Source organism: Flavihumibacter sp. (assembly GCF_036676075.1).
Taxonomy (GTDB): domain Bacteria; phylum Bacteroidota; class Bacteroidia; order Chitinophagales; family Chitinophagaceae; genus Flavihumibacter.
Genome location: NZ_JAKFDQ010000010.1, coordinates 1 through 57,671, shown reverse-complemented (window position 1 = coordinate 57,671; position 57,671 = coordinate 1). Strand labels below are relative to the sequence as shown.

Genomic DNA, 57,671 nt, shown 5'->3' with positions numbered 1-57,671 from the left:
TCTCCGTGATGGCAAAGAGAAAAAGGCCACTGCTGCGCTCGGAAAACGCGAAGGGGCTATGGCCTTTAATATGGAGAGAATGCCGGAGCTGGAATTACTGCAGGAAAGAATGCAGGGGCTGGAGGGGTTAGGTGGCCTTGATAAATTGGAGCGCCTCGAAGAGTTGGAACAATACAGGGGATTTGATGGAGAGGGTGGTATGCCACATCAGTTTGAATTCTTCCGTGGTGGCCAGCCTAAGCTAGGCATTCGGGCGCAGGATACAGAAGATGGAAAGGGAGTTAAGGTGCTTGGTGTAGATGAAGGTTCGGCTGCTGAAAAGGCTGGTATTAAGGAAGGGGATGTAATCACCTCTTTTGATGGAAAGGAAATAAACAGCGTGAATGAACTGGTAGATCTATCAAGAGCAGCCAGGGAGGCTAAGAAAATGTCGATGCCCCTGAAATATCTTCGTGAAGGGAAGGAGCAGCAGGCGGAATTGAAGATACCCCGTAAACTGAGGACTGCAGAGCTCTGATTTAACAGAATTTATTTCAAAAAGGTGAAAAGAGGGAGGTTCAACCCCCCATTTTCACCTTTTTGCTTTTAGGGCAGCCATGGGTGGAGCTTTGCCCCTGATTGGGTACATTTGCTCTTTATGGAAACAAGCAGCAATAGGATGAAATCTCTGGAAGAAAAATATGAACTGGTGATAGGGTTGGAAGTACATGCCCAACTTCAGACGAAAACAAAGCTATTCTGTGGCGACCTTGCCAGTTTTGGTGGCGATCCCAATACACATATAAGTGCGATTACGCTGGGCTACCCTGGCACTCTTCCAAAACTGAATCGGGAAGCTGTGGATTTTGCGATAAAGATGGGTATAGCATGTGATTCTGAGATAAGCCGAACCAACTGGTTTGCCAGAAAGCATTATTTCTACCCTGATCTTCCAAAAGGTTACCAGACTTCACAGCATATCAATAATATTTGCCAGGGTGGCGGCATAAAGATCAACGTCGATGGAAAGGAGCGGGTTGTTCGCCTTCACCATATACACCTTGAAGAAGACGCTGGTAAAAGTATCCATGATGCACATCCCGACAAAACTGCTATCGATCATAACAGGGCAGGAGTACCGCTGATCGAGATCGTTTCCGATCCCGATATGTATAGTGCGGAAGAAGCGTATGCCTATGTAACAGAGATCCGCAAGCTTGTCCGTTTCCTCGGTATTTGTGATGGCAATATGGAAGAGGGAAGCATGCGTTGTGATGCCAATGTATCTATCCGTCTGCGTGGTGAAGAGAAACTTGGTACCAAGGTGGAAGTAAAAAATCTTAATTCAATCCGCAATGTGAAACGAGCCATTGAATTTGAAGCTGCCAGAATGATGGAGATGGCCGAAAGAGATGAAACCATCCTGCAACAGACAAGAAGTTTCGATGCGGATAATGGAACCACTTTCGCGTTACGTTCCAAAGAAGAAGCCAATGATTACCGATATTTTCCAGATCCCGATCTTCCTCCATTCATCATAACGGAGGAGAAGCTTGCAGCTATAAAAGCATCAATGCCGGAGTTGCCGGAAGCTATTCGGCAGAGATATATGAGTAGCTACCAACTTACTCACTATGACGCTGCTCAGCTGAGTGATGAAAAGGAAATGGTAGATTATTTCGAGGCAGTGGCAAGGCATACAAACCAATATAAATCGGTCGCAAACTGGCTGCTTGGCCCCATCAGAGGATGGTTGAATGAAAATAATTTTTCGATAGATCAATTGCCAGTTACACCTGGCAGGCTTGCAGCGCTGGCGGAACTGGTGTCATCGGGGCAGATTAGTTTTTCATCGGCTTCATCAAAGCTGTTACCAAAAGTGATGGAGAACCCGGATAAAACTCCGGAGGCTATTGCTGCAGAACTTAATTTGTTACAGAATGCCGGCAGCAATGAAATTGAGGAATGGGTTACAGAGGTGCTGAATAAAATGCCGGACAAAGTTGCTGAGTACAGAAAAGGTAAAAAAGGTCTTATAGGACTTTTTATGGGAGAGGTGAAAAAGCTATCGCGCGGAAAAGCAGATCCGAAAATCACTACATCAATGCTGGAGAAAAAACTCAATGAAGCTGCCGTGAATTCGTGATGGGGGTTCGATTGTATTTTTAAATAATTTATAAGAACAATAAGAAATGATGAAAACAAAAAAGCTGTTGATGGTTGGTTTGATTGCACTGTTTGCTGTGCAGTGCAAAGATAAAGCTGCGGGTGGGTCGTTTACGGTAAAGGTAAATTACAGCAATGCCGATAAGCTAACCCCCATCGACAAACGAAGAATGGTGTTGGAAGAGATCCCTTTTGGTGGAGATGGTATTCCGGTGATTCTGGATTCAGCTACAGTTAAAGACAGCAAAGGAACTGTAAGTCTTGATGGCAAAGCAAAAGAGGAAGGTATTTACCAGGTGGCAGTAGAGGAAGGACCGGTACTGCTTATTGTGAATGATTCGGAGGATATGACAGTTAACCTCGACATGAATAAAAAGGAACAGTATTACACTATTGAAGGTTCACCTGCAAGTAAGGAACTTCAGGATTTTATCCAGAAATACAGTGTTGAGAGCCAGGAGATCAATACTGTATTCATGCAGCTTGACAGTTTGAAACAATTTGGAGGATCCGACAGTCTTGTTTTGGCAAGCACCAATAAGAAGAATGAAATGATAAGTGCTCTAACCAGTTATATGAAGAATATGGTAAGCAGCACAAAAAGCCCGGCGGTAAGCCTTTTTGCGTTGGGACTTTCTTCCCGTATTATGCCGGCTAAGGATTTTGATTTGTTATTGAATGATGCAGTAAAGAAATTTCCTGAGCATAATATGGTGAAGACCCTGAAGCAGACTTATGACATGCAACAGGCGCAAACGGCAGAGATGGAAAAGCAGAAAGCGGCTGCAACCCTGATAGGAAAGCCAGCCCCTGACCTTACCATGGCAGATGTTAATGGAAAGAATATTTCTATCTCTAATTTCAAGGGAAAGTATGTTCTGGTAGATTTCTGGGCGAGCTGGTGTGGTCCTTGCCGTAATGAAAATCCAAATATAGTGCGGGCCTATGATAAATTCCGCAGCAAGAATTTCACAATACTTGGTGTATCACTTGATAAAGCAAAGGAGCCATGGGTAAAGGCAATTGCTGAGGATAAGCTGGCCTGGTCACATATGAGCGACCTGAAATTCTGGGACAGTGAATCAGTTAAAGTTTATGGATTTGAGGGCATCCCTTATAATGTACTGATCGATCCGCAGGGGATAATTATTGCCGAGAACTTACGTGGTTTTGATCTTGAGCAAAAGCTTTCAGAAGTACTTAAATAGGCGCGTGATAAGTGTCTGACACATGTTCGGAGGATGTTCGAACATGTTGCGAACATGTGTCAGACACCTAAAAAGAAAGCGGCGGTCTCCAGTGAGGCCGCCGCTTTCTTCTGTATGCAAAACAATTAGTATCCATCATTCTGCTCAACCACACCAGCACTTGTCTGAACTTCCCTTAATGGAATGGGCCAGAGGGCGCGGAATGGTTCAGTAACACCTAGTGATGCTATCTTATCATAACGACGAAGATCAAACCAGCGATGTCCTTCATGCGCTAATTCAACACGACGCTCATTTTCAATTGCTGTAACCAGTGCAGCCGTTGTTGCTGCGGTTGTTGCAGGCAATCCGGCGCGGGTTCTTACAACATTGAGATCGCTTTGTGCACCAGCAATATCCGGACTCGCCTTCCTTGCTCTAGCCTCAGCGCGAATCAGGTATACTTCTGCCAAACGAATGAGGATAACGTTGTCATCACCTGCAACACGAAATGCCTTCAGTGTTTTATTTGCAGGTATGCGTGGATCGGATGTGTTGTCAAGCACACTTACGTTAACGATCTTTCTTTTATCATTGGCCTCATGAGCAGCAGCCAGTCCTGCAGACGATGTAATTTCATTTCTTCCACCATTTGCACCCGGAAAATAAAAGAATGCAATTGCATTTGCATCATCTACATAGAAAGGCAATTCGAGGATGCTTTCAGGAGTTACATTTTTCTTAGACCAGAGACTTCTGTAATCATCTGCCAGTCCACCCACTGGCGCTGCTTCATATTTTTCAATTACTGCTGTTGCGGCTTCTTCTGCAGCTTCGAAATTTTCGTTGTAGAGTTCAACTCTTGCTTTTAAAGCATTGGCTGCATTTACGTTTGCCCTTGCAATGGATACACCACTTAAATTCTCAATAGCAAAATTGAGATCATCAATAATAAGTTGGTTTACTTCTGCTTCAGTTGCGCGGGCTTTTGGAGCTGCGTCTGATGGAGCTAGCGTTGGAACGGTGAATAATGGGACACCAACCCCGCCTGATTTATTATATCCGTTGGGTGATCCGCCAAAATAACGGATGAGGTCATGGTAGAGGAGGGCTCTAAGAAAGCGTGCCTCACCAATTGCGGATGCTTTATTGAATGCGGGATCGGTTATCAGTTCAGCAGAAGCAATGATATTATTTGCCCTGTTGATGGCATTGTAAATGGTATTCCACATGTTTGACAACTCAACGTTGTCGGCCAGTATCTGCTTATTGAAGATCTGTGCGAAACTTGGGAAGGTACCAGTGTGATTAATATTATCCGCACCCATATCAGCAAAAGCCTGGTAGCGAAGTCCGTAATAGTTACCACTTTGAAGGGCGTCATAAATACCCCTGAGTCCCGCTTCCACACCCTGGCGGGTAGAGAAGGCCGTTGTAGCATCAAGGGAGCCCTGTGGTTCCTGGTCGAGGATCTTATCACAGGAAGCGGAGCCCAGGAGCATTGCGGCTATAATTGCTATTTGTAATTTTTTCATTTTTGTCAGCATTTAAAATTAAAAGCTAAGGTTTACTCCAAACGTGATGGTCTTGGCCTGGGGATAGGTAAGGAAATCTGTTCCAGGTGCCGTGTTCGTGATACTGAAAGTGCTCACTTCAGGATCGAAGCCCTGGTAATCAGTCCATGTTTTAAGGTTTTCACCCTGAACAAAGATCCTAATGTTGTTCATTTTTATCCTCTGGGAAAGAGACTGTGGAAGATTATAGAACAACTGAACGTTTTTCAGTCGCATGAAAGAACCATCTTCTAACCATCTTGTGGAAGTACGCCTGTTATTGCTTGGGTCACCGAAAACTGCGCGAGGTAATGTAGCTGATTCACCTTTCTCTGCTGTCCACCTGTTCTCTACTGTGGCAAGCTGTCCGAAGATGCTGTTCATGCCCTCACCAAATGCGCGCGTGTTATTATAGATCTCATTTCCTGAAACAAATTGCAGGAAGAAGTTAAGGCCGATTCCTTTGTAGCTTAATTCGTTGATCATACCACCAAAGAAATCTGGTACTGCACTTCCGATGATCTCCTGGTCGGCGGTTGTTATCCTGTTATCGCCATCCAGGTCAGCAAATTCGATATCACCCGGACGGGTAGCCGCAGAATGTACAGGTGCTGCTGCAATTTCTTCCTGTGTCTGGAAGATACCTTTTACAACAAATCCACGGAATGCTCCAAGGTCCTGTCCTTCTTCAACCCAGCTCGCAAATCCTGATGCGAATGGAGTTCCGGCAAGTTTTACAACTTTATTATCCGGGAATGTAATGTTGAAATTAGTTGTCCACCTGAAATCGCGGCTATCGATGTTTGTTGAGTTCAAAGCAAACTCAAAACCTTTGTTTTGCAGTGAACCAATGTTTTCATTGATGGTAGTGAAGCCTGATGATCCAACCAGCGGACGGGCTAACAAAAGTTCGCGTGTATTCCTGATATAGTAATCAGCAGTAAGGTTGATCCTGTTATTTAAGAAACCCACATCTATACCCACGTTAGTTTGCTCAGAACTTTCCCATCCCAGGTTGGGGTTACCCAGTTGTGAAGGTGCAAGACCAGCAGCCTGGGCATAGTTATTACCTGCGCCAACAAGTGGAAGGGATGCGAAATCGCCGATACTTGAGTTACCAGCTTCACCCCAACTTGCGCGGAGTTTAAGATCGCTGATGACGTTGCTGTTCTTCAGGAAACCTTCTTCGCTAATTCTCCAGGCAACTGATGCTGCCGGGAAAGTACCCCATCTTTTATCAGCACCAAATCTTGACACACCATCACGGCGGATACTTGCCGTTACGAGGTATTTACCCTGGAAGCCATAGATTGCACGGGCCAGGTATCCAACAATACCATAAGAGGAACCATTTGATGTTGCAGCCACACGCTGAGAACCCGCTGTTAGTCGGCGTATCGCGTCACCAGGGAAATTGGTTGCCTGAGCGAAGATGCTTTCAAATCTTGATTCCTGGAATGATGCCACACCTGTAAGTGTGAGATCATGATCATCACCGAATTGCTTTTTGAAAGTCAGGATGTTTTCATTCGTGAGGTTAAGATCTTCTGAATAACCTTCCCTTCCATCGCCTCTTACACCGGCACCTGCGATATGAGTTGAGGGTATATATTGCTGCTCGCGGAAGTTAAGATAGTCGGCTCCCACAACAGAACGGAATGAGAGGGAGTTAGTGATCTGCCATTCACCATATGCATTCGCGAGGATACGATTGTTGTTGACATCGTATGTTGGTTCAACAGCGTTTGCGATGGCGTTTTCGATAGAGGCATTTGGGTCTCTGCCATAGGTTCCGTCGGCATTATAAGCAGGGAAATGAGATCCCAGTAGGAGTGATGTACTAACAACACCATAGATGTTGTTATCATTCTGGATACGGGTATTTTTTGATCTACTCAATCCGATGCTCGTACCAACTTTAATCTTTTTGGAAAGATTATTATCGATGTTCATGCGGAGGTTATACCTTTTAAATCCTGATCCAATCACTATACCTTCCTGGCTGAAATAAGCACCTGATACAAAAAACTTTGTATTCTCATTTCCACCCTGGAGGTTCAGGTCATAGGACTGGATTGCGCCACCCCTGAAGATCTCATCCTGCCAGTTAGTAGTGGGATAGGAAGATGGATCACCATCAAGGCCCACTAGTCCAAGTTGACCCGGAGTTACAGTGGCACCAAAGCGGTTTCTCACCATTTCCTGGTTGAGTTCAATAAATTGCGGACCTGTTAAAGTTGGGAGCTGCTTATACACTTCAGAAATTCCGTAATAGGAATTCAGATTAACCCTTGTTTTCCTGTTGGCCCCTCTTTTAGTAGTGATAAGTACAACACCATTTGCAGCGCGTGAACCGTAGATAGCTGTAGCTGCTGCGTCTTTTAAAACTTCGAATGATTCAATTTCGCTTGGGTTGATATCAGCCAAAGCGTTGAGTGTTTGTCCACCTACTCCTATCTGTGAGTAGTTACCAATATTGATTGGAATACCATCAATAACATACAATGGTTGTGAACTTGCGTTGATAGAACCTGTACCCCTGATGTTAATGTTGATTGAACCCCCTGGTGTACCGGAGCTCTGTGTAACGTTGACTCCGGCGGCTCTACCGCGGAGCGCCTGGTCGGGGCCCTGGATAGGAATGTTTTGTAAATCAGATCCTTTAACCTGTGAAACTGCAGTAGTCAGTTCCCTTTTTTTCTGTGTACCATAACCAACAACTACAACCTCTGCAAGATTTTTATCTCTTGTATTAAGGTTGATGGTAAATTCTGAATTGTTTCCAATTCTTTGTTCAATGTCGCCAAAACCAACAGCCGAAATAACAAGATCCCGGGCATTTGCAGGAACCACAAAAGAGAATCTTCCGTCTTCACCGGTGGTGGTTCCGATACTTGATCCTTTAACAATAACAGAAGCATTGGGAATGGGAGTCCCTTTGTCATCTGTAACCCTTCCTGTAAGGGTTTTTGTCTGTGCCAATAGCTGCCCTGACAGGACAACCATGCATAATAGCAGGCATAGCAATTTTCTCATTTGCATTTAGTGTTTGTGTGTAAAATAAAAGCCTTACCTATATTGACAGGCGAGCAGTTTAAATGCTGCGTCCAGTTTTGATTTGCAGAAAAAAATAACTATTAAATGACAAACAAAGTGGGATAAGGTTCAGGCGATGGCAGGATTTGTTCTGTAATAGTAAGAATATTTTGCATGAAAAAAGGCGCCATCAGGCGCCTTTTTTTCTTTTACTGAAAGCTGAAAATCTTAGGGATTAGGAGTTGCCAGTTTATTGTTCAACAATTCTCCGGCTGGTATAGGCCATATATACTCTGACTGTGTAGGAGAAACCGGATTCACATTCGCTTTGCCTGGAATTGTTTGTCCAAGCCTGAGCAGGTCAAAACTTCTGAAACCTTCACCAAGTAGTTCTATCCTGCGCTCGAGCAGAATTGCTTCAATCAAAGCATCCACGGATGCAAAATCTCCAACTTCAAATGAAGTGCCTTCATCAGAACGCTGACGAACAGCATTGAGAATTTCAACGGCTCTTTCATTTACAGAGTTGGTGCTTCTTACAAGTGCTTCGGCGAGGTTCAATAGAACTTCTGCATAACGTATAACTGGTACATTATCTGTTTGTGTAGGCCCTGTAGGGTACTTAACCAGGTAGCTTTTACCATTAGGCGCAGCAAAGATGAATTTTCTTCTATCATCATCTGCAGACCATGAAGTATTTGCAATAAGCCCAGTAGCTATCAATGAATATTCACCATTCCCAGGTGCAGGTGTTGCAAAACTGGTTGGGGTGAAATAGTGAGCCAATGCGTTCTGAACACCAGGCAGGTTATTAGCCGTGAATGGCATAGACAAGATTGATTCTGTTGTAGTGTAAGGCGGCTTGAAAACAGTTGTTATGTCGGCCGCCAGTTCATGCGGAACACCAGTAGGTGCGGAAAGGTCTTCCCCAACTATTTTATTCGCTTCTGTTACTACATCTGCATAACGCTGCATTGCAAGAAGTACACGAGTTTTGAGTGCGATAGCTGTATTCTTATGAGCTCTGGTAACATTGGTGAATGCAGTGCTGTAAGACTCAGGGAGATTCTGCTCTGCATAATCCAGATCAGCAAGGATCTGAGCAAATACTTCTGCAACACTTGAGCGAGCTAGATCATTTTCACCAGGGCCTTTGTTACCGGTAAGTCGCAGTGGAAGACCATCCTTTGAACCGTTTCCATCCCAATAAGGACGTGCGTATAAACGCAGGAGGTCAAAATAGGTCATGGCACGGATAAACCTTGCTTCACCTGTATAGTTTGCAGATAATTCATCTCCCACAATAGATGTGCCTTTTGCAGCCATACCATCTAAAAATACGTTAGCACTATTGATGGCATAATAACCTGCATTCCAGAGGTTGGTTACCTCGTTTGTGTTGGTACCTAATGTATGGTTCCAGGTTTGAAGGCCTGTAACACCATTGGTGAGTTCATTGTTATATTCTTCACCCCTGATCTCGTTGTACACGATAAATCGTCCACCCAGGTACTGACCTGATTTAACGCTGGCATACAAACCATTAACCTGCTGGAGGATACGGTCGGGGGTGTCAAAAGCAGTGACATCAGTCAATGCGGTGGTGGGCACCGGCTCCAGCTTTTCCCTCATGCAGGAACTGCCAAGGGAAGAAAGCGTAAGCGCGAGGATCACATATTTATTTACTGTTCTCATCATTCAAATTTTTTCTTAAGGATTAGAAACCAATATTAAGTCCTACAGTGAGGGTCCTTCCGTTCGCAATAGAGTTACGATCTACACCAGGGTTGGTGTTACCGTTACCGTTAGAAGAAACTTCAGGATCGGGTCCGCTGTACTTAGAGAAGATGGCAAGGTTCTGGCCCTGCACATAGAAGCGTGCATTACTGATTTTCGCTCTGTCAAGAATGCTCTTTGGAATATTATAGCCAATGAACATGTTGCGGAGTTTAATGAAATCACCTTTCTCAACGTTTACGTCAATTGGGAATGCAGAACCATTCGATACGTTGTCACCAAAAATGGCAAGTGGGATATCTGTTTCATCACCTGCTTTTTTCCAGCTTCTCAATACATCAGTATGGTTGTTCCAGAAACGCTGGTCGCGCAGACCTGCCTGTGTTCCATTGTAAACATAGTTACCACCCTGGAAAGTGAGGAGGAATCCAAAGTCAAAATCCTTGAAGCGGAAGTTATTATCGAATCCACCATAAAACTTCGGCTGGGTTGGTCTGTAAAGAACGGCATCCTGTGAACCTATACCTGGTGCAGTAGTACCATCCATGAATTTCCAACGGCTGGTTCCTGTTGGAACCACGTGCTGGTATTGAACCTGCTGACCCGCTTTGTTAATAAAGATCCTGTTTCCATTATCGGGATTAACACCTGCAGTTCTTACAACAAATAGCGCACCCAAAGGCTCTCCAACTCGTGTAATATTCACAGTTTCCAGATCAGATGCTGTAGTGAATTCTGAGATGCCCGGAGCAAGAGCAGTTACTTCGTTTTTGATTGTAGTGAAGTTAAAGCTGGCATTCCAGGTGAAATCGCGAGAACGTACAACACCAGCATTCAATGTAAATTCAAATCCTTTGTTGTACATGCTTCCGATATTCTCAAGGAGTGAGTTACCAGGAATACCTCTTGAAGGAGCTTGCGGAACGTTATAGATCAAGCCATCGATATCATTCTTGTAGTAACCGAATTCACCCGTGATACGATCATTTAATATTCCGAAGTTCAGGCCGATATCAGTTTTCTTACTTGTTTCCCACTGCAGTTCAGGGTTACCCACTGAATTGAGAGTAAGGGAACCAGATGGGCCATAAAGTCCACCACCATAGAATGAATAAGCGATGAAATCACCAATACCACCAATATTACCTACGGTACCATGACTAGCACGGATCTTCATGCTGCTGAATATCTTTCCGATTGAGTTGCTGTAGAAACCTTCCTGGGCAATATCCCATGCACCGGAAATACCCCAGAATTGTCCTTTCTTATTACCATTTCCGAAAGCTGAATATTCATCCTGCCTTCCGTTTAATGAGATATAGTATTTCTTGGCGAAATCATAGTTCAAACGTCCGAATGAAGACATCAGGAAGTTTTCACCACGGAAACGGCCAGCCGCAGTTGGTGTAAGGTAAGAGCCCTGGATATCTGTATAGAATGGGTCATTGATATCCTGCATCTGTAGTCCAAATCCCTGGTTGTTGGTATACTGCTGTTCAGAACCAACCAGAACACTTATTGAATGGTCGTCTGCTATCACTCTGTCATACTGTGCAGTATTCGTCCAGTTCCACCTGCGGTATTTAGCTAATGTGCTGGATGCAAGTCCGCGTGGGAAACCATCCCCATGAAGCGGGCTATAAAAAAGTTCGTTATCGGAGTTCAGGTAATCTATACCGTACTGCGTACGAAGTGTTAAGCCATTGAAAGGTTTAATAGACAAGTAGATGTTACCCAATACACGATTACCTTCATTGATGGCACGGTTAAGGTCCGCAACTGCTTTAGGGTTGTAAAAACCAACCTGTCCGGCGTTGTTGTCCATCACCCCAATCAATCCATTGGATCCATTATTGTAAGTACCGTCGTTTTTGAAAGGGGAAACGTTAGGAGCAGTGATCAAAGGAGCACGTCCCAAGCCTGCTGTAGAGAAGAGGAAGCCAGGCAGTGATCCACTGTTTGGCGCCCTGTTTATTTCCTGGGAATAAGAGAAGTTTCCACCGATACCCACAACCTTATTAGGCTTGTGATCAACATTTATACGGGCAACTTTTCTTGCGAAATCATTCTTCACCAATATACCTTCCTGGTTTGTGTATCCAACAGAAAAATAGTAATTGGTTGTTTGGTTTCCGCCAGAAACGTTTACAGTATGACTGTTAGAAAAACCAGTGCGGTAAACATGATCATACCAGTTGGTATTTATCACGTCGCCATTGGCATCAAGGGTTGGGCGGAACTCAGTGGTAGTTGTTGGGATGCCAGCATTCGCCAGAGCCATATTTTTATGCTGCATGTATTGCTCAGCATCCAGCAGGTCCCAAAGGCCATAAGGAGAAGTCCAGCCAGCCCAACCATCATAAGTAACTTTTGCTGTACCTGATTTACCTTTTTTAGTGGTAATCAATACAACTCCATTGGCAGCACGGCTACCATAGATTGCTGAAGCGGCTGCATCTTTAAGGATATCGATACTCTCAATATCATTAGGGTTAATTGATGAAAGTACGTTTGAAGACGCAAAGGTCTGGCTAACGTTTCCGCTGAAAGCAGGAACGCCATCAATAACAATGAGTGGATAAGAACTCAGGTTCAGTGAGTTGGTTCCACGAACACGGAAAACGGGAGGGTTGCCCACAAGTCCGTTAGGAACAGTGATCTGAACACCGGCAGCACGGCCACCTAATGCATTATCAAAGCTCTGAACAGGAAGGTTGGCAATTGCCTGACCTTTAACCGTTGAAATGGAAGCGGTAACTTCCTTCTTCTTAACTGTACCATAACCAACTACTACCACTTCCTGGAGGTCCTTATCGTCGGCACCCATGGTGATAGAAAAATTGGTTCGGTTTCCAATGCCAACTTCCTGTGATGCCATTCCTATGGAACTGATCACCAGAGTTCTTGCATTGTCAGGGATTGAAAATGAAAAACTACCATCTTCGGTTGTGGTTGTACCGATGGTAGTTCCTTTTACGACAACAGATGCATTTGGAACAGGATTGCCTGCCGCATCTGTTACTTTTCCCGTAACGGTTCGGGTTTGGGCCAATAAGTGGCCACTAAGCATAATAATGCCTAGTAGTAACATAACTAGTTTTCTCATGTACATTTAGTTTTTAGCTAGGTAAATCTAAGGAAATGTTAATTCACCAAGACATGGGATAAATGGCAATAGCTGCACAGTCAATGGCAAAATCTAGGTAAGAATGCAAATTAATGTCGTAACCTTGAAGAAATTATAAAAATAGCTAATTGGTAAAAAGTTTAGATACAGGGGTATAAAAGAGGGAAATCTCCCTGATTAAATTTGTTGAATTTTTAGCCAAAAAAGTTAAAAAAATATAAAAAAACTCATGTCGGTTAGGATTTGAGTGATTTTTTTCCGGTAAGATCGATTAAAAGTGCCGGCAGGAGCACGAGATTGGTTACGGTTGCCACTACAAGGGTAAGTGAAGTAAGCCATCCCAAGGATTGCGTTCCCCCAAAACCGCTGAAACAGAATATCACGAATCCAGCTATCAAAACCATAGAGGTATAAATTATACTGATACCTGTTGAGTGAATGGTTTCGATGACTACCTGTTTTTGATTTTTATGAGAGCCCTGTTCCTGCTTATAATTAACTAAGAACCTGATGGTTATGTCTATTGCAATTCCCAATGCAACACTGAAAATCAGTACCGTGGATGGCTTTAATGCAATTCCAACCCAGCCCATAACGCCAGCTGTAATAAGCAAGGGAATGATATTAGGAATGAGCGAGCAGAGTAATATTCTCAGGGATCGAAAAAGATAAAGCATGCAGAGTGCGATGAGGAGAAAGGCCCAGAAAATACTTTCTTTTAATCCATTGATTATGAATGTACTTCCTTCAAGAAAAGTAATACTTCCTCCGGTGAGGGTAATCTTATAATCAGCTGTATCAAAATACTGTTCTGTTTTCTTTTCGATCTGTCCAAGTATTTCCGGTAAACGTTTACTACCTACATCTTTCATGTTTACACTGATGCGAGTCTGGCGCTTTTGCTCATCCATAAATGAACTGACTAGTTTACCCAGTTGGTTACTCTCATTATCTCCCCCTTTCATGTTCAGGTAAGGTGCGAGGAAGGCGATATCAAAACTATTGGGAAGCTGGTAATTGCTGCTATCGCCATCGTAATAAGCCTGTTTGGCGAATTTCATTCCTTCCACGATGGAAAGTGGACGGCTCATCTCTGGTTGTGCAGTTATATAGGCCGACAATGAATCGATCCTTTCCAGGGTCTGAAGTGTATTCTTGCGGATACCATTCTTCTGTTTGGTATCTACAACAATTTCCAGAGGCATTACACCTTTGAAATGCTCCTCAAAAAATTTAAGGTCTGTATAGATCCGGTCGGTTTTGGGAAGGTCATCCACAATAAATCCCTCCGAACGAAGGCGGAACATCCCAAGAATAGCTAAAATGGTGATAAGGGCGGTTAGTCCATATATTAATCTTCGATGGTTGAGGCTCCAGATTTCGAGTTTGTCAAGAACTGCCAGCAGCCATTTATTATCGAGATACCTTGTATGTCGGGTTTTAGGGGATGGCAGGAAACTTAGCACTACCGGAATAAAAATAAAGGAGATAAAGAAAATCACCATGATGTTTAATCCCGCAACTACCCCGAACTCCTGGAGTATTGCGCTTTTGGTAAGTGCGAACACCGCAAAACCAATTGCTGCAGCAATATTGCAAAAAAGAGTTACTATGCCCATTTTGGCAACCATTGTGCGGATGGCCTCATTTTTAATACCAGTTTCGTTCCAGGCAACATGGTATTTATTTAGAAAGTAAATACAGTTGGGTATGCCGATCACTACAATCAGGGGAGGAATTAAAGCAGTGAGGAGGGTGATCTTGTAGTTTAATAATTCAATGGTACCAACACTCCAGATCACTCCCATGATCACAACAGCCAGGGAAATCAGCATTGCGCTGATGCTCCTGAAGAACGCCAGCAATATGACGGCAGATAATGCGAGCGATCCGATCAGTAACCAGCGCATTTCTTTTGCTATCCTGTCTGCCATCTGGGTACGTATCAGCGGTAGTCCGCTATAATGCATGTTGAGCTGGTGTTTACTGCCGAATGCATCAGTTTGATCAAGGATATTGGCAACCACTTTTGTTCTTCGCGGAGATGCCAGTACATCTTTATTGATGCGTACGGCCATCAAATAGGCATTGGAGGCTTCATTATAAAGTAGACCCTTATAAAAGGGAAGGTTCCTGAATTTTGCCGCAGAACTATCAATGGCGTCCTGGTGAAGGTTGCCCTCAGCAAAGATCTTTTCTGCCATCAACTTTTCGGTGCTATCATTCTTAACAAGGGTTACTGCGCCGGGGATGCTTAGAATATCTTCCACTCCTTCCAGGTTTTTAACGGCTAACTGTAATTGACGATAATCATTAAAAACAGATTGCTGGAATAATTTATCTGTCTGCACACCTATTACCAGCATACTTCCATCTTCCCCAAACTGCTTTCTGAATTCCTGGTAGGCGAGGTATTTGGGATTATCAACAGGAATGGCCCTCGCAAACTCATAGCTCATCTGCACTTTGCTGGCATGGAATCCCATATATGCCGTTGCCGCCAGCAGTATTATCAATAATGCGATTCGGTATTTCAGAACGATGGATCCTAATTGTTGCCACATGCTATTGCTATTTAGCTGATAATTGCCCGCAAAGAAAATCATTTTAGCGCTAAGCACCTGATAAATCACCACCCCAAGCCGTTAACTTTGGGTTCTATGCGTTTCTTTCTCGGTAGTTTATCTTTCCTGTTTTTGCTGGTTCCGCAGCTGTTTTCCCAGCCGATAGGCAGGTGGCAGGAGCACCTTCCCTTTGGGACTGCCATCGCTTTAACTACCAAGGGCGAGAAGCTGTTTGTGGCTACTCCCTACGCCCTCTTTAGTGTTGATGCATCCAATGAGATGATCGAACGTTATAGCAAGGTAAATGGGTTAAGTGAAACAGGTATATCTGCAATTTCCGGAAACCTCGGTGAGGAGTTGGTAATAGCCTATACCAACAGCAATATTGATATCCTCCGAAAAGGGGGCATTACAAATGTGAATTCCCTTGCGAGGGCTGCTATCAATGCTGACAAAAATATCTACCATATAAGCAGTGATGGAGATCGGGTTCTGTTATCAACAGGTTTTGCCGTGGTTGTATTGAACATTGAAAAAAACGAAATAGGAGATACATGGGTAATAGGTAACGGGGGGGAGTACACGAAAGTAAATGCAACTGCATCTGATGGCACTTATTATTACGCTGCAACTGCAGCCGGCCTAAAGCGTTCTGCAAGGCAGGGAATTAACCAGGCCGATTACAGGAATTGGGAATTGCTTTCCGGCACGGGTGGATTACCTGCGGGATCAATTGAGGGCGTATTTATAATTGATGGTATGCTGTATGTTCAGCATGGATCCAGCCTTTATATATCGGAGAACAATTCCTTTCGAAAGATCTATACGGATGAATGGTCATGGAATATGGTCAACTATTCAGATGGGAGGTTCATAATCAGCCAGCAAAAAAATGGAAGGGCACGGGTAATCGTTGTGGATGGAAATGCTATCATTCAAACTATAGCCGAAGATGATTTATTGACTGATCCGCGTGATGCGCTTATAATTGGTAGCACTATATGGGTAGCAGATTCTAAAGTTGGATTACTTGAATATAAGGATGGGCTTATCACTTCAATCATACCCAACTCCCCACAAGGAATTCCCTCAGGTGCAATCTATGCTAACGGGGGAGAATGGTGGATGGGCAGAATCAATGGAATGGACCGGTTTTATGAAGGCAACTGGATGCATTATAACGCAGATGGGCAGACGCTACCTGAAAATACCGGTGCCATAACGTCTTTGATAAAAGATCGGGCTGATCAGTTGTGGGCAGGAACTGAAAGGGGGGGACTTATTCTTCGAAATGGTGAACAATTCACTATAATTAAGGATCCGTTATTATCGCCTGATAAAAATGATCCTCTGGCTTACCGGGTAACCGGACTGGCAGCAGATGCGGATAATAATTTGTGGATCAGTAATAGCGGAGTTGAAAACCAATTAGTGATGCGATACCCCGATGCCAGTTATCGTAAATTTAAAATACCATTTACATTGAGTGGCGATACAGTGGGGCGTATCCTGTTGGATGAGCATAACCAGAAGTGGATTCTGTCACCGGGTGGCAATGGGTTGTTATGTTTTAATCACGGACTAACCATTGATAATACCGGCGATGATCAATGGAGATATTACCGTGCGGGTTCGGGCAATGGAAATCTTCCTTCCAATGAAGTTCTTAGTTTTGCCATTGATGATTTCGGTTTTATCTGGGTAGGTACTGCAGATGGTATCGCTATCATACAATGTACTGCCGAGGTGTTTTCCAGCCAGGGTTGTGAGGCATTGATACCAGTAGTACAGTCAGATAATTTTGCCGGTTTTCTTTTTAAGGGAGAATCTGTGCAGGCAATTGCTGTGGATGGAGCCAATAGAAAATGGATCGGCACACGAAATGGTGTATGGCTTATAAGTGCTGATGGAGAAAAGACAATCCAACGTTTCACTACTTCAAACAGTCCGCTTCCCGATAATGATATAAAGTCCATCACTATCGATCAACGTGATGGCACTGTTCTATTTGGAACAGCAAATGGGTTGTGCTCATATAAAAGCGATGCTACAGGTGAGCAGGCAGCGGGATCGGATGTTTTGGTATATCCAAATCCGGTTCCACCAGGGTATAACGGCACTATAGCTATACGGGGAGTTCCTGCCAATGCTGTTGTAAAGATCACTGAACTAAATGGCCGTCTTGTACAACAGGGAAAGGCATTGGGTACTCAATTTACCTGGAATGGAAGGGACCTTAACGGAAGAAAAATTTCTACAGGAATATACTTGGTACTTGCAAGTAGTGAAAACCGGGCGCAACAAGTACTTACCAAGATCATTTTCATTCAACGCTGACCATGAATTTCAACACCAGGGGAATTGTATTAAGAACTGTTAAGTATGGTGAAACGAGTGTGATCGTTTCCATATTTACCGAGTTATTTGGTGTACAAAGCTACCTCGTGAATGGTGTGCGAGCGGCTTCTAAAAAGGGCAATATAAGGGCAAATCTTTTTCAGCCCGGGGCTATACTTGATATGGTGGTCTATCACAACGAGTTAAGAAATCTTCAAAGAATAAAAGAGTATCAATGGTCGGTTCTGTATGAAAATATATTCTACGATATTTTCAAGGGGGCTGTTGCAATGTATATGATGGAGCTTGTGCAAAAATGCCTGAGGCAACCCGAGCCTAATCCCGATCTTTTTTATTTCACAGAAGATGCCATGCTACATCTGGATAAAGCTAATGCAGCTGTTGTGGCCAATTACCCATTATTTTTTGCACTTCACCTTGCCAATTTTTTCGGCTTCCGGATACCTGATGAGCATAGCGAAACGCTGAATATCCTCGATCTGCAGGAAGGGCTTTTTGTAGACCAGTTACCATCACATCAGAATTACCTTGAAGGAGATTATAGCGCTGTAACAGCGCAGTTACTAAGGGTGATGCAACCTTACGAACTGGAGGATATAAAACTTCCGGTGACAGTTCGGAGAAAATTATTACAATCTTTTGAGGCTTATTATGTACTGCATGTTCCTGAATTCGGGCACCTTCGATCTCTGGCAGTTTTACAAGAGGTTATTGGTTCCTAAGTCTTACCTCTTACCTCTTACTTCTTGCCTCTTACAGATTCAGCCTAAATAGTTGCACTGTTGTTGCAAAACAGCCTGAAACTCGCTCGAGGAGCGAGTTTTGAAAAATATGAGACAAGGTTTAGACAAGGATTAGACAACTATAAGACTACTGTAAGACGTATGCCTGGTTTCATAGATCTGCACCAATCCCGGTTGCTTCCCTTTTTCAAAGCTCCCATAACGATCTTCTATACCGAGCGCTCTCGCTCCATTGATTGTTGCCCATTGTAAAGCGGTTTCAAGAGTGAGCTGTGGAAAGCCTTTTAATATGGTTTTTATTTCTTCGTATATGCTTAACTGGTGGTTTGATGCGAGGCTGTCTGTACCTAAAACTATTTCCGTATTATTTTCAAGAAAAAGGTCAACTGGTGGTAATGAGCCATTGATATATTGATTAGCATTTGGGCAGAGACAGAAAATAGTTCTATTCATCAATCCCTTTTTAACCAGTGAATCAATGTCTTCCTGACTGGTCAATACATTATGCACGAGGATGGTTGATGCGGAGCGGTCCAGCCATTGGAGCACTGCCTGAAGACTGCTGCAACCGGGAGGAGTAAAAAAAGAAAGGTCAACACCAATGGCCGCATAGAGCTTTCTCATTTCCGAGTTTCCACTTTGAAAGAATTCATTTTCTGCCTGGCTTTCCTGGTTATGCATGGTGATGATCTGCCCTGCCGATTGTTCTGCCACCAGTTCAAATAATTCCGGAGAAACAGAATAGGGTGAATGTGGTACTATTGCAGAGGGTCCTGTTGGTTTTAAGGCCTTAAGCAAAGCGATGGCATTTTGAAATCTGCCCCCTGCCGCTGCGCCTGTAAATCCGCTTACCTCAATAAAATTGCGGTAGTACATCCCCCTCCTTAATTTATGGTTGATAGTATGATCTGTATTACAGATATCGCCAACTGCCACAATACCGGAGGAGAGCATCTCTGATTCTGCCTGGGCAATAGCATCTGCAATTTGGTGGGGTTTGTTATTCCGTTGTGACATGATGGCCAGCAGGAAGGGAACCATGCCTGTGCCGGGTGGAACAACTCCCTTTAAATGACTGAGCTCCAGGTGACAATGGCAGTTGATAAAGCCAGGGCTTAATATGCCTCTCAGCTCATTGATATCTGATCCGGCTTCCTCTTGCGGAATGATGGCCTCAATCAATCCCTTTTCATCAGTTACCAGCACTGAGCCCTGAGGAGCAAAATCATTTCCGGTAAAAAGCTGATCGGCCTTGAATTTTCGGTAGCCCATGCGGTTAATTGAGTTAATTTTGCCATCCTTTTGGAAAGGGCCATAAAAATACAGGAACTATGTTAGACAAACTGGAAGCGATCAAGGCAAGATTTGACGAGCTGGGTGTTGCTTTGACGAACCCGGCAATCGTTAGCGATAATAAACAGTTCAGTGCACTGAGCAAGGAGTATCGCAATCTGGAGAAGATCGTAAAGGAGTATGAAGCATATAAGACTGTTCTTGCCGACCTTGTAACGTACCGGGAGGCGCTGAATGGGGATGATGATGAATTGCGGGAACTTGCCAAAGAGGAGCTTCCTGTACTGGAGGAGCGGGAAGAGAAGCTTGAATCTGCCATCCGCCAGATGCTGATACCGAAAGATCCGCAGGATGAAAAAAATGCCATTCTCGAGATAAGGGCGGGAACCGGGGGAGATGAGGCTTCACTGTTTGCTGGTACCCTCTTGAATATGTACCTGCGTTACTGCAATAGTAAGGGCTGGAAAACTGCCATCCTGAGTGAAAGTGAGGGAACTGTTGGAGGGTATAAGGAAGTGAACGTGGAAGTGATCGGCGATGATGTTTATGGCACTCTGAAGTTTGAAAGTGGGGTTCACCGTGTGCAGCGGGTTCCAGCTACTGAAGCAAGTGGACGAGTGCATACTTCAGCGGCAACGGTGGCCGTAATGCCTGAGGCGGAAGAGGTGGATTTTGACCTAAGGGATGCCGATGTAAAGATGGAAACCTCACGAAGCGGTGGAGCGGGTGGACAAAACGTAAATAAGGTGGAGACCAAGGTAATGCTGACCCATATCCCCACCGGTACAGTGGTAATTTGTCAGACGGAGAGAACGCAGCTGGCCAACCGGGAGAAAGCAATGCATATGATGCGGACAAAATTATACGAGGAGCAGGTTCGCAAGCAGGAAGAGGAGATTTCCCGTCACAGGAAGAGCCTGGTAAGTTCAGGTGACCGGAGCGCAAAGATCAGGACTTATAATTTCCCTCAGGGGCGTGTAACCGATCACCGGATCAATTATACAGCCTATAACCTTGATGCTATTCTTAATGGGGAGATCCAGGAATTCATTGACCAGCTCCAGTTTGCGGAAAACGCGGAGAAGATGACCAACCAGCAGTAAAGTCAATACATTAGAAAAATTATTACGGTAAAAATCAAAGGTTTACGAGGGTGCACCCTCGTTTTCTGATTTATAAGTGTAATACTAACACTTGCAGGTTTTACCCACGGGTTGCGCTTAGCCCGCAGCTTTGTGCTCATCCAAAAAAAATCCAGTACTGCAGCGGATTTTACTTGTTAATTATTTTAGAATTCACTATCTTACTATTGTTCATAAGGGTAGTGTTCCATTACCTTTGTTGTTCAGAAGTTCATTGAGTGTTGAAGCTTGTAAAGGTAGATTTTAAAGTTATTTAACTTTTAGCAGCACACTATTGGCAATGGATTTGCGTTATATAAGTAGTTCAAACATGATTTAATTTTTTGACTTCTCACATAAGCAGTCAATTTTCTCATAAGCAGTTAGTTTTGGTTACGGCCCCTGTTTCCACAGGGGCCTTTCTTTTGCCTTTAATTAAGCTACCAGAGCGATTTTCATCTAATCAATATTATCTAACTTTCTATTTGGTCATTAATTTTCAAAAAGAGTATAATTCAATTATCACCTGGATTTTTCATCCAGGATTGTAGAATATTGGAAATAAAAAGGGGGATTATTTTACACGATTAAGTTCAGGGAACTTTTTAAAATAGTAATGGGCTGATATAAAACCAGTAGCAGCCCCGAGGCAATCGAAAAGAAAGTCGAACCAGGAGAAATCACGATTTACAGAGGGTATCTTTTGAAGAAATTCGATCTGGAGGCCGTGTGCCATGGCAATTATCAGTAGCAGCCATTTATATCCTTCCCTGCCTTTTAACTTTAAATACATTGTTCCGAGAAATACCAGCAGGCAATAAATGGTGAAATGGATGGCTTTATCCAAGTGGGGGATCTCAATAAGGGCTTTTGTCTCCAGTTTCTGATCGGGCATGAGGAGCAATACATTCATCAACAGGAACCAACCGAAGAAAGGGAAGGGAGAGCGGAATAATCTCAAAAACATTGGCGTAAATTATATCTTTCCCAGAACATACATTGCTGTTAGGGTAGGGCTTTCACTTCCACCGGCTTTTTCAAGGGTGATTGCAAAAGCTTCAGCGCGGGGAATATTCTTCATGCGATGCAGGCCATTTTCCTTATCAAGAGCTACCATGCCGGCGTCAACTGGCTTACCATCTACAATAGCCCAGAGTTGGTATTGTTGTCCGGGTGCCGGCTTCGGCAGATTATTTACCATCAGAAATACATCTTTAGAATTGTTATCCCAGTAGATAGTTCCGAGGCTATTGGTTTTGTTGACATCTGCCATAACCACCATCTTCATGTTCGGATCGCGGATGATGAGCAGGTCTTGCTCTGCAGTGCTGAGTTGGGTTTGAAGGGACTGGTTATTATTGGCCAATTGTTGTTGCTGCGCCAGGAGGTCATTATAAAGTGTGTCCGAATTTTTATACCTGTTATAAAGGTAAACATTGAGTGCGGCGCTTCCTGCCAGTAATATAATGGATGCAGCCGCAAGATATTTTTTCCAGCCTGGTGTCTCGCTTTTATCAGCAGGAATAGTTAGGATTGGTGACGGCTCTGATTGGAGTGATGGTTTGTTCAGGCTGTCATTTTCTTTTAAGGATTTAAAAACAGTTTCGCGGAGGGCAGGGGGAGGCGCAACGGCACCGGCCATGGCAGCTGCTTCAAGGCTTGCTTCAAAAGCATCTGCGGCTGCACGTACCTCAGGGTGTTCAAGACGCATGCGCTCAAACTCCTGCTGCTCTGCCGGGTCGGCGAGTCCGAGGATACAGCTTTCAATGCTGCCACTTGATATGTATTCCTGCACGTTCACGTCAATGTTTTTCTTAATTGCAGCAGGGCGGCACGGATCCTTGTCTTTACGGTTCCAAGGGGTATTCCAAGCATTCCTGCAATTTCTTCATGCGTATAACCTTTGAGGTAAGCCAGGTCAATAAGTACCCGGTGCTCTTCCTTCAGCTGTCCAATCATTTTGGAAAGCCCTATATTGTCAACCTGGATGCTCAAACTGCCATCAGGCTTTGTATGTACGTCGTTATCGAGTTCGCGGTTTTTCTGACTATTCTGAAATGCCTTTGACCGGGTCATGTCAATCGCTGCATTCCTGGCGATATTCAGCATCCAGGTGAAGAGCCGCCCTTTAGATGAATCATAACTGTCTATCCGTCGCCAGATATTCACAAACACTTCCTGCAATACATCGCTTGCTTGTTCCTGGTCGGGAATTATCTGCAGAATGATACCATTTAAGGCTGCGGAGTAATTATCATACAGATATCGGAATCCTGTTTCATCCTGCTGTTTAAGCAAAGCGATCAGTTCCGGTTCCTGGTATGTTAGCGTAGTTGGCAATCAGTCTTTTTGTCGGGTATTTTATCCAACCATTTGCTGGTAACCGGCAGCATCAAGCAGGGTTTCCACATCACCGGGATTGTTAACCGTCATTTTTATCATCCAGCCCTCACCATAAGGATCTGAGTTTACCAGTTCAGGTGTTCCGGCCAGGGCGGGATTCACTTCATTGATGGTTCCTGATACGGGGAGGAATAGGTCCGACACCGTCTTTACCGCTTCCACTGTTCCGAAAACAGCATCAGCATCGAGTGTTTTGCCAACCGTTTCGATTTCCACATAAACTATATCGCCAAGTTCGCCCTGGGCAAAATCAGTGATGCCGATTGTGGCTGTATTTCCATCCAGTTTGACCCACTCGTGGTCCTTTGTATAACGTAAAGAATCAGGAATATTCATGAGGTGAAATTTTGTATTGCAAATATGGGGGAAAAAGGTGAAAGGGAAAGGTGTCTGACACATGTTCGCAACATGTTCGAACGTTTCACGAACATGTGTCAGACACTTAACCGGATCGTTTAATGAGTCTTGCCTTTTTTATATAGACCGGATTTAATGGACGGTCACCTTTTCCGGTTCCGGTAGTTGGAACGGATGCAATAGAATCTACCACGGGCAATCCCTCTACAACCTCCCCGAAAATGGTATAGTTCTGGTCGAGGTGAGGCGCGCCGCCGCTGGTTTTGTAAATCTCCCGGTGAGCGTCAGGAAGTTTTCGACCCTTGAGCCGGTGAATTTCTACCGAATCAAGTGCGGCATCGGTAAAGGTCCTGCCTTGTACAATATAAAACTGGCTTGAACTACTTGCTTTGGTTGGATTTACATCATCGCCAGTACGTGCGGCGGCGAGAACTCCTTTGCGATGGAATAGTTCAGCCCTGAACTCTGCCGGGATGAGAGGTCCTGGTTTTGGAGCCCGGGCTGAATCGGGTCTTGTGGCAGGATTGCCTGCCTGAATCATGAACTGGTTTATAACCCGGTGAAACTGGATGCTGTCATAGAATCCGGTCTTCACAAGACGGAGAAAGTTATCACGGTGGAGGGGTGTGGCGTCATTGAGTCTGATCCTTATATCGCCTTTCGATGTTTGGAGCAGCACATCCTTGTTGTAATCTGCAGCGCTGAGCTTTTCAGAAAGTCTTGGGCTGCAGGCCAGCAGGCTAATTGACCCCAGAAAATAAAAAAAATAATATTTCATATCTATTAGAATCCGTTCTGGTCAAAATATAATAAAACATGATCTTTCAGAAAATTCTCCTGGGCAATCGGATCCAGTTCGGGGAGGGCCTTAAGTTGGCGGAAATGCGGCCAGCCATCTTCATCGAGTCTTTCCAGTTCGTAGTATCCACTTTGGGAAAGCAGTGAGCACACAGCAATATGCATCAGGTCCTGCTTTTGTTCTTTTGTGAATTTTTCTCTCAATTCTCCAAATTCCTGAATGCCGATCAGGAAAAGAATGGTTTCCATATCGGGTTTCTTGTTGAAACGCTCCATCATTTTCGCCTCGAGGTTCCACCAACGTACCTGCAGATCATCTTGTAAATTCATGCTGCAAAGATAACCGCTTGGTCCGCTTATCTTTGCGCCAAAATATTAAAGATGTTACAGGTGAATTTTATCCGCCAGCATGTTGATCTTGTAAAGGAAAGACTGGCGGTGAAGCATTTTGGTAAACCTGAATTGGTGGATGAATTATTACAATTTGATGAGCGTCGCCGAAAGCTTCAGTTTGAACGTGACGAACTGCAGGGCAAGGTAAATGCTGCTTCAAAGGATATTGGTCTGTTAATGCGCGAGGGAAAGAAAGCCGAAGCAGAATCGCTGAAAGCTGAAGTTGCAGCTATCAAAGGACGTATGGATGATGTTTCTGAACTGGAAGGTATTGAGCGATCTATTAACGATATCCTGTTACAATTACCTAACCTTCCCTCGGTTCAGGTTCCCGCCGGACGTACACCTGCTGATAATGAAGTGGTTCGCGAAGGTGGGGAAACCCCGGTTTTGCCAGCAGGATCCGTTCCCCATTGGGACCTGGTAAAAAAATATGACCTGATCGATTTTGAATTGGGAAATAAAATAACCGGTAGCGGCTTCCCTGTATATAAAGGTAAAGGCGCCAGATTACAACGTGCACTTATCTCTTATTTCCTTGATTTCAATACCAATGCGGGATACCTTGAAGTTATGCCACCGCATATGGTAAATGAAGCATCTGCATACGGAACGGGCCAATTGCCTGATAAGGAGGGTCAAATGTATCATGCCGTGGCAGATAATTTTTATCTTATACCAACTGCAGAGGTTCCGGTTACGAATATTTACCGCGATGAGATCGTGAAAGAATCTGAACTGCCCATCATGATGACGGCCTATACTCCCTGTTTCCGTCGTGAGGCTGGTAGTTATGGAAAAGATGTAAGGGGATTGAACAGGCTGCACCAATTCGATAAAGTGGAGCTGGTACAGCTGGTACATCCTGATAAAAGTTATGATGTTCTGGAGGAGATGGTATTACATGTAGAGAAGCTTATAATTAGTCTCGGACTTCCTTATCGAATTCTTCGGTTATGCGGCGGCGATATGAGTTTCACTTCAGCACTCACCTATGATTTTGAAGTGTATAGTGCAGCCCAGGAGAAATGGCTGGAAGTGAGTTCCGTTTCCAATTTTGAAAATTACCAAACAAACCGGATGAAGATCCGTTTTAAGGATTCTACAGGAAAAATGCAATTGGTGCATTCCCTCAATGGCAGTTCCATGGCGCTTCCACGTATTGTTGCTGCACTTTTGGAAAATAATCAGACCACAGACGGAATTGATCTCCCTGAGGTGCTTTGGGATTATTTCGGGGCGAAGAAGATATAGTGCTATGCAATTGCTGACTTAACCTGTTGTTCAATAACCTTCTTGTTCATTACCCTGAACCATAGGGGAGGAACAAGCGCTAGCAATATCATACCCGGATATCCTGTTGGCATTTGTGGAGAATGATCATGATGCCTTAATACCTGGTATTTTCTGCTCGCGAGATAATGGTGATCACTATGACGGCTGAGCTCAAATAGTAGTAGTCGCCCTATAAGGTGATCACTATTCCAGGAATGTTCAGGCATGGGGCGCTCGTATTTCCCCCCGGGAAGATGTTTTCTAATCAAACCATAATGTTCGATATAGTTAACCGATTCGAGGAGTAGTATTCCGAACACGGCTGCCATGAAAAAGTATAACGTTATGGTGGAGCCGAAAAGAAGGTAAATCATGACTACAAAAAGTAGTTGGATCAGCTGTACCTGTAGCATTTCATTATGAAGGGAAAATACGGGCTTTCCTTTTTTCCCGGTTTCCCTGTTGGCGATTTTCCATGCGCCAGTATAACAATTTATAATACTGCGAAACCAGAATTCATATATGGGCTCGTTGAAGCGGGCAGTTGATGGATCCTCAGGGGTTGCAACTCTTTTATGATGGCCCTTATTGTGTTCGATATAAAAATGAATATAAAGCGACGACATGAGTGCAATACGTGCCAGCCACTTCTCGGGAGGCTTTACACGGTGCCCAAGTTCATGTCCGAGGTTGATACCGAATGTGCCGCAAAGCAATCCCATTGTCATAATGCGCCCGATCTTGTCTGATAGCGTCAGAGTGTGGTTCTGCATGGAATTAAGGAAATAGAAAAGCGTAGCTATATGAATGACCACGATGCTGTAAAGCACCCAATCGTAGACCGGATCGTCTTTCGCGAGGGCCTCCTCTGTTGCGCTTAGGTTGGCGGGGTCAGGTGCTATTAAAAGCTCCAGGCCGGGAACCACAACCCACGCAAATAACATGGCGGTATAGCAAGCCAGTCCATTTGCATTAAAGGAAATAATGGCCAGCATAAAGATTATCACTGGTATCAGATAGCGTGCTGCTCTCATTGCTATAAATGTCTGACACCTAATTTAAACTTTTTCCGGATTCAGCGGTCACAGGAAGATAATGCGTCTGACGCCTGTCGCGACGCATGTCAGACGGATATGACTAATAATAATCACCTTTTGTGGCGGGCGGGATTTGGTCCAGCATGTGAACAGCTTACTGTACTCAGGAAGGCGAGTCACCTGCAGGTTTATGATGCACTGGAAAAAGCATCGCGTAAGGAGCCCATTCCGATTGAAGTGGCAGAGAATTTCATGAAGGGCTTATCGATAGGAATTGGGGAGGCGGGCAAAATGCAGATGCGAGATCTGAGTGATGAACAAAAAAAGAATTTACGAAAGCAGAGCAGGGAAGGTATTCGCAGCCTGAATCTCCGATGGCTTGGGGAAATGGTGAATAGTAATGCCCAACTTCGAGAGAAAATGGCCTTTTTCTGGCATGGACATTTTGCCTGCCGGAACCTCAATGTATTTTATCAGCAGCAGTTATTACAGATAATCCGCAAGCATGCCCTGGGAAATTTCGGAGAACTCTTAAAAGAGGTTAGTAAGAGTTCGGCTATGATCAATTTTCTGAATAATAACCAAAACAGGAAAGGGCATCCCAATGAAAATTTTGCTCGCGAACTACTGGAACTGTTCACATTAGGACGTGGGGAATATTCAGAAATTGATGTTCGGGAATCGGCAAGGGCATTTACTGGCTGGGGCGCAAACCTACATGGAGAGTTTGTTTTCCGCCCATTCCAACATGATAATGGATCTAAGTTTTTCCTCGGTAAGGAGGGAAACTTTACAGGTGATGATATCATTGACATCGTTCTGCAAAAAAAGCAGACAGCTTTTTTTATTACCCGTAAACTATATCGCTTTTTTGTAAATGAGGAGGATGATATTGAAAAGATCGGCTGGCTTGCAGGAAGATTCTACCAATCGGGTTATAGTATAAGTAGCCTATTGCGCGATATGTTTACAAGCAATTGGTTTTATGAGGAAGCTAATATGGGTAACAGGATCAAATCACCCATAGAACTTTTAGTTGGATTACAAAGACAGTTACCCTTTACTGTTAGTAATGAACAAACGCTTTTACTGGCCCAGCGATTAATGGGGCAGGTATTGTTTTTTCCCCCAAATGTAGCAGGATGGCCGGGCGGGAGGAGCTGGATTGACACTAGCTCATTGCTTCTTCGTTTACGTTTACCTGAACTTATTATTGCGGGAAAAGGTTTGAATATGCGACCTAAAACTGATGATGACCAGCAAATGGGGAGGACTATAGCTTCTTCTGTGACACCCGGATTTTCAAATGTAAAATGGGATAAATTCCAATCTGCTTTTTCCGACACGACCAGGCCTGATCTTGCAAAGGACATTTCCACTTTTATACTGCAAACAAATTCGTCCATTGATACAGTGATGTTATTGAAATATTCAGATCAGTCAACAAGGGCATCCTATATCAAAAGCGTGACGATGATATTGTTTTCATGTCCTGAATACCAACTACATTAATTAACTAACATGCATATCCGAAGAAGAAGATTCATACATGCGTCCACTATGGCAACAGCATCTTTACTGGTGCCACGATTTCTAAAGGCGATGGATCTAAACCACCGGGTACCTTCAGGTAACAGGGTGTTGGTGATGCTGCAACTGAGTGGTGGTAATGATGGTTTGAATACCATCATCCCATACCGCAATGATCTCTATTATAAGGCCAGGCCAAAACTTGGGATCGAGCGCAACAAGTCGCTTGCATTAACTGATGAAGCAGGAATGCATCCATCACTTACAACAATGAAGGATCTTTATGATGCCGGACAGCTGGCTATATTGAATAATGTTGGCTATCCTGAACCGGACCGATCCCATTTCAGGAGCATGGATATATGGCATACTGCCAGCAGTAGTAAGGAATATCTTCAGACGGGATGGCTGGGCCGGTATCTCGATAAACAGTGTCAGGATTGCGTACATCCCACGCAGGCAATAGAGTTGGACGATATACTAAGCCTTGCTCTTAAGGGAGAACAGTGGAATGGTATCGCTATGCAGGACCCCAGGCGATTGTACCACACAAGCAATAATGATTTGCTGAAAGATCTTGTAAAGCATCATAGTAAAGTACATGAGGAACATACTGCTTCCTATCTCTATAAAACACTGGCCGACACTTTGAGTAGTGCGGAATATATTTTCAAAAGCAGTAAGCAATATGAAACAACAATCAGTTATCCCGCTACTGAACTTGGAAAGCATCTGAAGACGATCTCCTCTCTGATTTTATCTGATATTAATACAAAAGTTTACTATGTTTCCCTGGGAAGTTTTGATACTCATATTGCCCAGGATTTCCAGCAACGCAGACTTTTCGCTGAATTGAATGATGCGCTGGCGGCCTTCGTAAATGATCTGAAATCTAATGGAAGGTTTGGGGACGTTATGCTAGCGTCGTTTTCAGAATTTGGACGGAGAGTTGGACAGAATGCAAGTGGTGGAACAGATCATGGTTCAGCAAACAATATGTTTTTTATTAGTGGTGCTTTGAAAGAAAAGGGGTTGCTAAATGCATTACCAGATCTTTCTGATCTGGATAACGGTGATCTAAAATTTAAAGTAGATTTTCGCCAGGTTTATGCTACACTACTTGAAAATTGGCTGGAAGTGAAACAGGAAAATATAATAGTGCCGCGATTCGAACCTTTGGGATTTGTGTAATGGGGATGTTCGATATCATGTTCGAACATCCCCCGAACATGTGTCAGATACTTGTTACAATTTCCGCAACCAGATATTCCGGAAACTTACCGGATTGCCGTGATCCTGAAGCTGAATGCTTAGGGGGCCATGTTTTTTATAGCTTGGTGCACCGATATATTCAGTGCGACCTGTGATCTCCACATTGTTTTGTACAAGAACATTATTGTGCAATACTGTAATTCGAGCGGCCGATTTCAGGCTTCCATCCTCATTAAAACGGGGCGCGGTAAATATCACATCATATGTTTGCCATTCACCCGGTGCTTTGCTCGCATTCACCAGAGGGATATGTTGCTTATAAATGCTTCCTGCCTGACCATTTGAATAGGTCACATTCTTATAGTTGTCGAGCACCTGCAATTCATAATTCTCCATAAAAAATATTCCACTATTGCCACGGCCCTGTCCTTCGCTTTCAACTTTAGCAGGCGTGCGCCATTCGATATGCAGCTGGCAATCTTCGAAAACCTGTTTGGTTTTGATATCCCCTGTTCCACCTTTTACCGTGAGTATTCCATTTTCAACAGACCATCCAGGAGCGCCGCCATTTCTGGCACTCACCCATTCATTAAGATTTTTTCCGTCAAATAAAATAATGGCATCTGAAGGGGCATGGTGCATATTGCCGGGATCAACCATTGGTGGAACAGGCGTCCATACTTCGGTTGCTTTGGGATCGCCTTTTTGCTGGGCATTACTGATGGTTGTGAAGGCAAGAATGCTCGCCGCAGTAAGGAAAATAATTTTCATGTTTTGTTGCTTATTGATGGTCTTGTAAATTTAAGGAATCCGGAATTATCTAACGGATGAGGATGAAGTTGCCTTTCTTTAAGATTTGTTTACCATTGAAGTCTTCCCCGCTAACAACAAAAGTATAATTGCCTGCAGGCTGGTCCATACCATTAATTGTACCATCCCATCCAGTGAATCCGAGCCCATCGTAGATTTTTTGTCCCACCCTGTTAAAAACCCGGAAGTAATTCATTTTTCGCATACCCACGGCGAGATAACGAAAACGGTCATTCCGTCCATCACCATTAGGTGAGAATGCATTGGGAACATATATTTCGGGCCCTTTATATACTTTTATATTGATGGTATCTGTAGTGGCACATCCAGCAGGGGTGTATGCTGTCAGAACATAATTCGTTTCGCTGGTGAGTGATGCAACCGGATCGGGGATATTTGGGTCAGATAGGCCGGTGGGTGGCGACCAGGTATATAATACCCCGCCTGATGCATTCAATTGAAGGGGTTGGTTATCGGCAACCAGTGTATCATTTCCTGCAAATGCCTTGGTGCTAAAAAAAGAGGCTATATGTTCCACAGGTTCACTGGCGCAACCATTGGCTCCCATTCCCGTTACAGTTATAATATACTCACCCGGCAAACTGGGTGTAAAGGAATAATTGGCATCTCCTGGTGTAGTTGAAGCGGGTGACCAAGTGAAGGATTGTATTGGATTGGCTGGAGTTCCGCTGCTGGCTGTCAGTTGAAGGGTTTCCCCTATGCAGGAATTACTTATCGGAGGGATCTCAATTTGGGGTTGTGGCAATAGTGTGATGGTTTTGGTAACTACTTCAGAAATGCATCCTTCTTTTGTTTTAACTGAAAGGCTTATGTCAACCGAAGATTGGCCGCTGATATTTTGCAGGGGTGGGATGTTTCCGGAATGTTTAACTCCGTTGATGATCCAGTCCCATTCAGAAATAGTTCCGAACTCAACCGAAGAGCGATCGAGAGGTTGAAAGTTTACTGATCCGCAGATGGTGTCAGGAACAAGGAAATCTGCAACGGGGATTGAACCAATTGTGATAACCTTTTTTGTAGTGTCTGACCAGCAGCCATTGTTACCAAGTACTGTGGATGATACAGTATAATTTCCCGGTTGTGCATATATGTGAGGCGGCGGATTTCGAAGGTTGGAAGTTGTGCCATCTCCAAAATCCCAATGCCATTTTACGATAGTGCCGAAAGAGGTGGAGAGGTCAACGAACTCAATAGTTTGGGGAAAGCAGGTTTCTTCGGTGGGGGTCTGACTGAAGTTTGCTGTAAGTGAAGTACAGAACCGCTGGTGGTTTGTTGCGCCACCGGTTGCTCCTGTAAAGCCCCAAAACACCATGGGGTCATTGTTGAAAACATCACGCACGAGGTCAATGGTATCGGACACGCGGAGCACCTCATCAATATAAGTGGTGAGCACCTTGGTATTTGCATTCCACCTGATTTTCAACACATGCCATTTGCAGTCTTCTATATTTTCACTGAGGGCAGAAACAGGTACTGGTCCATCCAGGTTATTCGAACTTAAATGATTGTTATCGCCATCACGTTGAATGCTGATATGGTCAAAGGCAGGATCATTAAGGTTGGTATTCTGCCAGGTATCAAGCGCAATACCTATTGACGGTCGTATGCCTTCAAAACCAAGTCCCTCGCCGGTTGTACCAACATTGGTACTGATAGGTTGCAATACGAAAACAATACCATCTGCTCCATTTGCATCGGTGCATCCCAGGTTTACATCAAAACTGAATTCAAAAGGTTCATTAAGGTTGATCTTATTAATATTCCATACCGAGCCAGACCTTGTATTTTGTGCAGGAGTGAGTGTATAGCAGTTGCAATTTTCCTTGAAAGCGGCACCATTGATATGATACGGACTATCCACCACAGATTGTGTCATCCCGGAAGTAGCCAGTGACAGAATGAGCAGGAGGAGGATTAGTTTTTTCAAGCAGTCTGACGGTCTTAGATGGTAACATAAAAAAACATCATTCCTCCTAAAGGGAATGATGTTTCTTATTCAATTGAATTTAAAATTATTACCAGCCTTGTTTGGCAATACCAGCTTTGATTGCAGCAAGAGCTTTTTCCTCGCCCAACATGGTGGTGAGTTTATTGCCTTTGCCATCATTACCCTGGGCCATGTAACCGCCACGTGCGGTTTTAGTGATTACCGCATCTTTTATTTCAACACCCTTTTCTTTAGTTTTCACATTATATGCGGTCAGTTTGATATCAGCCATAACGAATTGTTTTTATGGTTAGTGAATAAATATTAATAATAGCTGGCATACAAGCTAGCCAAAAAATCTCAAAACAGGCGAATTCAATACCCTGAAATCATCAAAAATTTATTTATATATCGATTTTGGCGTATTTGGCGTGACTTTCAATGAACTGCCGACGTGGTGCAACTTCATCACCCATGAGCATACTGAAGACCATATCGGCTTCAGCGGCACTTTCTATTGTTACTCTTTTCAATGTTCTTGTTGCCGGATTCATGGTGGTTTCCCAAAGCTGTGTGGCATTCATCTCACCAAGACCCTTATAGCGTTGAACGTTTACACTGTCATCTTTTCCCCCACCAAGTTTAGCGACCCATTCCTTACGGTCATCCTCACCCCATGCATAGGCCTGGTCTTTACCCTTCTTAACAAGGTAGAGAGGCGGCTTTGCGATATATACATAACCCTGTTCCACCATTTCTTTCATATAACGGTATATAAAAGTAAGGATCAGGGTTGCGATATGTGATCCGTCCACATCCGCATCGGTCATGATGATAAGTTTGTGGTAACGGAGTTTGGTTATGTTTAAAGCTTTGGGATCTTCAGGTGTACCAACCGTAACACCAAGGGCGGTATACATATTACGGATCTCTTCGTTTTCGTAGATCTTATGCTCAAGTGCTTTTTCAACGTTGAGGATCTTTCCACGGAGAGGAAGTATGGCCTGGAAGTTTCTATCACGGCCTTGCTTTGCTGTACCACCTGCCGAGTCGCCCTCCACGAGGTAGAGCTCACATTTTTCGGCATCTCTTTCAGAACAGTCTGCAAGTTTACCGGGCAGTCCACCGCCACTTAGTACAGTTTTACGCTGCACCATTTCCCTTGCTTTTTTAGCGGCTACACGTGCCTGTGCTGCAAGGACCACCTTGGAAATAACATTCTTTGCTTCTTTGGGGTTTTCTTCAAGGTATGCCTCCAAAGCCCTGCTGACGGTGGTTTCAACAACACCACTTACTTCGCTGTTACCGAGTTTGGTCTTTGTTTGTCCCTCAAACTGAGGTTCAGGAACCTTGACGGAAATAATAGCGCTCAGGCCTTCCCGAAAATCATCCCCCTCAACTTCAACTTTAGCTTTTTCAAACAGACCTTCCTTATCACCGTAGTTTTTAAACACACGGGTAAGCGCCCTTCTGAAGCCGGTTACATGCGTACCGCCTTCGATGGTATTGATATTGTTTACGTAGCTGAAGATGTGTTCCTTGAAATCATTATTGTAGCTCAATGCTACCTCTACCGCCACATGCGAGCCCTGGTCATAGCCATCAACATATAGTGTTTTGGCGATAAGGGGTGTACGGTTGGCATTTGCGTCAAGCATTTCAACGAACTCAACAATTCCACCTTCACTATAAAATGTTTTGGAATAAGGTTTGCCCTCTTCATCGAGTTCGCGGAGGTCAGTTAAAATAATATTGATACGACGGTTAAGAAAAGCAAGCTCACGCAAACGACCTTCCAGGATCTCCCGGTTATATTCACTTACAGTGAAGATTGACATATCGGGCCAGAAATGAACGCGGGTACCGGTTTCCTCAGATGTGCCTATTTCCCGAACGGCATATTTAGGAACGCCAATTGAGTATTCCTGTTCAAATATCTTTCCTTCGCGTTGAACTGTTACCAGCAATTTGCTGGATAGCGCGTTCACACAACTTACCCCCACACCATGTAGTCCACCTGAAACCTTATAGGTATTCTTATCAAATTTTCCACCAGCGTGCAGAACGGTCATTACCACTTCAAGTGCACTTCTTTTCTCTTTTGTGTGCATGGCGGTAGGGATACCCCTGCCATCATCCTGTACTGAAATGGAATTGTCCTCGTGGATATTGACACTAATGTTTTTGCAATAGCCAGCCAGGGCCTCGTCAATGGAGTTGTCAACAACTTCATAAACGAGGTGGTGCAGGCCTTTAACGCCGATATCGCCGATATACATCGCCGGGCGTTTTCTTACTGCTTCCAGACCTTCCAGGACCTGGATGCTATCTGCTTCATAACCGCCTTGGGTGGGAATTGTCTTTTCTTTTGTTTCCTGCAATTCTGTGCTCATATATGCTACTGTAGATCGCTTATTTGGTTTAAAAAGGACTATTTACAAATGTACGAAAAAAGGGGAGACGGAGCTGAATCTGAGGGGATTTGAGCTGAGTTTTGGGGGTTTATAAGAGCTATTTCAGACATATGAGTAATCAGGCATGATCTGACGAAGAAATTACGGTTAAATGACAGAAATACGGTTCAATGGTGCCCCTTCGATTGCGGCATATAGTGTACTTTTGCGGTCCATGCACCAGGCACCTGATATATTATCGCTGGCCCGAAAGGCGCCGGTTATGTTCAACGAGCTCGAATTATTGCAGTATCGGGAACAGCAGATTCCTGGTTCGGTTCAATATACGATTCACCGTTATCGCAGGCAATCCCAATTTGAGGTTGATGATATGGGAATGCTGGTTTATCATCGGGTAGAAAAAAACAGTAAGGAGAATTACCTGGAACTTCGTTTCTGCATTTCCGGTAATACTTATTGCCGGCAAAAGGAAATTGAATGCGACAATTGCAGGTTCAGCCTTTCGAGTAGCTGCGAGCAGAAATCACCCAGTGTGGATGTTTTGAGTTTCCTGTTCTCACCCACACATCTTTCCCAATTCATTAATGGCGGAAAGATGAAATCAATGCCCGACGAAATCGTTCATTTCAGGCATGCATCTTCTTTCTCTAAAACGCTGACCTTATGTGGTAAAACGCGAACTGTACTGGAGGCGCTATTAAACCACAATTATTCAGGATCCATGGAGAATATCTTCCTGAATGCACAAATGCAGATGCTGTTACTTTACAGCCTTGAGTGCATGATTGGGGAGAAAGAGGAAATGGCGTTTACCTGTAAGTTCCTCGCTAATGAATCTGACCGCGAAAAGATCGAAAAGGCCCGTGAGATCCTCCTTCAACATATTGGTGAACCCATCACAATTAAGGAATTGAGCCGAAAAGTTGCTATTAATGAATGTTACCTCAAAAAAGGTTTCAAGGAGTTATATGGTACTACGGTATTTGATTTCTACCAGAGCCAGCGCATGGAACATGCCCGCTACCTCCTTTATGAAAAAGGGCTGAGTGTAACCGAGGTTTCTTTGATGCTCGGCTATTCATCTATATCCCATTTTTCTACTGCCTTTAAAAAGCATACGGGAATAAAGCCCTGCGAACTGTTATTGCGATAGCAGGTGAATGATTGAACTAGTGCCCTCCACCCTGCGGACCCCTATATGCCATAATATCCCTGTCAAAGAGATACAGGCCACTCTTATCGGCTCCTATCAGTTCGAGTTTTTCATTCAAAGTTCTTGCCATACGCTCTTCTTCCATTTGTTCAGTAACATACCATTGGAGGAAATTATGCGTAGCATAGTCTTTTTCAGAAAGCGACTGGTGAACTATATCATTTATACTATCGCTCACTTTGAGTTCATGTTTAAGGAATTCTGCAAATGCATTTTGCAGGCTTACGAATGTAAGGATTGGTTGTTCCAATGCAGGCACCACGCCAAATCCACCGCGCTCATTAATAAATGCTATCAGTTTAAGCATGTGTACCCGCTCTTCATCCGATTGTTTATAGAAAAATGCGGCCACACCCTGTAAACCGGGTTGGATATCTGCCCAGGAGGCCATTGCCAGATAGGCCTGTGAAGACTCCGCTTCCATTTGCACCTGCTTATTAAGGGCATCCTGCATTGTTTTGGATAACATGGTTATGATTTTAAATGAATTTACGAAAAAATCTCTCGCACATTTTTTCCAATTCCGCAAACCATTTTCCCGATTCCGGAAGTATTAGAGTTTTTTTAAAATGAAATTTACCCGCTCCTTATAAACAGGCAAACAATAAATATAATTATCCCATATATAGTAGGGTGACCTTAAATTGTGATAATGAAGATATTTTTCAGACGAATCCATCTTTACCTCAGCATGGCAGCAGGACTCATCATAATGGTTACCTGTTTTACTGGTGCCGTACTGGTATTTGAGAAGGAGTTGCAGCAGTTCTTCCACCGTGAGCGGTATTTTGTAGAAATACCTTCGGGATCAACACAAGTTGCGGTTGGGAAGATGGAGGAGCGGCCGGGTAATTGAATTGTACAGCTACCAGGAAACATTTTTTTATACCATGTTCGCTTTGCATAGATGGATGCTCGGAGGTGATATCGGGAAGATAATAGTTGGTATTAGTACCATTATTTTTTTATTCATCATGATTACCGGAATTGTATTTTGGTGGCCTAAGACACGGGCTATACTACGTCAGCGATTAGGGATGTATCTTCCATTTTTGGTATGCCTTCAAAAATAGCAGGGTTCATTATTTGCCTGCTTGGTACAAGTTTTCCAGTGACTGGTTTTATAATGTGGCTTAACAGAACAAGGAAAAAGAAAAAGCAACCAGGTATACTGGCTGCAGATATGGGGGAGCAGGAGGAAGCTGCATGATCATTTCATGATCTCAACAAGGCTTTCACGAGCTGCTGTAATTGTTTTATCAAGATCCTTTTTGGTGAGTGCATTGTTTAAGAACCATGCTTCAAAGGCAGAAGGCGGAAGATAAATTCCGCGGTTAAGCATGGCATGGAAGAATTTGGCGAATAGGGCATTATTTGCAGCAGATGCAGATGCAAAATCTCTTACCGGGTTTTCACTGAAATGAATACTAAGCATAGATCCGAAGTGATTGAGCACGAAAGGATGCCCCCATTCTTTAAGTTCCTTTTCTAACCCGGTTTTGAGATAGGCTGTTTTTTGATCCAGCTCTTCATAAAGAGATGGGTTGCTGTTTAATTCAGAAAGAAGGGTATATCCGGCGATCATCGCGATTGGATTACCGCTAAGTGTTCCTGCCTGGTAAACGGAGCCAAGTGGTGCAACTACCTGCATGATCTCTTTTTTGCCCCCGAAAGCGCCAACAGGCATACCAGCACCAATTACTTTTCCATAGGTAACAAGGTCAGCATCAATACCAAGTTTTTCCTGGGCCCCACCTTTGGCCAGTCTGAATCCGGTCATCACCTCATCAAAAATAAAGATGATCCCTTCCTCATTACATATCTTACGAATACCTTCCAGGAAGCCTGGTTCGGGAAGTATGCAACCCATATTACCTGCCACCGGTTCTACAATGATAGCTGCAATTTCTCCCTTATGACTTGCAGCCAGATGTTTCACTGCATCAAGATCATTATATGCGCAGGTCAATGTATCTGCGCTTACTCCCGCTGTAACACCCGGAACGGTCTGTATATTAAAAGTTGCAACACCACTTCCCGCTTTAACCAGGAATGAGTCAGCATGACCATGGTAGCAACCTTCGAACTTCAGGATCTTATTCCTTTGTGTATATCCGCGTGCAACACGTATGGCACTCATGCAGGCCTCGGTGCCGCTGCTTACCATCCTGATGAGGTCAACATTGGATGTCATGCTCCGAATAAGCTCGGCCATTTCTATTTCCAGTTCTGTAGGCGCACCATATGAAGTGGAGTATTCAGCATATTTCTGGATAGCTTTAACAACAGGGGCGTAGGCGTGACCCAAAATCATGGGTCCCCAGGAAGCGATATAGTCTATATACCGGTTGCCGTCTACATCATGGAGATAAGCTCCCGCTGCACGTTGTATGAATAAAGGTGTTCCCCCCACGCTTTTAAAAGCGCGGACCGGGGAGTTCACACCACCAGGAATGGAATTCTGTGCACGTGCAAAAAGCTCAACGCTCTTCGAAATATTATTGGTCATAGTATATTATATTTCATCTCCGGCAAAATCATCAAAGGCCTTGATCTTTTTGGTAGCCTTGAATTCTATGATTCGGTAGTTTGCCAGGCCATTGATGTTAAAAGGATCTTCGGATATAATCTTCTCGATCTCCGCTTTGCTGGTGGCCCTTGCAAAGATGAGTCCGCCATCACGTGGTTCTTTCCTGCCCGATGCAAGGAAATGCCCCGAATGATAATATTTTTCCAGGAAGGCCACATGTGCTGCCATGGCCGCATCAATTTCGGTTGCTGGAACCTTGTAGGTTAGTTCAATGATAAACATGATGCCTTTATTTAGTTTTTTAAACTTGTTGTTAGCCGATCAGTTTCACAGCGTCTTTCGCGAAATAAGTTGCGATAAGGTCGGCCCCTGCACGTTTGATGGATGTAAGGGTTTCAAGGATTGCCTTGTCTTCGTTGATCCATCCCATTTTGGCAGCAGCTTTTATCATTGCATATTCTCCACTGATATTATAGGCACTAACAGGAACAGATACACTATTTTTTACTTCCCTGATTATATCAAGATATGAAAGGGCCGGTTTTACCATAACAATATCAGCTCCTTCTTCAATATCCATCAATGTTTCTTTAACCGCCTCAATCCGGTTGGCATAATCCATCTGATATGTTTTCTTATCACCAAAACCAGGGGCACTATCGAGTGCATCACGGAATGGACCGTAAAAGCAGGATGCATATTTCGCACTATAGCTCATGATTCCTGTATTGGTATGGCCGGCTGATTCCAGTCCCTGCCTGATTGCTCCGATACGACCATCCATCATATCGGATGGAGCTACAAAATCGGCCCCTGCATCTGCATGAGAAATACTCATCTTCACAAGAGCTTCAACCGTTGGATCATTAACGATCTTTCCATTTTCCACAATCCCATCATGACCATAAGAGGAGAAGGGGTCCAATGCTACATCAGTCATCACCAGCATTTCCGGAACTGCATCTTTAATGGCTTTTATGCTTCTTTGCATAAGTCCATCAGGATTCCAGGCTTCCTTGCCAGTGTTATCTTTCAGTTCATCCTTGCACTTAATAAATAGTAATACAGAGCAAATGCCCATCGACCATAATTCTTTCACTTCTGTAATAGTATGATCAAGGGAATTGCGGTAGTAACCGGGCATGGAAGCAATTTCTGTTTTGATTCCAGTGCCTTCATCGATGAATAAGGGTACAATAAAATCACTGGCACGCAGGGAAGTTTCAGCTACCATCGAACGTATGGCCGATGATTGCCGTAGTATCCTGTTTCTTCTTTGCAATATCATGATTCTTCAGTTTTTATATTTCGGAACGGCATTAAACCCAGTCCACCGGATGCAGGCAAGCCTGCAACAATTTGTCTTCTTCTGAACCCGGCCGAGGCTGGTAATTGTATTCAAAACGTACTGTTGGTGGGAGGCTCATCAGTATACTTTCTATACGTCCATTTGTTTTTAGTCCAAATAAGGTGCCCCTGTCATGTACCAGGTTGAATTCAGTATACCGTCCGCGACGAATCTCCTGCCAGTGTTTTTGTTCCTCAGTAAACGGAAGCAATTTCCGCTTTTCAACAATTGGTATATAGGCTTCCATGAATGCGTCTCCACAGCGCTTCGCAAACTTTATCCACCAGTGGGCGTCACGCTCCTGGTTGGGCCGTTGATAATCGTAAAATATTCCACCGATACCTCTTCTTTCTTCATTACGATGCCAGTTTACAAAATAGTTGTCACAGGTCTTCTTGAATGTAGGGAAAAAGCCCGGATCGAAATCATCGCAGGCATTTTTATATGTTTGATGAAAATGCCGGGCATCTTCTTCAAAAAGATAATAAGGGGTAAGATCGGTACCACCGCCAAACCATTGATCGATGACCTGGTTATTTTCATCGTACAACTCAAACATTCGGTAGTTGCAATGGACAGTTGGAACAAAAGGATTCAGCGGATGTAGTACCAGGCTGAGTCCGCAGGCAAACCAATTGTCGCCATTTATCTTAAGTTGGTTGCGCATGGCTTCCGTTACCTTGCCATGAACCACAGAGGTGTTCACGCCTCCTTTTTCAAAAACTTTTCCATTGCTGATCACCCGGGTTCTGCCCCCGCCACCTTCCTCTCTTTGCCAATTATCTTCTATGAAATACGCTTTTCCGTCGCTGACTTCAACGGCTTTACAGATCCTGTTTTGCAGGTCATGTATATAATCGATAAAAACATCCTTTGGCAGCATGGTAAAAGATGTTAAGAGTATTCTTTAACGGCATCCACAAAAGCCCGTGCATGATCAACGGGGATATTAGGAAGGATACCATGACCCAGGTTTGCAATATGACGATGACCACCGAATGCCTCCAGCATAGTCTTTACCTCCTGCCGTATAACGGGTATTGGTGCTGATAATTTGGCTGGGTCAAAGTTCCCCTGCAGAGTAACATCCGGTCCGGCAAACTGACGGGCAAGCTTTGGTTTGATGCACCAGTCGATCCCTAAACCATGAGCCCCTGTAGCAGCCATTTCTTCGATAGCAAACCATGCACCTTTTGCAAAGATGATGGTTGGGACTTCATCTTTAAGGGCAGCCACAATCTGGCGGATGTACTGGAGAGAATAAGTTTCAAAATCTGCAGGACTCAACAGTCCGCCCCAGCTATCAAATATCTGAATTATATCCGCTCCTGCTTTAACCTGTCCTTTCAGGTATGCAATGGTGGTATCAGTAATCATCTGCAGCAATCTATGAGCTGTTTCCGGTTGGGTGTAACAGAATGCTTTTGCCTCATCAAATGTTTTAGAACCTTTTCCCTGCACCATATAACAGAGCAGCGTCCAGGGTGCACCGGCAAAACCAATCAGGGGGACCCTTCCATCAAGCTCTTGTTTAATCATGCGGATGGCATCAAATACATAATGCAGGCGATCATTAACATCCGGAACCGTTACACGCTGAAGGTCATTGAGAGTTTTGATTGGATCCGGTAATACCGGACCTTTACTTTCGATGAGCTGAACCTCAAGACCCATTGCCTGTGGCACTACCAGGATGTCGGAGAAAAGGATGGCGGCATCCACACCAACTATATCAACGGGTTGAAGTGTAATTTCAGTTGCGAGAGCTGGAGTCTGGCATCTTTCAAAAAAACCATATTTCTCTCGTAACACCATGTATTGTGGTAAGTATCTTCCTGCCTGACGCATCATCCACACAGGAGTTCTTTCAGTCTGTTCGCCTCTAAGCGTTCTTAATATGAGATCGTTCTTTATTGACATCATTAGTTTTTTGAATTAGAACCTTCCTAATATTTCTATTGCCTTCTCCGCAAGTGCTTCCTTACCTGGTGCATCGGCGCTGATGATCCTGTTTGCGCAGTGCTTTTTGATTGCTTCTGCTGTTGTGGAGCCAATAGCAAATGCAAGGGCATTTTGAGGAAGTGAATTGGCTGAGAAAAAGCTCTCCACTGCAGAGGGACTGTAGAACAACACTCCTGAGAAGTTTTCGTTCAGTTTATGAGGAGTAGCAATTGTTTCATATACCACGATTTCTGTGACCAGAATACCGGCAGCAAAAAGCATATCAGGTAATTCGGGCCTTCGTTGATCGCCGCAGAAAAATATCACTTCTTCTGCCATCGCATCTTCTATGATTTTGTCGGCCAGAGCGATAGCATTTTCAGCTGTTCCGGCAATGCTCTCTTCGCCGAAGAATATTTCAACCAGTTCGCGGGTGGTATGGCCGATGCAATAGATTTGCCAATCTGGTTGCTGTCCCTCCAATAGTTCTGCTACTGCTTCCACAGCATTCATGCTGGTAAAAACAACGGTAGCGCTGAGAAGTAAGGACTGCTGTATTTCCTCTATCGTTTCCCTGGTCTGTATTGGCTGCGTTTCAATAAATGGGAGGACGGTGATGTCAACTCCTTTTAATGCTGCATTATCAAGTAGTTCTTTAGGAAGCGGCCTTGTACTCAGGAGTGTTGGTTTTATATCCATCAGTGTCCCGCTTTTTTTATTTGTTCAATGATGCGGCCGGCACCTTTTGCGAGAAGTGTATCGGCTGCACGTTTTCCCATACTTACACTTTCATCAGTAAGTGCTTCCTCAAATTCAATGTCAAGATGTTCTGATCCGTCAACAGAAAATATATTACCCTGGAATTTTATTTTCTCTGCACGAATAGTTGCCAGTGCGCTGATTGGAGTAGAGCATCCACCCATGAGTGCACGAAGAAAATCGCGTTCGATCTGTGTGCAAAGGGCTGTTGCTTTGTGGTTAAGCAATTGGCATGCATCATAGGAATAATGATCATCATCGCGGCATACGATAAGGATAGCCCCCTGTGCCGGTGCTGGTAACATCCAGTTGAGTGACAGAGCGGTTGGTGGCAGAAGATCTGTACGTTGCAGGCCTGCTGCTGCGAAGATCGCACCGTCCCAGTTTTGTTCTGAAAGCTTCCTCAGGCGGGTATTAACATTACCGCGAAGGTTGGTTATTGAGTGATTAGGATAGCGATGCAACCATTGGGCTTTGCGCCGAATACTACTTGTAGCGATTAGGGCTACAGAATTTCGGTCGTCAAGAAATGATGTACCATTTTTTGGTACGATTATATCCATATAACTGCCACGCTCAAGCGCTGCCACAGGAATAATTCCCTTTGCGGTTTGCGTGGGTACATCTTTCATGGAATGAACCGCAATATCAAATCGGTCACTTAACAGGGCGGCATCCAGTGTTCTGGTAAATACACCCTGCACACCCATTTCATAAAGTGGGGTTACCAGGTCAATGTCACCTTCGCTTTTAAGTGGCACAAGGTCAGTAGCAAAGCCTTTGGCTTCCAGTTGCTGCTGTACCTGCACAGCCTGCCAAAGGGCCAGTTGGCTGTCACGTGTTCCGATTCTGATAATTTTATTTGTCATCTTAATTTGCACGCACTGCAATGAAGTCATTGATGGCTTCCAGGTAATGACAGCCGCGTTCATTTCGCACGCGCATTTTGGCTGCCATGGTATTCAATACCTTTTGGATCCTGTGCGATGCATCTTCTGAAGGTACTGTAGTAGTACTGGAATTATAGAGAAATTCAGGATTGCCGGTTGAGTGTATTTCCTCCAGTTTAAGCTTGACCTGAACAAGAACGGCCAATTGCTTGCGCATGCGGCACCATTCCAGAAATTCAGCAGTCTGTTCTTCGATGATGGCCAATGCTTTTGGAACTTCTGCCATTCGCTTTTGCAGGGTTTCATCCTTCAGACGGGAGAGCTCATCAACATTGAGCAATCTCTTGCCTGCTAACTCTGCCACTTCGGGGTGAACATTGTTTGGAATGGAAAGATCAATTATCCATTGCTGTTGCTTGCCCTTGAGATGGGCAGCGCGAATGATCGGTTCATCTGCGTTGGCAGCTACTATTATAATATCTGCATTTGAAACAGCGGAATAAAGTTCTTCAGAAGGAAGGCTTTCGAGGTTGAGTTCTGAAGCAAGGTCAAGTGCTTTCTGGTGGGTTCGGTTCACCAGAGTGATGTTACGGCATCCTAAATAATCAATGAGGTTGCGACAGGTATTTCTTCCAATTTTACCTGTACCGATCAGCAGTACATTTTTACCGGCAACATCTGCTATCTGCTCGCGAAGGAACTGAATGGCCGCAAAGGAAACGGATACAGTTCCGCTGCTAAGTGCAGTATTGTTTTTGATGAGTTTGGAGGTCTGCAGCACCTGGTTAAATAATCGTTCAATAAAAGGACCGATACCGTTTTTTGATTTCGAATGCTTAACCGCCAGTTTTATCTGACCTACAATTTCATAATCACCCAGGATCTGGGAATCGAGACCTGCGGCAACTTCAAATAAATGCTGAGTCGCGTCTTTTCCTCTGAGGAGATAAGCTATACTGCGGAATTCTTCTGCACTCTGGCCCGTTGCTTCACAAATTAGTGAAACCAGGAGGTCAATATCACGCGCGATGCCATAAACTTCTGTACGGTTGCAAGTGGAGAGAACGAAGATTTCGGCAATACCCCTGCGTTTGGCCTCAGTGATGATCCACTCGTAGTGCTCATTGTTGATGGCGAAACGGCTTCTCACGACCGAATCAGACTTTTTATAGCTGATCCCGGCCACGAAAAAATGCTGCAGGTCTTTTGGATAATCTCCCATACGATTCTAAGCTTCTGTTTCAGCGGGTTTTGCGGCACAAAAATAGTCCAAGACAAGCTAACCGCATTATGTTAACTGTCAGTGAAATGTCATATTACCATGACAATGCAAGGTTTAGTCACTCAATTGTCAAATTGGGATGATGGATTGAAGATTTTATGTAGCACAAAAATGTGAGATTAGTTTTGCAACCTTTCAGTGGGGCAATCGTTTATTATCGATTGCAATCAATTAATTAGGTTTGTTACCATTTACTTCTTTTTATTTCAATTTTCGTTCATATGAAGCGTGGCATAATACTGATGAACCTGGGATCGCCAGACTCTACTTCGGTGCGGGATGTAAGAAAATACCTGAATGAATTCCTGATGGACGAGCGGGTCATAGATATGTCATGGTTAGGACGTCTACTGTTGGTTCGGGGCATTATTGTGCCTTTTCGCGCTCCAAAATCGGCAAAGGCATATGCATCGATCTGGACAAAACAGGGATCTCCCCTTATTGTGATCACAAAGCAGCTGCAGGCGGCGCTTCAGGAGCAAGTGTCGGAGCCGGTGGCTATAGCCATGCGCTACGGCACTCCATCACCCCGGGATGCTTATGAGGAATTGCTGCAACGCCAGCCCGATCTCGAGGAGGTCATATTGATACCCATGTACCCTCATTATGCAATGAGCAGCTATGAAACAGCGGTTGAGTATGCGAAAGAACAGCATGCAGAGGGAGGGTATTCCTTTAAGCTTGATATTGTTGAACCATATTATGATGAGCCGCATTACCTAGAAGCACTGGCAGAGAGTATCAGGCCATTCCTGCAGCAGGACTATGACCAGATATTATTTTCTTATCACGGTGTTCCTGAGCGCCATATAAGGAGGGGCGATATTACCGGCTCACACTGCCTGAAAGTAGCCAACTGCTGTGATGTTGATTCACCGGCGCACAAACAATGCTATCGCCATCAATGCTGGTTTACCACAAAAAAGATGGTTGAATATCTCAGTATTCCGGAAGGCAAATGGGGGTTTAGTTTTCAGAGCAGGCTTGGTCGCGATCCGTGGCTACAGCCTTATACTGCTAAAAGACTGGAGGAACTCCCTGGAGAGGGGGTGAAAAAATTGCTTGTGGTTTGTCCGGCTTTTGTGAGTGATTGCCTGGAGACGCTTGAAGAGATTGCAGAGGAGGGTAAAGAAGAGTTCATCCATGCGGGGGGAGAAGAGTTCACGGTGATTCCATGCCTTAATCTTCATCCCATGTGGGTGAATACATTGGTGCGTTATGTAGCAGGTGGGGTGGAAACCAGCAATGTTTCATGATGATCTATCCTTATATAAAAGCGCTGCATATCATCTTCGTGGTGACCTGGTTTGCCGGATTATTCTATATGCCAAGGCTCTTTATTTATAGTACGGAAGCTGGCGAAAAACCAGTGGCAGAGCGTGATATCTTGCGTGCGCAGTTTGCGATCATGACACGTCGGTTATGGTATGGCATCACATGGCCATCAGCAGTGCTGACACTAATACTTGGACTTACGGTGATGTTCATGGGTAATTGGGATACTATACTCTTTAAGCCCGAAGGTAGATGGTTCCTGATAAAATGGCTTTTCGTGTTAGGATTGTATGCCTACCATTTTTCACTGCAGGTAATTGTAAAACAGGAACTTGCCGGCATCTTTAAATACAGTTCCAATCAACTCCGCCTTTGGAATGAAGTGGCAACAGTTTTTCTTTTTGCGATCGTAATGCTCGTGATTGTGCGCACCAGCATGAGCCTGGTATGGGGAATAGGTGGACTGGCCGCCCTTATTGTACTCCTTATGGTTGCAATAAGGATATATAGGAAGTTCCGGACCTGATTTTTAGGTGTCTGACACATGTCCGATACACGTTCGAACATGTGTTCTAACATCCTCTGAACATGTGTCAGACACTTAAACTGAAAGTTCTCTCTGCCGGCTGTTTGCGGCGGAGGTGAAGGTCAAAAGCGCTGCAAATATTACGGATAAAATGATGACCAAGCGAAGTAAGCTGCAGTCCGGTTTCGTTCCATTGGAGCAGTCCATCTTTGGCCAGCATACGCAATTGCGGGAAACTAAATTCTTCGAGTAAAGCCAGATCGGCAGGATCGAAGCTTGTGGCTCCTTTACAGCTTATATCCAATATGTATTTTTTGAAGGAAAGATCTTCTTCAGTAAGGAAATATCCCTTGGTTACTGCCAGGTGGCCGTTATTGATAGCCTCATAATACTCGCGTATCGTTTTTTTGTTTTGCGCATAGGCATTAGCGGCATCGCTGATGGCGGAGACTCCGAGGCCCACCATGAGGGTGCTTGATTGTGTTGTATAGCCCATGAAATTCCGATGGAGCCTGGTTGATCCGGTTGGACAATCGGCTGTTCCGGCATATCGTGCTTTATGAAGTTCATCGGTAGGCAGTGCAAAGTGGTCCATCCCGATATCAGCATAGCCATTGGCAGTAAAGTGGAATTTGCCAAGGCGATATAATTGCATTTTCAGGGCAGCCGGGGGAAGGTCTTTCGTGTCGAAGAGACGTTGCCCGCGACTGTTCCAGGGAACATGCGCATAACTGTAAAAAGCAACTCTGTCGGGCCGAAGACTGATTGTTTGCAGCAGGGTGCGTTCCATGCTTTCTATGGTTTGCTTTGGCAGTCCATATATCAGGTCAAAATTCACAGAAGTATAGCCGATTTCACGCGCCATGTTTGTCACCTTTACAACATTTTCAAAAGGCTGTATCCTATTAATAATGAATTGTACCTGCGGATCATTGTCCTGCACGCCAAAGCTTACCCTTCTGAAACCCAGATCATAAAGAATTTCCAGGTGTTCTCGCGTAGTATTATTAGGATGACCTTCAAAGCTAAACTGGTGATCAGGGTGGATCTCCGCATATTGTAAAATTGTGGAGAGCATTTTATGCAGGTTCTCAGGCGAGAAGAAAGTTGGAGTGCCGCCCCCAAGATGAAGCTCACGGATAATCGGCTTTTCGGGCATCAACCGCAGGTATAGTCTCCATTCACGTACCAGCGCCTTAATATAAATGTCTTCCACACTATGGTTGGTGGTGATCTTCTTATTGCAGCCACAATATGTACAAAGCGATTCACAAAAGGGGAGGTGCAGGTAAAGGCTGATGCCTTCCTTACTATTAAGTATACTGAATTGCTGAGAGAAGCCTCTTTCCCAATCATCACGGCTAATAGGTTCTTCCCAACTCGGCACGGTAGGATAAGATGTATATCGCGGCACCGGCTGGTTGTATTTTTCAAGTAATCCCTGACTGATCATAAACATTGTATTGGCAGCAAAATAAAGGCGCTGCAAAAACACCAGGCATGACCTTTCCATGGTTCTACACCTGATTTTGATCAGGTTCAGTGGCTATTGTCATGATAATGTCATAAATGCATTTGCAGAATAGAAGAATTGTCTGCAAACAGTCATCAGACTGGCATTTCCTCATTTCGTAACTGGTTTTTCCTCATTGCGTAAACCAAAATATTTATCCTGACAGACATTTGCGCATTGTAATAATCAGTATGAAGAAGAATAGTCTTTTAGCAATGATTTTCGTCCTGTCCGGTATTCGATTAATGGCACAGGATCAACAGGATACGGCTGCTTTGAAAGAGGAGGCAATGCCACAGGTTGTTGTGGTAGGATATAAGGATAAGCTATTGAGTAAAGTTCCCGGATCTGTATCGGTATTGCGGTTCAAGGATATACAATCGATTGCCCCGCTAAGTGGAAATGATGTTGTAAAGCGTGTACCTGGATTGAATGTGGTTGATGAGGAAGGAGCAGGCCTACGGATAAACATTGGTGTTAGGGGACTTGATCCCGATCGCAGCCGCAATGTGCTGATACTTGAGGATGGTGTTCCGGTTGCGTTAAATCCATATGGAGAACCAGAAATGTATTTCACTCCCGTGATTGATAAGGTAAGAAGCATCGAGGTGTTAAAGGGAAGCGGCCAGGTGATGTTTGGGCCACAAACAATTGGTGGTGTTGTGAATCTTATAACCCAGGATCCCCCCGCCACGCAAACGACTGAACTTCGCGTTAAAGGAGGTACCGGTGGATTCTTTTCAGGGTACGCCAGTTATGGAACAACAGTAGGTAATGTTGGTTTCGTAGTAAGCTATCTCCGCAAACAGGCAGATAATATGGGACCAACCTGGTTCAGGGTAAATGACCTGAGTGCCAAGATCCGTTTTCGCATCAACGACAAATCCAATATAGGCGTTAAGCTCGGCATCTATGATGAGCTTTCAAATTCTACCTATGTTGGCCTTACTCAAACGATGTATGATAAAGGAGATAACGACTATGCACGCATTGCACCTGATGACCGGCTTCCTGTGCGCAGGTATAATCTAAGTGTTACACACCAGCACCTATTCAGTGAAAAAGTATCATTACAAACTACAGCTTTTGCATATACAACATCAAGGAACTGGCAGCGGCAGGACTTTAGCTCGAATGCATCTGCAGCTAATCAGACCGGTGTTGTGTGGGGAGATCGGGAAGTTCCAGGAGGCGCCCTTTATATGCTAAACAGCAACGGACATAGAAATCGTCAGTTTGAAGTGTTGGGAATTGAACCCCGTTTGGTTGTGAAAGGAACCATTGCAGGTAGGGAAAATAAGTTGCAGACAGGAGTACGTTACCTTTATGAAAAGGCAAATGAGCAGTTCGTTCTTGGAAAGAAAGCCGACGCAACAGCAGGCGATCTCCGCGATAATGAGATCCGCAGTGGTAAGGCATTGAGTGCATATTTGCAGGATGAGATTTCACTCACAAAAAAGCTAAGTTTCAGCGCAGGTGTGAGGATGGAATATTTTGATTATAGCAGGAATATATTGAGAGGAAGATTTAACGTAAACGGAACCACGGTTGTTGCCGACACCAGTGTAAATGCGGGCGACCAGGTGGCTGCCTTAATACCGGGAGCAGGGCTAACCTACTCAGTAAATCAAAACGTTTCATTATTTGCCGGTGTGCATAAAGGTTTTGCTCCACCCCGTACCAAGGATGCGATCACATCAACAGGTACTGCCATTGATCTTGATGCGGAGAACAGCTGGAATTATGAGGCAGGCGCCCGGTTTCAGTGGAATAACTGGATCAATGGAGAAGCTACCTTGTTCATGATGAATTTCTCTAACCAGATCATCCCAATTTCACAATCGAGTGGTAATTCAAATGCCACCGGACTCGCAAATGGAGGCCGGACTCTTCATCGTGGAGTGGAAGCGGGTGTTAATGCTGATCTGGGCAAAGCATTGGAGTGGAAACATAGTGTTACTATTGGAACTAATGTTACGTTTGTAGATAGTCGTTATAATGCAGACAGGTTCATTAATGCAGGAACAGACAAAATAAATGTGCGGGATAATGATCTTCCTTATGCCCCTTCCCTTATATGGAATGGAAGTATTGGATTTGCATCTGCAAAAGGATTTGGTGTGAAGCTTTTCGCAAATTACGTGGACGAGCAGTTTGCGGATGAACTAAATACAGAAATTGCCAGCAGTAATGGAAGGATCGGTAAAATTGAGAGCAGGATGATCCTTGATGGAACGGCCTGGTACCAACTGCCGGGTAAAAAGGTTGCCTTTAACCTTTCAGCAAAGAACATTACTGACAAAAGATATATTGCCAGTAGGCGCCCCGAAGGAATTAAGGTCGGATTGCCTGTTTTTGTTACAGCGGGAATTGATATTGTACTTTAAATATTGAAAAACCAGGATAAAGAAAGCCACTGAGAAATCGGTGGTTTTTTTGCATTTGCAGGACTATACGGAGAGTTATAAAAAAGAGGAAGGGGGCTAGACAACCCCCTATTTTAACCCCTAAACCCTAAACCGTAGAAAAATTTACCAGTTATGTTGAATTATTTAAACATTTTTAAAGTCCATTTCAACACCAACTGAATTATATTATAAGAGTGACAGCAGCACTCTATTATTACGTTGCGTTTCTCCTAAAAATAGTTTCAGAAATTATGCCAAACGTTAAAAATGTGGATAAGTCGGCCCTCCTTAAAGCTTGATAGTTAGATTTTTAACAGAATCTGGTCAGGCCTGGTAAATTCCCTGATAACTTTCCCATAGGACGTGTGAAAGCTACTGTGACTTATCCTTATTATACCCCGCAACCGAACCCACAGAATTTCAGTAACTTCGCGTCTATTTCAAGAGATCGATTTTCGTAAGTATATAAGAATCAGCGACTTAATTTATGGCAGCCAAGTATCGTGAGTACCAGCAACTGAACCTACCTTCCATTGAATCGGAAATCCTGGGTAAATGGACCGAACAAAAGGCATTTGAGAAGAGTGTTAGTTTGCGTGAAGGCAGGGAACCTTTTGTTTTCTATGAAGGTCCCCCGAGCGCTAATGGAATGCCCGGAATACATCATGTGATTTCCCGTACGCTAAAAGATCTTGTTTGTCGCTACAAGACCATGCAGGGCTTCCAGGTAAAACGTAAAGGAGGCTGGGATACCCATGGGCTCCCCATAGAACTGGGCGTTGAAAAGGAACTGGGCATAACAAAAGAAGATATTGGTAAATCTATAAGTGTTGAGGAATACAACCAGAAATGCCGTGAAGCTGTATTAAGGTTTAAGGATAAATGGGATGATCTTACCAGGAAGATGGGATACTGGGTTGATTTGAATGACCCTTATATCACTTTCGAGAATAATTATATAGAGACATTATGGTGGTTGCTCAAGCGACTGCATACAAAGGGGTTATTATATAAAAGTGTAAGTATTCAGCCCTATTCACCTGCGGCCGGAACCGGACTCAGCTCACATGAGCTGAATCAGCCAGGTACCTATAAAGATGTAAAAGATACATCGGTGGTGGCCATGTTTAAGGCCTTACGTGATGAACGATCTGAATTCCTTTTTGATGCAGCTTCAGAAGTTATAAACCAGAACCTTTACGCAGCCAATATAATTGAAACTACAGAGATATTTTTCCTTGCCTGGACAACCACTCCCTGGACACTACCGAGTAACCTTGGATTAACTGTAGGCCCCAATATCGATTATGTTTTAGTAAAGACATTCAATCCATATACACATCTTCCCATCCATGTTGTGCTGGCTAAGTCTTTACTCGGCAAGTATTTCAAACCGGAGGGAGAGAATGGTGATTTTGAGGGATATGGGCCCGATACTAAACTACTGCCGTGGAAACAGCTTGCCGAGTTTAAGGGTAAAACCCTTGAGCATTGCCGTTATGAGCAATTGTTACCCTATGAAGCCAACAGTGCCGATGTGGCCGGTGGCGATCCATTCAGGGTACTGATAGATACTTTCGTAACTACAGAAGACGGAACAGGTATCGTGCATACAGCCCCGGCTTTTGGTGCCGATGATTATAAGGTTGGAAAGAAATATGGTATCGGTATTCTGACAATGGTTGACAGGGAGGGGAAGTTTGTAGAAGGCCTTGGTGAGTTCAGCCAACGATATGTAAAGAATTATAAGGATGAGTCCGATTATGTTGATGTAAATATCGACATCAGTGTAAAGCTGAAAAAGGAAAACAGGGCTTTCAAAGTTGAAAAATACGAACACAGTTACCCCCATTGCTGGCGCACAGATAAACCTGTATTATATTATCCCCTTGATGCCTGGTTCATTAAGACCACAGCTATTAAGGACAGGATGGTAGAGCTCAACAAAACCATCAACTGGAAGCCCAGGGCAACCGGTGAAGGACGTTTTGGAAACTGGCTTGAGAATATGGTGGACTGGAACCTGAGCCGCAGCCGTTATTGGGGAACCCCCCTGCCAATCTGGAGAACTGAAGATGGCAAAGAAGAAAAATGTATAGGTTCTATAGAGGAGCTAAAGATGGAAATCATCAAGGCCAATGAGGTTTTAGGTGGAGATGTGAACAAGAATTATTTACATGACAATGAACTGGATCTCCATAAACCATATGTTGATGAGGTTGTTTTAGTAAGTGATACGGGAAGGGCTATGCGACGTGAACCCGATCTGATCGATGTTTGGTTCGACAGTGGAGCGATGCCATACGCGCAGTGGGGGCTAGACCAATTAAAGGTTCGTGCCGGCGATGAAACACCTTTTAATGCACCGTTCGGACAAAACTTCCCTGCTGATTTCATATGCGAGGGTGTGGACCAAACAAGGGGATGGTTTTATACGCTGCATGCTTTGGCAGCGCTGCTATATGATAGTGTAGCATATAAGACTGTGGTTTCAAACGGCCTTGTGCTCGATAAGAACGGCAATAAGATGAGTAAACGCCTCGGCAATGTGGTGGATCCGTTCAGTACAATTGAAAATTTTGGGGCTGATGCCACGAGGTGGTACCTTATTACAAATGCTTCTCCTTGGGACAGTCTGAAGTTTGATCTCGAGGGGATCAGAGAGGTGCAACGAAAGTTCTTTGGTACATTATATAATACCTATCAATTTTTTGTGCTTTATGCCAATGTGGATGGTTTTTCCTTTAGTGAGAAATATGTTCCGTTGGAAGAGCGTCCCGAGATAGACCGATGGATTCTCTCCTCGCTTAATTCGCTTGTACGCGATGTTACTGCAGCGTTGAATGACTATGAACCAACCCAGGCGGGGAGGTTGGTAGAGGATTTTGTAGATGAACATCTCAGCAACTGGTATGTGCGATTGTGCAGGAGAAGGTTCTGGAAAGGAGATTACTCCACTGATAAGATTGCCGCTTACCAAACACTTTATGAGTGTCTGGAAACCATCAGCAGGCTGATAGCACCGGTATCACCATTTTTTGCAGACTGGCTTTTCACTAACCTGAACAATGTAACAGGACGTTTTAAAGAGGGTTCCGTTCATCATACAGATTACCCGGTTTCACAGGCCGGATTGATCGATACCGCACTGGAGGAGAGAATGCAATTGGCCCAGGACAGCTCATCTCTTGTACTTTCACTTCGTAAGAAAGTAAATATCAAGGTGAGGCAGCCACTTCAAAGAATCCTTATACCGGTATTAAACCCATCTATGAAGGATCAGCTTGAAAAAGTTGCCGATCTTATCAGGAGCGAGGTTAACGTAAAAGAAATCCAGTACCTAACTGATGCCGACGGTTTTATCAAGAAAAAGATCAAGCCCAATTTTCAGGCGTTGGGGAAAAGGCTGGGATCAAAAATGAAGGCTGTGACGGCGGCGATTGGCGGACTAGACCAGGAAGCCATTTCCTTACTTGAAAAAGAAGGTTCATATTCTTTGGAAATTGATAGCGAACCCTTAATATTACAAATCCATGAGGTTGAAATCACCAGTGAGGATATTCCAGGTTGGATGGTGAGTTCAAAAGGAGCGTTGACAGTGGCGCTTGACGTTACTGTTACACCCGAGTTAGAGCAGGAAGGCAATGCCAGAGAATTGGTGAACCGGATCCAGAAAATCCGTAAGGACAATGGTTACGAGCTAACAGACAGGATACTCGTAAAGCTTTCACAAGCGGGTGTATTAGCAGAAAGTATCCGTCATTTCGGCCCTTATATCAAGGAGGAAGTATTAGCCGATGAGCTCGAAATGGTAGAGGAACTGGGAAATGGAATGGCGATAGAAGTTAATGATCAACCTGTAAGAGTTTGGGTAGACAAAGTAACCCGGACCAAATAAACAGAACATTCATCACCGGATAAAAGGAAGAAAATATGGCAACAAAGAAAAAGGCTGCCCCTGCCAAGGCTTCAGTAAATGCAAAAGCTTCTGCTGGCGCAGCGAAAAAAGTTGCTCCGGCAAAGAAAGCGGCCGCGGCGCCTCAGAAGAAGGCTGCAACGAAAGCTCCTGCCAAGTCTGCACCTGCTGCCAAAGCAACGAAAGCTGCTCCGGCTGCTAAAGGTGCCGCTTCGAAAGCACCTGCTAAAGCTGCACCTGCTAAGGCGGCTCCCGCTAAAACAGTTCCGTCTAAGGCTGCCCCATCCAAAGCAGCTCCTTCAAAGGCTGCGGTTAAAACGGCCGCTGCCAAGCCTGCTCCTGCTCCTGCAAAAGGAAATGGTTCAAATAGCAAGGCTGTACCTGCAAAAGCCACTGATAATAAGAAAGCACCCGTAAAAGCTGCTGAACCTAAAGCTGAACCAGCTCCAAAGGCGGCACCTGCCCCGAAAGAGAAAAAAGAGAAACCGGTAAAGCCTCCTGTGATCAAGAAGGCCAATGCTCGTCAGATCAGGCAATTTTTAAAGACTGGTCCGAACAAGCCGACGGTGAAAGATGATTCAAAGCAAACCACACCGATCCCAATTAAGAAACCTGCGCCGCCACCAGAAAAAAGACCAACCAGGCTGGTGATGCCAGAAATTAAAACAAAAACCGTGAAGCCCTATAATCCCGATTTTACAAAGAGTGTCCTTGACCAGGAGGCACAGATACCAACAGGACCGTCTATGCGCTACAGTGATAATGAATTAGTTGAGTTTAAAGATCTTATCAACAAAAAGCTTGATGCTGCCAAGAAAGAACTTGCTTACCTGCAAGGCCTTATTACCCGCAAGGATGAGATGGGCGGGGATGAGAGTGAGAGCCGTTATATGACGATGGAAGATGGCAGTGTGAGTATGGAGCGCGAGCAGTTGAGCCAGATGGCCAGCAGGCAAATCACCTTTATCGACCATCTCGAGAAGGCGTTGATGCGTATTGAGAATAAAACCTACGGTATTTGCCGCGTTACGGGTAAACTTATCGACAAGGCCCGCCTGCGTGCTGTTCCCCATGCTACTTTGAGCATTGAGGCGAAGAATACGATGAATAAGTAATCAATTTTTGTGTTGATAGTAATAAAGGTCTCCTCCCGGGGACCTTTATCTTTTTGATGAGAATACCCATTTTGGGGGACAAGCAAGGTTAGTTCAAAACCTTAGTTTTACGCTTGTAAGTTTTAACCCCTAAACCAGGTCCCGGTTTTTGCTGTGAAGGTGCATACCGGGAAGAATCTTCGAGACTGTCCATATGGGCAGTCTCTTTTTTTGCCACCATCACTGTATTCCCTTTAGTTACTTATCTAAGTGTTTTTCTTTATCAATATACTAAGAGGCAGGCCTCACCGTTATATGAGAGATTTTCGATACCCGTGCCCTGTCAAAAACGGCTGAGCCAAAGCTGGTGTTTATGCCTGGAGCCCTAAACCTTCCTACTATAGGGTAGCCTTTTCATTTACAACAGTGTGGTGAGGACCATTAAAACCAAATTCTATTTCGCAAGGAGTCAGGTGGGCTCCGTGCATGAAAAACCAACACCGGATGATCCAAACTGTGGAAATACTTTTCATTTGGAAAGTGGGTAATAAGAAGAGGCTGGGTGTCATTCTTTTACTTGTTTTGATGATGCAGCTACTAAGTGTGGCTGTATTTGCTATACCGGGTAAAACTTTATTTTTTACTCCAACTGCCTCTATAACCAGCGGCCCGGCGACGATCTGTACCGGCAGTTCCACAGACATTTCCTTGAATATAGTTGCTACGGGTGCCTGGACGCTCACGCTTGATAATAGCGGCGGAAGCGTATCAGGAAACGGCTCAGGAAATTTTATCATCAGCGTTTCTCCAACAACTTCAACAACCTATAAAATTGCTTCTTTATCTGATGAAGAGGGAGCAGCTGCTGCAGGTGATCTTACCGGTGAGGCTGTAATTACTGTTAATCAGAATTCAACGCTTAATCGTACAAGTTTACTTGCAACAACCAATCAAACTATTTGTATTGGTGATCCGATAACATTGATAAGATATCTGATAGGTGGGGGAGGAATTGATGTAGAGTTTGATAATCTACCAGCCGGTGTATTTCATACTATTAATAATGGTATTGTATCTATTATGGGCATTCCAACCCAGCCTGGTAATTATGGATATACTATTAGAACTATTGGGCCATGCAACGAGACTGAGTTAACTGGAAATATAAATGTGCTGGCAAATAGCAGTATAATTTTATCGTCTGCTGCAATAACTACAGATCAAACCGTTTGTATTAATTCTGCTATATCCAATATTGCTTATAATGTAGGCGGAAGTGCAACCGATGCTACTGTTACTGGTTTGCCAGCTGGAGTTAGTGGAACCTATAATGCTGGTGTTTTCACAATCAGTGGAACGCCATCAGAATCCGGAACTTTCAACTATACAGTTACAACAGACGGTCCTTGCGCGGAAGAAACGGCTAATGGAACAATCACGGTTCAGCCGAATTCAACAATCAGTTTGAGTTCTGCTGCAGCTACCGATGCACAGACGATTTGTATAAATACAACAATAACCAATATCACTTATGCTGTTGGTGGAACAGCAACCGATGCTACTGTTACGGGATTGCCAACTGGAGTTAGTGGAACTTATAGTTCAGGTGTTTTTACCATCAGTGGAACGCCAACAGAATCCGGAACTTTCAACTATACAGTTACAACAGATGGTCCTTGCGCGGAAGAAACTGCAACTGGAACTATTATTGTTCAGCCGAATTCAACAATCAGTTTGAGTTCTTCTGCAGAAACTGCCGCTCAGACGATTTGTATTAATACAGCTATAACCAATATTACTTATACTGTCGGCGGAACAGCAACCGATGCTACTGTTACTGGTTTGCCCGCTGGAGTTAGTGGAACCTATAATGCAGGGGTTTTCACCATCAGTGGAACGCCAACACAATCCGGAACTTTCAACTACACAGTTACA

The 57,671-nt window shown here is 44.2% G+C and carries 45 protein-coding genes (1 of these 45 running past the window's edge); 18 read left to right on the top strand and 27 right to left on the bottom strand.

Annotated elements, in window-relative coordinates:
• The 3 genes from V6M43_RS11805 to V6M43_RS11795 all read left to right on the top strand — a co-directional run.
• Nucleotides 1-517, top strand: the end of a protein-coding gene (locus V6M43_RS11805) for a PDZ domain-containing protein (RefSeq protein ID WP_332735479.1). 659 nt of this gene lie to the left of the window's left edge; only the last 517 of its 1,176 coding nucleotides appear in the window; the start codon falls outside the window, past its left edge; it ends in the stop codon at nt 515-517.
• 120 nt (nt 518-637) lie between these two features.
• A complete protein-coding gene (gatB, locus tag V6M43_RS11800; RefSeq protein WP_332735477.1) occupies nt 638-2,125 on the top strand; it encodes an Asp-tRNA(Asn)/Glu-tRNA(Gln) amidotransferase subunit GatB in 1,488 nt (495 codons plus the stop codon).
• Nucleotides 2,126-2,174: 49 nt separating this feature from the next.
• The gene (locus V6M43_RS11795) at nt 2,175-3,353 is read left to right on the top strand and encodes a TlpA disulfide reductase family protein (RefSeq protein WP_332735475.1); all 1,179 of its coding nucleotides are present in this window, start codon (nt 2,175-2,177) and stop codon (nt 3,351-3,353) included.
• A gap of 125 nt (nt 3,354-3,478) precedes the next feature.
• Here the strand turns inward: V6M43_RS11795 and V6M43_RS11790 are convergent, their stop codons facing one another.
• The 5 genes from V6M43_RS11790 to V6M43_RS11770 form a co-directional block, all read right to left on the bottom strand.
• Nucleotides 3,479-4,867 (bottom strand): RagB/SusD family nutrient uptake outer membrane protein, encoded by a 1,389-nt coding sequence (locus V6M43_RS11790; protein ID WP_332735474.1) that lies wholly within the window; start codon nt 4,865-4,867, stop codon nt 3,479-3,481.
• Between the two features lie 18 nt (nt 4,868-4,885).
• Nucleotides 4,886-7,921 carry a SusC/RagA family TonB-linked outer membrane protein gene (locus tag V6M43_RS11785; RefSeq protein ID WP_332735472.1) on the bottom strand — a complete coding sequence of 1,012 codons (3,036 nt, stop codon included), beginning with the start codon at nt 7,919-7,921 and terminating at the stop codon, nt 4,886-4,888.
• Nucleotides 7,922-8,149: 228 nt separating this feature from the next.
• Complete coding sequence (locus V6M43_RS11780) at nt 8,150-9,616, bottom strand: RagB/SusD family nutrient uptake outer membrane protein (protein WP_332735470.1); 1,467 nt, start codon at nt 9,614-9,616, stop codon at nt 8,150-8,152.
• 22 nt (nt 9,617-9,638) lie between these two features.
• Complete coding sequence (locus V6M43_RS11775; RefSeq protein WP_332735468.1) at nt 9,639-12,764, bottom strand: SusC/RagA family TonB-linked outer membrane protein; 3,126 nt, start codon at nt 12,762-12,764, stop codon at nt 9,639-9,641.
• Between the two features lie 257 nt (nt 12,765-13,021).
• Nucleotides 13,022-15,349, bottom strand: coding sequence for an efflux RND transporter permease subunit (locus V6M43_RS11770; RefSeq protein ID WP_332735466.1), 2,328 nt, complete (start codon nt 15,347-15,349; stop codon nt 13,022-13,024).
• A gap of 96 nt (nt 15,350-15,445) precedes the next feature.
• Between V6M43_RS11770 and porZ the strand changes: the two genes are divergently transcribed.
• A complete protein-coding gene (gene porZ / locus V6M43_RS11765) occupies nt 15,446-17,686 on the top strand; it encodes a type IX secretion system anionic LPS delivery protein PorZ (protein ID WP_332735464.1) in 2,241 nt (746 codons plus the stop codon).
• A 2-nt stretch (nt 17,687-17,688) separates the two neighbouring features.
• Nucleotides 17,689-18,429, top strand: a complete 741-nt coding sequence (recO, locus tag V6M43_RS11760) for a DNA repair protein RecO (protein ID WP_332735462.1) — start codon at nt 17,689-17,691, stop codon at nt 18,427-18,429.
• A gap of 132 nt (nt 18,430-18,561) precedes the next feature.
• Here recO and V6M43_RS11755 read toward each other — a convergent pair whose 3' ends face one another.
• Entirely contained in the window at nt 18,562-19,722 is a 1,161-nt protein-coding gene (locus tag V6M43_RS11755; RefSeq protein ID WP_332735461.1) for an amidohydrolase family protein, read from the bottom strand.
• 59 nt (nt 19,723-19,781) lie between these two features.
• On the opposite strand from V6M43_RS11755, the gene prfA reads away from it, so the two are divergent.
• On the top strand, nt 19,782-20,846 hold the full coding sequence (gene prfA, locus V6M43_RS11750) for a peptide chain release factor 1 (RefSeq protein WP_332735459.1): 1,065 nt from the start codon (nt 19,782-19,784) through the stop codon (nt 20,844-20,846).
• A gap of 592 nt (nt 20,847-21,438) precedes the next feature.
• On the opposite strand, the gene V6M43_RS11745 is transcribed toward prfA, so the two are convergent.
• The 6 genes from V6M43_RS11745 to V6M43_RS11720 all read right to left on the bottom strand — a co-directional run bounded on the left by V6M43_RS11745 (nt 21,439) and on the right by V6M43_RS11720 (nt 24,752).
• The gene (locus V6M43_RS11745; protein ID WP_332735457.1) at nt 21,439-21,831 is read right to left on the bottom strand and encodes a VanZ family protein; all 393 of its coding nucleotides are present in this window, start codon (nt 21,829-21,831) and stop codon (nt 21,439-21,441) included.
• 9 nt (nt 21,832-21,840) lie between these two features.
• The gene (locus V6M43_RS11740) at nt 21,841-22,665 is read right to left on the bottom strand and encodes an anti-sigma factor (RefSeq protein ID WP_332735455.1); all 825 of its coding nucleotides are present in this window, start codon (nt 22,663-22,665) and stop codon (nt 21,841-21,843) included.
• Nucleotides 22,662-23,204 (bottom strand): RNA polymerase sigma factor, encoded by a 543-nt coding sequence (locus tag V6M43_RS11735; protein WP_332735453.1) that lies wholly within the window; start codon nt 23,202-23,204, stop codon nt 22,662-22,664. Before V6M43_RS11735 ends, V6M43_RS11740 begins: the two co-directional genes overlap by 4 nt.
• Nucleotides 23,205-23,225: 21 nt before the next feature.
• Complete coding sequence (gcvH, locus tag V6M43_RS11730) at nt 23,226-23,603, bottom strand: glycine cleavage system protein GcvH (RefSeq protein ID WP_332735451.1); 378 nt, start codon at nt 23,601-23,603, stop codon at nt 23,226-23,228.
• Between the two features lie 106 nt (nt 23,604-23,709).
• Entirely contained in the window at nt 23,710-24,402 is a 693-nt protein-coding gene (locus tag V6M43_RS11725) for a peptidylprolyl isomerase (RefSeq protein ID WP_332735449.1), read from the bottom strand.
• 5 nt (nt 24,403-24,407) lie between these two features.
• Nucleotides 24,408-24,752, bottom strand: a complete 345-nt coding sequence (locus V6M43_RS11720; protein WP_332735447.1) for a hypothetical protein — start codon at nt 24,750-24,752, stop codon at nt 24,408-24,410.
• Between the two features lie 51 nt (nt 24,753-24,803).
• On the opposite strand from V6M43_RS11720, the gene serS reads away from it, so the two are divergent.
• Nucleotides 24,804-26,069, top strand: a complete 1,266-nt coding sequence (gene serS, locus V6M43_RS11715; RefSeq protein WP_332735445.1) for a serine--tRNA ligase — start codon at nt 24,804-24,806, stop codon at nt 26,067-26,069.
• A 2-nt stretch (nt 26,070-26,071) separates the two neighbouring features.
• On the opposite strand, the gene V6M43_RS11710 is transcribed toward serS, so the two are convergent.
• Nucleotides 26,072-27,124 carry an alkane 1-monooxygenase gene (locus V6M43_RS11710; RefSeq protein ID WP_332735443.1) on the bottom strand — a complete coding sequence of 351 codons (1,053 nt, stop codon included), beginning with the start codon at nt 27,122-27,124 and terminating at the stop codon, nt 26,072-26,074.
• Nucleotides 27,125-27,223: 99 nt separating this feature from the next.
• On the opposite strand from V6M43_RS11710, the gene V6M43_RS11705 reads away from it, so the two are divergent.
• Nucleotides 27,224-28,639 (top strand): DUF1800 domain-containing protein, encoded by a 1,416-nt coding sequence (locus tag V6M43_RS11705; RefSeq protein ID WP_332735441.1) that lies wholly within the window; start codon nt 27,224-27,226, stop codon nt 28,637-28,639.
• 9 nt (nt 28,640-28,648) lie between these two features.
• On the top strand, nt 28,649-29,848 hold the full coding sequence (locus V6M43_RS11700) for a DUF1501 domain-containing protein (RefSeq protein WP_332735439.1): 1,200 nt from the start codon (nt 28,649-28,651) through the stop codon (nt 29,846-29,848).
• Nucleotides 29,849-29,902: 54 nt separating this feature from the next.
• Here V6M43_RS11700 and V6M43_RS11695 read toward each other — a convergent pair whose 3' ends face one another.
• The 4 genes from V6M43_RS11695 to gyrB all read right to left on the bottom strand — a co-directional run bounded on the left by V6M43_RS11695 (nt 29,903) and on the right by gyrB (nt 35,020).
• Complete coding sequence (locus V6M43_RS11695; protein ID WP_332735437.1) at nt 29,903-30,640, bottom strand: 3-keto-disaccharide hydrolase; 738 nt, start codon at nt 30,638-30,640, stop codon at nt 29,903-29,905.
• Nucleotides 30,641-30,689: 49 nt separating this feature from the next.
• Nucleotides 30,690-32,627 carry a lectin-like domain-containing protein gene (locus V6M43_RS11690; RefSeq protein WP_332735435.1) on the bottom strand — a complete coding sequence of 646 codons (1,938 nt, stop codon included), beginning with the start codon at nt 32,625-32,627 and terminating at the stop codon, nt 30,690-30,692.
• Nucleotides 32,628-32,715: 88 nt separating this feature from the next.
• Entirely contained in the window at nt 32,716-32,919 is a 204-nt protein-coding gene (locus tag V6M43_RS11685; RefSeq protein WP_039133489.1) for a hypothetical protein, read from the bottom strand.
• 112 nt (nt 32,920-33,031) lie between these two features.
• Nucleotides 33,032-35,020, bottom strand: coding sequence for a DNA topoisomerase (ATP-hydrolyzing) subunit B (gene gyrB / locus V6M43_RS11680; RefSeq protein ID WP_332735431.1), 1,989 nt, complete (start codon nt 35,018-35,020; stop codon nt 33,032-33,034).
• A 172-nt stretch (nt 35,021-35,192) separates the two neighbouring features.
• On the opposite strand from gyrB, the gene V6M43_RS11675 reads away from it, so the two are divergent.
• Entirely contained in the window at nt 35,193-36,194 is a 1,002-nt protein-coding gene (locus V6M43_RS11675; RefSeq protein ID WP_332735429.1) for a helix-turn-helix domain-containing protein, read from the top strand.
• A gap of 16 nt (nt 36,195-36,210) precedes the next feature.
• On the opposite strand, the gene V6M43_RS11670 is transcribed toward V6M43_RS11675, so the two are convergent.
• Entirely contained in the window at nt 36,211-36,723 is a 513-nt protein-coding gene (locus V6M43_RS11670) for a ferritin (RefSeq protein WP_332735428.1), read from the bottom strand.
• Between the two features lie 183 nt (nt 36,724-36,906).
• On the opposite strand from V6M43_RS11670, the gene V6M43_RS11665 reads away from it, so the two are divergent.
• Entirely contained in the window at nt 36,907-37,110 is a 204-nt protein-coding gene (locus tag V6M43_RS11665; RefSeq protein WP_332735427.1) for a PepSY-associated TM helix domain-containing protein, read from the top strand.
• Nucleotides 37,111-37,144: 34 nt separating this feature from the next.
• Entirely contained in the window at nt 37,145-37,327 is a 183-nt protein-coding gene (locus V6M43_RS18295) for a PepSY domain-containing protein (protein ID WP_442902315.1), read from the top strand.
• 137 nt (nt 37,328-37,464) lie between these two features.
• On the opposite strand, the gene hemL is transcribed toward V6M43_RS18295, so the two are convergent.
• From hemL to hemA, 8 genes are read right to left on the bottom strand one after another with little or no spacing between them, the layout of a single operon-like run.
• Nucleotides 37,465-38,763, bottom strand: a complete 1,299-nt coding sequence (gene hemL / locus V6M43_RS11660) for a glutamate-1-semialdehyde 2,1-aminomutase (RefSeq protein ID WP_332735426.1) — start codon at nt 38,761-38,763, stop codon at nt 37,465-37,467.
• A 6-nt stretch (nt 38,764-38,769) separates the two neighbouring features.
• Nucleotides 38,770-39,066 carry a YciI family protein gene (locus V6M43_RS11655; RefSeq protein ID WP_332735425.1) on the bottom strand — a complete coding sequence of 99 codons (297 nt, stop codon included), beginning with the start codon at nt 39,064-39,066 and terminating at the stop codon, nt 38,770-38,772.
• Between the two features lie 31 nt (nt 39,067-39,097).
• The gene (gene hemB / locus V6M43_RS11650) at nt 39,098-40,072 is read right to left on the bottom strand and encodes a porphobilinogen synthase (RefSeq protein ID WP_332735424.1); all 975 of its coding nucleotides are present in this window, start codon (nt 40,070-40,072) and stop codon (nt 39,098-39,100) included.
• 31 nt (nt 40,073-40,103) lie between these two features.
• On the bottom strand, nt 40,104-41,015 hold the full coding sequence (hemF, locus tag V6M43_RS11645; RefSeq protein ID WP_332735423.1) for an oxygen-dependent coproporphyrinogen oxidase: 912 nt from the start codon (nt 41,013-41,015) through the stop codon (nt 40,104-40,106).
• 11 nt (nt 41,016-41,026) lie between these two features.
• Nucleotides 41,027-42,052, bottom strand: coding sequence for a uroporphyrinogen decarboxylase (gene hemE, locus V6M43_RS11640; protein ID WP_332735422.1), 1,026 nt, complete (start codon nt 42,050-42,052; stop codon nt 41,027-41,029).
• A 15-nt stretch (nt 42,053-42,067) separates the two neighbouring features.
• Nucleotides 42,068-42,772, bottom strand: coding sequence for a uroporphyrinogen-III synthase (locus V6M43_RS11635; protein ID WP_332735421.1), 705 nt, complete (start codon nt 42,770-42,772; stop codon nt 42,068-42,070).
• Nucleotides 42,772-43,701 carry a hydroxymethylbilane synthase gene (gene hemC / locus V6M43_RS11630; RefSeq protein ID WP_332735420.1) on the bottom strand — a complete coding sequence of 310 codons (930 nt, stop codon included), beginning with the start codon at nt 43,699-43,701 and terminating at the stop codon, nt 42,772-42,774. Before hemC ends, V6M43_RS11635 begins: the two co-directional genes overlap by 1 nt.
• A gap of 1 nt (nt 43,702) precedes the next feature.
• Entirely contained in the window at nt 43,703-44,944 is a 1,242-nt protein-coding gene (hemA, locus tag V6M43_RS11625) for a glutamyl-tRNA reductase (RefSeq protein WP_332735419.1), read from the bottom strand.
• 281 nt (nt 44,945-45,225) lie between these two features.
• Between hemA and hemH the strand changes: the two genes are divergently transcribed.
• Complete coding sequence (gene hemH, locus V6M43_RS11620) at nt 45,226-46,260, top strand: ferrochelatase (protein ID WP_332735417.1); 1,035 nt, start codon at nt 45,226-45,228, stop codon at nt 46,258-46,260.
• On the top strand, nt 46,257-46,805 hold the full coding sequence (locus tag V6M43_RS11615; RefSeq protein ID WP_332735415.1) for a CopD family protein: 549 nt from the start codon (nt 46,257-46,259) through the stop codon (nt 46,803-46,805). Before hemH ends, V6M43_RS11615 begins: the two co-directional genes overlap by 4 nt.
• Nucleotides 46,806-46,872: 67 nt before the next feature.
• Here the strand turns inward: V6M43_RS11615 and hemN are convergent, their stop codons facing one another.
• Nucleotides 46,873-48,318 (bottom strand): oxygen-independent coproporphyrinogen III oxidase, encoded by a 1,446-nt coding sequence (gene hemN / locus V6M43_RS11610; RefSeq protein WP_332735413.1) that lies wholly within the window; start codon nt 48,316-48,318, stop codon nt 46,873-46,875.
• 191 nt (nt 48,319-48,509) lie between these two features.
• On the opposite strand from hemN, the gene V6M43_RS11605 reads away from it, so the two are divergent.
• The 4 genes from V6M43_RS11605 to V6M43_RS11590 all read left to right on the top strand — a co-directional run.
• Complete coding sequence (locus tag V6M43_RS11605) at nt 48,510-50,705, top strand: TonB-dependent receptor family protein (RefSeq protein ID WP_332735411.1); 2,196 nt, start codon at nt 48,510-48,512, stop codon at nt 50,703-50,705.
• A gap of 508 nt (nt 50,706-51,213) precedes the next feature.
• Nucleotides 51,214-54,624, top strand: a complete 3,411-nt coding sequence (gene ileS / locus V6M43_RS11600; RefSeq protein WP_332735409.1) for an isoleucine--tRNA ligase — start codon at nt 51,214-51,216, stop codon at nt 54,622-54,624.
• A gap of 35 nt (nt 54,625-54,659) precedes the next feature.
• Nucleotides 54,660-55,757, top strand: coding sequence for a TraR/DksA family transcriptional regulator (locus V6M43_RS11595; RefSeq protein WP_332735407.1), 1,098 nt, complete (start codon nt 54,660-54,662; stop codon nt 55,755-55,757).
• Nucleotides 55,758-56,240: 483 nt separating this feature from the next.
• On the top strand, nt 56,241-57,671 hold a 1,431-nt coding region (locus V6M43_RS11590), incomplete at its 3' end, for a hypothetical protein (RefSeq protein WP_332735405.1).

Coding starts and splice junctions, on each gene's coding strand:
- gatB (WP_332735477.1), top strand. CDS start 638: ATGGAAACAAGCAGCAATAGGATGAAATCTCTGGAAGAAAAATATGAA.
- V6M43_RS11795 (WP_332735475.1), top strand. CDS start 2,175: ATGAAAACAAAAAAGCTGTTGATGGTTGGTTTGATTGCACTGTTTGCT.
- V6M43_RS11790 (WP_332735474.1), bottom strand. CDS start 4,867: ATGAAAAAATTACAAATAGCAATTATAGCCGCAATGCTCCTGGGCTCC.
- V6M43_RS11785 (WP_332735472.1), bottom strand. CDS start 7,921: ATGAGAAAATTGCTATGCCTGCTATTATGCATGGTTGTCCTGTCAGGG.
- V6M43_RS11780 (WP_332735470.1), bottom strand. CDS start 9,616: ATGAGAACAGTAAATAAATATGTGATCCTCGCGCTTACGCTTTCTTCC.
- V6M43_RS11775 (WP_332735468.1), bottom strand. CDS start 12,764: ATGAGAAAACTAGTTATGTTACTACTAGGCATTATTATGCTTAGTGGC.
- V6M43_RS11770 (WP_332735466.1), bottom strand. CDS start 15,349: ATGTGGCAACAATTAGGATCCATCGTTCTGAAATACCGAATCGCATTA.
- porZ (WP_332735464.1), top strand. CDS start 15,446: ATGCGTTTCTTTCTCGGTAGTTTATCTTTCCTGTTTTTGCTGGTTCCG.
- recO (WP_332735462.1), top strand. CDS start 17,689: ATGAATTTCAACACCAGGGGAATTGTATTAAGAACTGTTAAGTATGGT.
- V6M43_RS11755 (WP_332735461.1), bottom strand. CDS start 19,722: ATGGGCTACCGAAAATTCAAGGCCGATCAGCTTTTTACCGGAAATGAT.
- prfA (WP_332735459.1), top strand. CDS start 19,782: ATGTTAGACAAACTGGAAGCGATCAAGGCAAGATTTGACGAGCTGGGT.
- V6M43_RS11745 (WP_332735457.1), bottom strand. CDS start 21,831: ATGTTTTTGAGATTATTCCGCTCTCCCTTCCCTTTCTTCGGTTGGTTC.
- gcvH (WP_332735451.1), bottom strand. CDS start 23,603: ATGAATATTCCTGATTCTTTACGTTATACAAAGGACCACGAGTGGGTC.
- V6M43_RS11725 (WP_332735449.1), bottom strand. CDS start 24,402: ATGAAATATTATTTTTTTTATTTTCTGGGGTCAATTAGCCTGCTGGCC.
- V6M43_RS11720 (WP_332735447.1), bottom strand. CDS start 24,752: ATGAATTTACAAGATGATCTGCAGGTACGTTGGTGGAACCTCGAGGCG.
- serS (WP_332735445.1), top strand. CDS start 24,804: ATGTTACAGGTGAATTTTATCCGCCAGCATGTTGATCTTGTAAAGGAA.
- V6M43_RS11710 (WP_332735443.1), bottom strand. CDS start 27,124: ATGAGAGCAGCACGCTATCTGATACCAGTGATAATCTTTATGCTGGCC.
- V6M43_RS11705 (WP_332735441.1), top strand. CDS start 27,224: ATGACTAATAATAATCACCTTTTGTGGCGGGCGGGATTTGGTCCAGCA.
- V6M43_RS11700 (WP_332735439.1), top strand. CDS start 28,649: ATGCATATCCGAAGAAGAAGATTCATACATGCGTCCACTATGGCAACA.
- V6M43_RS11695 (WP_332735437.1), bottom strand. CDS start 30,640: ATGAAAATTATTTTCCTTACTGCGGCGAGCATTCTTGCCTTCACAACC.
- V6M43_RS11685 (WP_039133489.1), bottom strand. CDS start 32,919: ATGGCTGATATCAAACTGACCGCATATAATGTGAAAACTAAAGAAAAG.
- gyrB (WP_332735431.1), bottom strand. CDS start 35,020: ATGAGCACAGAATTGCAGGAAACAAAAGAAAAGACAATTCCCACCCAA.
- V6M43_RS11675 (WP_332735429.1), top strand. CDS start 35,193: ATGACAGAAATACGGTTCAATGGTGCCCCTTCGATTGCGGCATATAGT.
- V6M43_RS11670 (WP_332735428.1), bottom strand. CDS start 36,723: ATGTTATCCAAAACAATGCAGGATGCCCTTAATAAGCAGGTGCAAATG.
- V6M43_RS11665 (WP_332735427.1), top strand. CDS start 36,907: ATGAAGATATTTTTCAGACGAATCCATCTTTACCTCAGCATGGCAGCA.
- V6M43_RS18295 (WP_442902315.1), top strand. CDS start 37,145: ATGTTCGCTTTGCATAGATGGATGCTCGGAGGTGATATCGGGAAGATA.
- hemL (WP_332735426.1), bottom strand. CDS start 38,763: ATGACCAATAATATTTCGAAGAGCGTTGAGCTTTTTGCACGTGCACAG.
- V6M43_RS11655 (WP_332735425.1), bottom strand. CDS start 39,066: ATGTTTATCATTGAACTAACCTACAAGGTTCCAGCAACCGAAATTGAT.
- hemB (WP_332735424.1), bottom strand. CDS start 40,072: ATGATATTGCAAAGAAGAAACAGGATACTACGGCAATCATCGGCCATA.
- hemF (WP_332735423.1), bottom strand. CDS start 41,015: ATGCTGCCAAAGGATGTTTTTATCGATTATATACATGACCTGCAAAAC.
- hemE (WP_332735422.1), bottom strand. CDS start 42,052: ATGTCAATAAAGAACGATCTCATATTAAGAACGCTTAGAGGCGAACAG.
- V6M43_RS11635 (WP_332735421.1), bottom strand. CDS start 42,772: ATGGATATAAAACCAACACTCCTGAGTACAAGGCCGCTTCCTAAAGAA.
- hemC (WP_332735420.1), bottom strand. CDS start 43,701: ATGACAAATAAAATTATCAGAATCGGAACACGTGACAGCCAACTGGCC.
- hemA (WP_332735419.1), bottom strand. CDS start 44,944: ATGGGAGATTATCCAAAAGACCTGCAGCATTTTTTCGTGGCCGGGATC.
- hemH (WP_332735417.1), top strand. CDS start 45,226: ATGAAGCGTGGCATAATACTGATGAACCTGGGATCGCCAGACTCTACT.
- V6M43_RS11615 (WP_332735415.1), top strand. CDS start 46,257: ATGATGATCTATCCTTATATAAAAGCGCTGCATATCATCTTCGTGGTG.
- hemN (WP_332735413.1), bottom strand. CDS start 48,318: ATGGAAAGGTCATGCCTGGTGTTTTTGCAGCGCCTTTATTTTGCTGCC.
- V6M43_RS11605 (WP_332735411.1), top strand. CDS start 48,510: ATGAAGAAGAATAGTCTTTTAGCAATGATTTTCGTCCTGTCCGGTATT.
- ileS (WP_332735409.1), top strand. CDS start 51,214: ATGGCAGCCAAGTATCGTGAGTACCAGCAACTGAACCTACCTTCCATT.
- V6M43_RS11595 (WP_332735407.1), top strand. CDS start 54,660: ATGGCAACAAAGAAAAAGGCTGCCCCTGCCAAGGCTTCAGTAAATGCA.